The 56198-nt window shown below is 72.2% G+C and carries 53 protein-coding genes and 1 pseudogene (2 of these 54 only partly in view); 23 read left to right on the top strand and 31 right to left on the bottom strand.

Annotated elements, in window-relative coordinates:
- The 3 genes in view from ACFY2K_RS16385 to ACFY2K_RS16375 are tightly spaced (at most 5 nt apart) and all read right to left on the bottom strand, a layout consistent with a single transcriptional unit that may run on beyond the window.
- Positions 1 to 118 carry the 5' portion of an NUDIX hydrolase gene (locus tag ACFY2K_RS16385; protein WP_387711897.1) on the bottom strand. 305 nt of this gene lie to the left of the window's left edge, so the window shows 118 of its 423 coding nt (coding positions 1–118); it begins with the start codon at positions 116 to 118; the stop codon falls past the left edge of the window.
- Entirely contained in the window at positions 115 to 687 is a 573-nt protein-coding gene (locus ACFY2K_RS16380) for a GNAT family N-acetyltransferase (RefSeq protein ID WP_380524218.1), read from the bottom strand. Before ACFY2K_RS16380 ends, ACFY2K_RS16385 begins: the two co-directional genes overlap by 4 nt.
- A gap of 5 nt (positions 688 to 692) precedes the next feature.
- Positions 693 to 1247, bottom strand: coding sequence for a flavoprotein (locus tag ACFY2K_RS16375; RefSeq protein ID WP_380524151.1), 555 nt, complete (start codon positions 1245 to 1247; stop codon positions 693 to 695).
- An 83-nt stretch (positions 1248 to 1330) separates the two neighbouring features.
- On the opposite strand from ACFY2K_RS16375, the gene ACFY2K_RS16370 reads away from it, so the two are divergent.
- The 5 genes from ACFY2K_RS16370 to tgmC all read left to right on the top strand — a co-directional run bounded on the left by ACFY2K_RS16370 (position 1331) and on the right by tgmC (position 5966).
- On the top strand, positions 1331 to 2515 hold the full coding sequence (locus ACFY2K_RS16370; RefSeq protein WP_387711895.1) for a helix-turn-helix domain-containing protein: 1185 nt from the start codon (positions 1331 to 1333) through the stop codon (positions 2513 to 2515).
- A gap of 104 nt (positions 2516 to 2619) precedes the next feature.
- Complete coding sequence (locus ACFY2K_RS16365; protein ID WP_387711893.1) at positions 2620 to 3090, top strand: ATP-binding protein; 471 nt, start codon at positions 2620 to 2622, stop codon at positions 3088 to 3090.
- A gap of 488 nt (positions 3091 to 3578) precedes the next feature.
- On the top strand, positions 3579 to 3851 hold the full coding sequence (gene tgmA, locus ACFY2K_RS16360; protein ID WP_380524156.1) for a putative ATP-grasp-modified RiPP: 273 nt from the start codon (positions 3579 to 3581) through the stop codon (positions 3849 to 3851).
- A gap of 1 nt (position 3852) precedes the next feature.
- Positions 3853 to 4827 (top strand): ATP-grasp ribosomal peptide maturase, encoded by a 975-nt coding sequence (gene tgmB / locus ACFY2K_RS16355; protein ID WP_380524159.1) that lies wholly within the window; start codon positions 3853 to 3855, stop codon positions 4825 to 4827.
- Complete coding sequence (gene tgmC, locus ACFY2K_RS16350) at positions 4824 to 5966, top strand: ATP-grasp peptide maturase system methyltransferase (protein ID WP_387711890.1); 1143 nt, start codon at positions 4824 to 4826, stop codon at positions 5964 to 5966. The genes tgmB and tgmC overlap by 4 nt, the downstream gene beginning before the upstream one ends.
- A gap of 64 nt (positions 5967 to 6030) precedes the next feature.
- On the opposite strand, the gene ACFY2K_RS16345 is transcribed toward tgmC, so the two are convergent.
- A complete protein-coding gene (locus ACFY2K_RS16345; RefSeq protein ID WP_380524163.1) occupies positions 6031 to 6369 on the bottom strand; it encodes a hypothetical protein in 339 nt (112 codons plus the stop codon).
- Between the two features lie 72 nt (positions 6370 to 6441).
- Here ACFY2K_RS16345 and ACFY2K_RS16340 point away from each other — a divergent pair, with 72 nt between their 5' ends.
- Positions 6442 to 7083 (top strand): DUF2461 domain-containing protein, encoded by a 642-nt coding sequence (locus ACFY2K_RS16340; protein ID WP_380524164.1) that lies wholly within the window; start codon positions 6442 to 6444, stop codon positions 7081 to 7083.
- A 72-nt stretch (positions 7084 to 7155) separates the two neighbouring features.
- Here the strand turns inward: ACFY2K_RS16340 and ACFY2K_RS16335 are convergent, their stop codons facing one another.
- A complete protein-coding gene (locus ACFY2K_RS16335; protein ID WP_380524166.1) occupies positions 7156 to 8103 on the bottom strand; it encodes a heme o synthase in 948 nt (315 codons plus the stop codon).
- A 463-nt stretch (positions 8104 to 8566) separates the two neighbouring features.
- Here ACFY2K_RS16335 and tkt point away from each other — a divergent pair, with 463 nt between their 5' ends.
- The 5 genes from tkt (at position 8567) to pgl (ending at position 15393) form a co-directional block, all read left to right on the top strand.
- The gene (gene tkt, locus ACFY2K_RS16330) at positions 8567 to 10666 is read left to right on the top strand and encodes a transketolase (protein ID WP_380524168.1); all 2100 of its coding nucleotides are present in this window, start codon (positions 8567 to 8569) and stop codon (positions 10664 to 10666) included.
- A 93-nt stretch (positions 10667 to 10759) separates the two neighbouring features.
- Positions 10760 to 11902 (top strand): transaldolase, encoded by a 1143-nt coding sequence (tal, locus tag ACFY2K_RS16325; RefSeq protein ID WP_380524170.1) that lies wholly within the window; start codon positions 10760 to 10762, stop codon positions 11900 to 11902.
- A gap of 64 nt (positions 11903 to 11966) precedes the next feature.
- Positions 11967 to 13523: a glucose-6-phosphate dehydrogenase gene (gene zwf, locus ACFY2K_RS16320; protein ID WP_380639427.1), complete on the top strand. Its 1557-nt coding sequence runs from the start codon at positions 11967 to 11969 to the stop codon at positions 13521 to 13523.
- Positions 13520 to 14608 (top strand): glucose-6-phosphate dehydrogenase assembly protein OpcA, encoded by a 1089-nt coding sequence (opcA, locus tag ACFY2K_RS16315; protein WP_380524172.1) that lies wholly within the window; start codon positions 13520 to 13522, stop codon positions 14606 to 14608. The genes zwf and opcA overlap by 4 nt, the downstream gene beginning before the upstream one ends.
- A complete protein-coding gene (gene pgl / locus ACFY2K_RS16310; protein ID WP_375888375.1) occupies positions 14605 to 15393 on the top strand; it encodes a 6-phosphogluconolactonase in 789 nt (262 codons plus the stop codon). Before opcA ends, pgl begins: the two co-directional genes overlap by 4 nt.
- 108 nt (positions 15394 to 15501) lie before the next feature.
- Here pgl and ACFY2K_RS16305 read toward each other — a convergent pair whose 3' ends face one another.
- The 11 genes from ACFY2K_RS16305 to uvrA all read right to left on the bottom strand — a co-directional run bounded on the left by ACFY2K_RS16305 (position 15502) and on the right by uvrA (position 28666).
- A complete protein-coding gene (locus ACFY2K_RS16305) occupies positions 15502 to 15789 on the bottom strand; it encodes an RNA polymerase-binding protein RbpA (RefSeq protein ID WP_030308030.1) in 288 nt (95 codons plus the stop codon).
- Positions 15790 to 15994: 205 nt separating this feature from the next.
- Positions 15995 to 16231 carry a preprotein translocase subunit SecG gene (gene secG / locus ACFY2K_RS16300; RefSeq protein ID WP_350509343.1) on the bottom strand — a complete coding sequence of 79 codons (237 nt, stop codon included), beginning with the start codon at positions 16229 to 16231 and terminating at the stop codon, positions 15995 to 15997.
- 87 nt (positions 16232 to 16318) lie between these two features.
- Entirely contained in the window at positions 16319 to 17104 is a 786-nt protein-coding gene (gene tpiA, locus ACFY2K_RS16295) for a triose-phosphate isomerase (RefSeq protein WP_375888370.1), read from the bottom strand.
- A 7-nt stretch (positions 17105 to 17111) separates the two neighbouring features.
- The gene (locus ACFY2K_RS16290; protein ID WP_375888367.1) at positions 17112 to 18314 is read right to left on the bottom strand and encodes a phosphoglycerate kinase; all 1203 of its coding nucleotides are present in this window, start codon (positions 18312 to 18314) and stop codon (positions 17112 to 17114) included.
- A gap of 152 nt (positions 18315 to 18466) precedes the next feature.
- Complete coding sequence (gap, locus tag ACFY2K_RS16285; RefSeq protein ID WP_375888364.1) at positions 18467 to 19471, bottom strand: type I glyceraldehyde-3-phosphate dehydrogenase; 1005 nt, start codon at positions 19469 to 19471, stop codon at positions 18467 to 18469.
- Between the two features lie 407 nt (positions 19472 to 19878).
- A complete protein-coding gene (gene whiA / locus ACFY2K_RS16280) occupies positions 19879 to 20859 on the bottom strand; it encodes a DNA-binding protein WhiA (RefSeq protein WP_188308910.1) in 981 nt (326 codons plus the stop codon).
- Positions 20850 to 21935, bottom strand: a complete 1086-nt coding sequence (gene yvcK / locus ACFY2K_RS16275; RefSeq protein ID WP_380396336.1) for a uridine diphosphate-N-acetylglucosamine-binding protein YvcK — start codon at positions 21933 to 21935, stop codon at positions 20850 to 20852. The genes whiA and yvcK overlap by 10 nt, the downstream gene beginning before the upstream one ends.
- A 64-nt stretch (positions 21936 to 21999) precedes the next feature.
- Entirely contained in the window at positions 22000 to 22884 is an 885-nt protein-coding gene (rapZ, locus tag ACFY2K_RS16270) for an RNase adapter RapZ (protein ID WP_375888361.1), read from the bottom strand.
- Between the two features lie 118 nt (positions 22885 to 23002).
- Entirely contained in the window at positions 23003 to 25060 is a 2058-nt protein-coding gene (gene uvrC / locus ACFY2K_RS16265; protein ID WP_375888359.1) for an excinuclease ABC subunit UvrC, read from the bottom strand.
- 42 nt (positions 25061 to 25102) lie between these two features.
- Complete coding sequence (locus ACFY2K_RS16260) at positions 25103 to 25546, bottom strand: Rieske (2Fe-2S) protein (protein ID WP_375888356.1); 444 nt, start codon at positions 25544 to 25546, stop codon at positions 25103 to 25105.
- A 123-nt stretch (positions 25547 to 25669) separates the two neighbouring features.
- Complete coding sequence (gene uvrA / locus ACFY2K_RS16255) at positions 25670 to 28666, bottom strand: excinuclease ABC subunit UvrA (protein ID WP_380592759.1); 2997 nt, start codon at positions 28664 to 28666, stop codon at positions 25670 to 25672.
- Between the two features lie 268 nt (positions 28667 to 28934).
- On the opposite strand from uvrA, the gene ACFY2K_RS16250 reads away from it, so the two are divergent.
- A complete protein-coding gene (locus tag ACFY2K_RS16250; RefSeq protein ID WP_387711883.1) occupies positions 28935 to 29669 on the top strand; it encodes a maleylpyruvate isomerase family mycothiol-dependent enzyme in 735 nt (244 codons plus the stop codon).
- A gap of 57 nt (positions 29670 to 29726) precedes the next feature.
- Positions 29727 to 30380, top strand: a complete 654-nt coding sequence (locus tag ACFY2K_RS16245; protein ID WP_380524182.1) for an MBL fold metallo-hydrolase — start codon at positions 29727 to 29729, stop codon at positions 30378 to 30380.
- Between the two features lie 76 nt (positions 30381 to 30456).
- Here ACFY2K_RS16245 and ACFY2K_RS16240 read toward each other — a convergent pair whose 3' ends face one another.
- The 4 genes from ACFY2K_RS16240 to zapE form a co-directional block, all read right to left on the bottom strand.
- Positions 30457 to 31437 carry a TerC family protein gene (locus ACFY2K_RS16240; protein WP_387711881.1) on the bottom strand — a complete coding sequence of 327 codons (981 nt, stop codon included), beginning with the start codon at positions 31435 to 31437 and terminating at the stop codon, positions 30457 to 30459.
- Positions 31438 to 31628: 191 nt separating this feature from the next.
- On the bottom strand, positions 31629 to 32207 hold the full coding sequence (locus ACFY2K_RS16235; protein ID WP_360236073.1) for a TerD family protein: 579 nt from the start codon (positions 32205 to 32207) through the stop codon (positions 31629 to 31631).
- A gap of 247 nt (positions 32208 to 32454) precedes the next feature.
- Complete coding sequence (gene uvrB / locus ACFY2K_RS16230) at positions 32455 to 34545, bottom strand: excinuclease ABC subunit UvrB (RefSeq protein ID WP_380524186.1); 2091 nt, start codon at positions 34543 to 34545, stop codon at positions 32455 to 32457.
- A gap of 67 nt (positions 34546 to 34612) precedes the next feature.
- Positions 34613 to 35662: a cell division protein ZapE gene (gene zapE, locus ACFY2K_RS16225; protein WP_380592773.1), complete on the bottom strand. Its 1050-nt coding sequence runs from the start codon at positions 35660 to 35662 to the stop codon at positions 34613 to 34615.
- Positions 35663 to 35783: 121 nt separating this feature from the next.
- On the opposite strand from zapE, the gene ACFY2K_RS16220 reads away from it, so the two are divergent.
- From ACFY2K_RS16220 to msrB, 4 genes are all read left to right on the top strand, one after another.
- Positions 35784 to 36575, top strand: coding sequence for a pyrimidine reductase family protein (locus ACFY2K_RS16220; RefSeq protein ID WP_375888332.1), 792 nt, complete (start codon positions 35784 to 35786; stop codon positions 36573 to 36575).
- 51 nt (positions 36576 to 36626) lie between these two features.
- Complete coding sequence (locus tag ACFY2K_RS16215) at positions 36627 to 37088, top strand: indole-3-glycerol phosphate synthase (protein ID WP_380524189.1); 462 nt, start codon at positions 36627 to 36629, stop codon at positions 37086 to 37088.
- Between the two features lie 124 nt (positions 37089 to 37212).
- Entirely contained in the window at positions 37213 to 38601 is a 1389-nt protein-coding gene (gene murC / locus ACFY2K_RS16210) for a UDP-N-acetylmuramate--L-alanine ligase (protein ID WP_380524223.1), read from the top strand.
- Between the two features lie 22 nt (positions 38602 to 38623).
- The gene (gene msrB / locus ACFY2K_RS16205) at positions 38624 to 39034 is read left to right on the top strand and encodes a peptide-methionine (R)-S-oxide reductase MsrB (protein WP_375888324.1); all 411 of its coding nucleotides are present in this window, start codon (positions 38624 to 38626) and stop codon (positions 39032 to 39034) included.
- A gap of 60 nt (positions 39035 to 39094) precedes the next feature.
- On the opposite strand, the gene ACFY2K_RS16200 is transcribed toward msrB, so the two are convergent.
- The 4 genes from ACFY2K_RS16200 to ACFY2K_RS16185 form a co-directional block, all read right to left on the bottom strand.
- A complete protein-coding gene (locus tag ACFY2K_RS16200) occupies positions 39095 to 40288 on the bottom strand; it encodes a cytochrome P450 (protein WP_375888322.1) in 1194 nt (397 codons plus the stop codon).
- Positions 40285 to 40851 (bottom strand): ATP/GTP-binding protein, encoded by a 567-nt coding sequence (locus ACFY2K_RS16195; RefSeq protein ID WP_375888485.1) that lies wholly within the window; start codon positions 40849 to 40851, stop codon positions 40285 to 40287. The genes ACFY2K_RS16200 and ACFY2K_RS16195 overlap by 4 nt, the downstream gene beginning before the upstream one ends.
- An 88-nt stretch (positions 40852 to 40939) precedes the next feature.
- Positions 40940 to 41293, bottom strand: a complete 354-nt coding sequence (locus ACFY2K_RS16190) for a DUF742 domain-containing protein (protein ID WP_375888319.1) — start codon at positions 41291 to 41293, stop codon at positions 40940 to 40942.
- Positions 41290 to 41736 (bottom strand): roadblock/LC7 domain-containing protein, encoded by a 447-nt coding sequence (locus ACFY2K_RS16185; protein WP_375888317.1) that lies wholly within the window; start codon positions 41734 to 41736, stop codon positions 41290 to 41292. Before ACFY2K_RS16185 ends, ACFY2K_RS16190 begins: the two co-directional genes overlap by 4 nt.
- A 132-nt stretch (positions 41737 to 41868) precedes the next feature.
- Between ACFY2K_RS16185 and ACFY2K_RS16180 the strand changes: the two genes are divergently transcribed.
- Complete coding sequence (locus ACFY2K_RS16180; protein ID WP_380639320.1) at positions 41869 to 43224, top strand: RNA-guided endonuclease InsQ/TnpB family protein; 1356 nt, start codon at positions 41869 to 41871, stop codon at positions 43222 to 43224.
- Here the strand turns inward: ACFY2K_RS16180 and ACFY2K_RS16175 are convergent.
- The 4 genes from ACFY2K_RS16175 to ACFY2K_RS16160 all read right to left on the bottom strand — a co-directional run bounded on the left by ACFY2K_RS16175 (position 43138) and on the right by ACFY2K_RS16160 (position 48062).
- Positions 43138 to 44895, bottom strand: coding sequence for an ATP-binding protein (locus ACFY2K_RS16175; protein WP_387711876.1), 1758 nt, complete (start codon positions 44893 to 44895; stop codon positions 43138 to 43140). The genes ACFY2K_RS16180 and ACFY2K_RS16175 overlap by 87 nt on opposite strands.
- A gap of 189 nt (positions 44896 to 45084) precedes the next feature.
- Positions 45085 to 46095 (bottom strand): MBL fold metallo-hydrolase, encoded by a 1011-nt coding sequence (locus ACFY2K_RS16170; protein ID WP_380639318.1) that lies wholly within the window; start codon positions 46093 to 46095, stop codon positions 45085 to 45087.
- 121 nt (positions 46096 to 46216) lie between these two features.
- The gene (locus tag ACFY2K_RS16165) at positions 46217 to 47020 is read right to left on the bottom strand and encodes a hypothetical protein (RefSeq protein ID WP_387711874.1); all 804 of its coding nucleotides are present in this window, start codon (positions 47018 to 47020) and stop codon (positions 46217 to 46219) included.
- Positions 47021 to 47135: 115 nt separating this feature from the next.
- The gene (locus ACFY2K_RS16160) at positions 47136 to 48062 is read right to left on the bottom strand and encodes a GNAT family N-acetyltransferase (protein WP_380592750.1); all 927 of its coding nucleotides are present in this window, start codon (positions 48060 to 48062) and stop codon (positions 47136 to 47138) included.
- 352 nt (positions 48063 to 48414) lie between these two features.
- Between ACFY2K_RS16160 and ACFY2K_RS16155 the strand changes: the two are divergent.
- From ACFY2K_RS16155 to ACFY2K_RS16140, 4 genes and pseudogenes are all read left to right on the top strand, one after another.
- Positions 48415 to 49676, top strand: a pseudogene (locus tag ACFY2K_RS16155) (DUF692 domain-containing protein).
- A gap of 28 nt (positions 49677 to 49704) precedes the next feature.
- A complete protein-coding gene (locus ACFY2K_RS16150; RefSeq protein WP_387711873.1) occupies positions 49705 to 50757 on the top strand; it encodes a TIGR04222 domain-containing membrane protein in 1053 nt (350 codons plus the stop codon).
- Positions 50758 to 50826: 69 nt separating this feature from the next.
- Entirely contained in the window at positions 50827 to 51609 is a 783-nt protein-coding gene (locus ACFY2K_RS16145) for a TIGR04222 domain-containing membrane protein (RefSeq protein ID WP_380524203.1), read from the top strand.
- Between the two features lie 44 nt (positions 51610 to 51653).
- On the top strand, positions 51654 to 52208 hold the full coding sequence (locus ACFY2K_RS16140; protein WP_380639312.1) for a hypothetical protein: 555 nt from the start codon (positions 51654 to 51656) through the stop codon (positions 52206 to 52208).
- A gap of 61 nt (positions 52209 to 52269) precedes the next feature.
- On the opposite strand, the gene hemQ is transcribed toward ACFY2K_RS16140, so the two are convergent.
- Genes hemQ through ACFY2K_RS16125 form a run of 3 tightly spaced genes read right to left on the bottom strand, consistent with a single transcriptional unit; the run spans position 52270 to position 55059 of the window.
- Positions 52270 to 52995: a hydrogen peroxide-dependent heme synthase gene (hemQ, locus tag ACFY2K_RS16135; RefSeq protein ID WP_375888299.1), complete on the bottom strand. Its 726-nt coding sequence runs from the start codon at positions 52993 to 52995 to the stop codon at positions 52270 to 52272.
- A complete protein-coding gene (hemG, locus tag ACFY2K_RS16130; protein WP_380639310.1) occupies positions 52992 to 54434 on the bottom strand; it encodes a protoporphyrinogen oxidase in 1443 nt (480 codons plus the stop codon). Before hemG ends, hemQ begins: the two co-directional genes overlap by 4 nt.
- 34 nt (positions 54435 to 54468) lie before the next feature.
- Complete coding sequence (locus ACFY2K_RS16125; RefSeq protein WP_380524210.1) at positions 54469 to 55059, bottom strand: Uma2 family endonuclease; 591 nt, start codon at positions 55057 to 55059, stop codon at positions 54469 to 54471.
- 219 nt (positions 55060 to 55278) lie between these two features.
- Here ACFY2K_RS16125 and ACFY2K_RS16120 point away from each other — a divergent pair, with 219 nt between their 5' ends.
- Positions 55279 to 56198, top strand: partial view of a DUF4349 domain-containing protein gene (locus ACFY2K_RS16120; RefSeq protein WP_387711869.1) — the 5' portion only. Its footprint extends 58 nt past the window's final position; 920 of the gene's 978 nt are visible here — the first part of the coding sequence; it begins with the start codon at positions 55279 to 55281; its stop codon lies off the right edge, out of view.

Here is a 56198-nt window from a genome sequence, read left to right as displayed (position 1 = left end):
ACTCCAGCACGCCACCCGGCGGCTCCCACGCCCCGTTGTCAGCCCGCCGGATCGCCAACACCCGCCCGTCCTCCCGCACCACCACCCCCGCAACGGAAACAGAGTGGAGCGGCGTCACCTTCGCGCCGCCGGGCGGGTCAGTTCGAGGACCATCACGTCATGCCGGGCCGCGCCCTCCCAAGGGATCGCCGCCCCGACGCGCCTGTAGCCCCACGCTCGGTAGGACGCCTGGGCCGCAGTCGCCTCTGCTCGGGAGTTCAGCATCACCCGGGCATTGTCGATGCCCTCGATGAGGACGCGATGCATGCGGGTGGCGACGCCCTGGCGGCGCCACCCGGGTCGGACCGCCAGCTCGAAGAGGCCGAACGTGCGGTTGCCGTCTTCACACCGGAGATCCTCGGACACGGGATCGATCAGGGCGTCCCACCATCCGCTGTCCGCCGACAGCGGGTAGCCGTACGCCATGCCCACGACGGTGTCACCGTCGAAGGCGATCGCCGCCCGGAACCCCCGCCGACGCGCCTGCGAGCGGAACCGGCGAAACGCCCGCTCCACGTCAACCGGCCCATCGCCGTAGGGGGCCTCCGCGAACGCCTCCGCGAACACCGCCTTCAACCGGCCCTCCAGCTCGGCCGCTTGCTCACCATCCAACAGCCGAACCGCCACCATCACGCCTCCCCTGCCCATGAACGTCACGTAGTCCGTTCGGAAACGCTTCCGAGAGCAGGCCTGAGCAGGTCGAGCACATGGGCCCAGCTGTACTCGTCGCGCGCCCCGCCGGACTTGGGTTTGTGCGGCACGGCGTCGCCGATCAGGACACCCATCGACCGCAGCCGGGACAGGCTCTCCGAGTAGGCCGGGTGAGCGGCCAAGGCCGAGTTGACGTAGGGCTGGACGGCGACGGGAATGCCGAGCCCGTACGCCTCGCAGAGGATGCCCAGCGCGAGTGTGTCGGTGATTCCGAGGGCCCACTTGTTGATCGTGTTGAAGGTGGCGGAGACGACCGCGATGGCATCGGCCCCTGGCAGCGGCCGGGAACTGCCGGGTGTGCGCCAGGCCGAGCGGATCGGATAGCCGGTCTGGGCCTCGATGGCTTCCTGGTCCAGGAAGGGAAGCGTGTTCGGAGTGGCGATCACCCCGACGCTCCACCCCTCCGCGTGGGCAGCGGTGATCAGTTCGCCCACGCCATCAGCGATTCCCGAGGCGCAGACGACGACATAGAGGAAAGGCTCAGCGTGCTCGGTCAAAACCTGAACTCCTGTTCGTAGGAACACAACCCGCCACCTTCGGCGAGTATCGTCCGAGTGGCTGCTACGAACGGAGTACCAGTATGCCCAGGCACATCTCCGAGCACACGGGCGAGCGCATCGCCCAGTACCGCAAGCTCCGCCACCTGACCCAGCGGGAACTCGCCGCTCGTGCCCATATCTCCTACAGCATGCTGACCAAGGTCGAACAGGGGGCCAAGCCGGCCACACCCGCGGTAATCGCTGCCGTCGCCCGGGCGCTGTTCGTCCAAACCGTCGATCTCACCGGTCAGCCGTACGTGACCGAGTTGCAACAGGACGAACTCGACGTCCTGATCCAGCCGATCCGCGAAGCACTCGATCTGTACGACCTCGGCGCCGATCCCGAGGTTGCCCCGCGCTCGATGGGCGAACTGCACTCCGCCTCGGAGCAATTGTGCGCCCAGATCCGCGAGACCCGTATCAAGGACGCCGCCCGAACCCTTCCAGCTCTGATGATCGAGGCCACCACGGCCGCACACACGGCACCTTCCGAGAAGGCATGGCAGGTGCTGGCAAGCACCTACCGCACGGCTTACGACATCACCACGAAGTTGGGCTACAGCGATCTTTGCGTCGTGGCCTTGGACCGCATGGCCTGGGCGGCCGAGCGCGCATCCGACCCGGTGGTTGCCGGAGTCCGCCAGTACCTGCGGTCGCTGGTCTACCTTCGAGCAGGCCAGTACGACATCGGGAAGCGACTCGTAGGAGTCGGCATGGGCACCCTCGAACAAGCCGACCACAGTCGGCCCCGGGATGTGGCGGTCGGGCAACTACACCTCGGCGCAGCCATGTTGGCCGCGCGATCCGGGGACGGCGACACGGCAGCCGAACACATCGCGGACGCCGGGCGAATCGCCGAGGTGACCGGCGAGGCCATGCGAGTGCACTGGCTCTCGTTCGGACCGACGAACGTCGCCGTCCACCAAGTTGCGACCCTGGCCGAGCAGTACCGGTACGCAGAAGCCGTCCGAGCCGCCGAGCAGGTCCAGATCCCTGCGGAGTGGCCCGCCTCGCGGGCTGCCGCACACATCGCAGAGGTGGCACGGGCACAGTTGTGGATCGGCCGCTCGGAGGCCTCGCTGAAGTCGCTGCAGCGCGCAAGGGAGCTGGCGCCACAGCAGATGCGCTACCACCCAATGGTGCGGGAGACGGTTACCGGGCTCGTCTCAGCCCGCCGCTCGACACCGGACACTCTCGCGCACCTGGCGCACTGGGCCGGAATCTGATCATCACTCTCTGAGGCTGGACTATCACCAGGGAGTGATAGTCCAGCCCTTCCCTTGCGGCGATGCTCTCCGTAACGAGATCGCCACGCCAAGGAGAAGCGCCGATGAACCTCCTCTCGAACGTTGTGAGAGGCGACGCCCTGCTCCAACGGGGACCGGATGCGAGCGTCCACTCGTCCGCCGGACTGGCGACCATCTGCCTGCCGTACCGGCCCGAATCAGTGGGCGCCGCCCGGCGCTTCGTGCGCACGAAGCTGCGGGAATGGGGGCTGGACGACCTGGTGGACGACGCCGTCGTCATCGTCAGCGAACTGGCCACCAATGCGGTCGAGACCTGCTGCCGGACCCGCATGTTCGTCGGCGTCCGCCGCCCCACCGACCGGACCGTCCGCATCCTCGTCGGTGACGGGTCCCGCTCGATGCCCGTGATGGTCCAGGCCGGCCCCGACGCCACCTCCGGCCGGGGTCTGGCGATGGTCCACCGACTCACCCACGGCCGCTGGGGCGTCACGCCCCTCCCGTTCGGCAAGGTCGTCCACGCCGACCTCGCGACGCCCACCCCGAGCCCCCGGTGAACTCGCCACCTCCCGAGCCGAGTTCCGATTCCACCGATGCTCCCCCGACGCCCGACCCCACCCGGGTCTGGGCTGCCTACGGGGTGTCCGCGGCAGCCGGGCTGCACGTCATCGCCGCGGCCCTGATCCTGATCAACCGCGCCCACTGAACTCCCGTCCGCGCCGCCGACCCGGCGGCGCGGCCGGGGGGGGGCCCCCCCCCCCCCGGGCGGGCCGGCGGCGGGGGGGGGGCCCCCCAACCCCAACACACCCAAGTGCAATAAAAAAAAGAACACCCACCCCCCGGGGGTGGGGTGTCGTGGGGGGGTTGCGGGGGACGGGGGGCTCCCTTCCTGGCGCGGGCAATGCTTCCTCGGCGCCCGCCCCCCCCCCCCGCCCGCCCGCCCCCCCCCCCGGCGGCCGCGGCCGGGCTCGCCCAGCAACTCGGCAGGCCTGCCGAGTTGCTGTTCTCGCCCTCAATCACCAATGCCCAAGGAGGAACTGTCCAGATGACCACCGCACCGTGGGGCACCACCCGCATGGGGCCGTACCCCGGGTCCAGCTCGATCCCGGCCCTCACGCCCGTGATCGATCCCGAGACGCAGATCGCCGTGTTCATGGACGAGCACGGCCACACGGTCGAGATGGGTGCGCACGGCACCAGCACCGAGACCAGCACGCCCACGAGCACGGGCGGCGGCGACGGCCAGAGCGGGCAGCAGAACGCGCCAACCGACATGGACAGCATGCCCGCGAACGACCAGGACCAGGGAACGGGCTGACATGACACCGGATCGGCACCGGGCCGCCGTCCTGGTCCTGACCAACGCCTACGACGTGACAGCCGACGTAGTGCTCCGCATCCTGGCCGAACGCAGGGTCCCGGTCGTCCGGGTCGACCCCGGTGCCGATCTGCTCGAAGGTGCCCTGCTGACCGCCCAGTACCGCACGGGCGAGCAGCGGGGCGTTCTCCGCACGCCGAGCCGGGAGCTCGACCTCACCCGGGTGCGGTCGGTCTGGGTCCGCCGCCCCTCGCCCTACGAGGCACCCCCGGGGCTGGACGAGCACACGGCGAAGTTCGCCGGCTCACAGGCGTTCTGGGGCGTCGGCGGCATCCTCGCATCGCTCCCCGGAGCCCATTACGTCAATCACCCGTGGCGCATCCGCGATGCGGAGTACAAGCCCGCCCAGCTCGCCGTGGCGAGCCGGGCGGGGTTCCTGGTCCCGGACACGGTCATCACCATCGACCCCGCCGAAGCACTCCGGTTCTGCACCGACCATCCCGGTGGAGCCGTCTACAAACCGCTGTGGGACAGCCGCTTCCGCGCCGGGGACGGCACCGCACGGACCGTGTGGGTACGGGAAGTCGACCCCACCGACATCACCGACGCCGTGTCCGTCTGCCCGCACCTGTTCCAGGCCAAGGTGGACAAGGCCTTCGACGCACGGGTCACCGCCGTTGGCGACAGACTGTTCGCGGTCCGGATCGACAGCCCGGATCTCGACTGGCGCCACCAACAGGACCTGATGACGTGCGCACCGATCGAGGTACCCGAGCCGGTCGCTCGCGCGATCACCGGCTACCTCGCCGAACTCCGCCTGGCCTTCGGTGCGTTCGACTTCGCCGTGACCGCCCACGGCGACTGGAGTTTCCTGGAGTGCAACCCCAACGGCCAGTGGGCGTGGCAGCCCGCCGAGACCACTGCCGCGATCGCCCAGGCCATTGCCGACCAGCTGGAGAGAGGTCCCGACTCATGAGCACATCGGCGCAGCTCCGCGCAGCCCTCGTGGACAGCCTGACCGGGGAGGACAAGATCACCGACCCGGCCTGGGAGGACGCCGCCCGAATCGTCCCCCGGGAGCTGTTCGTCGGGTCGTTCTTCGTGCCGGTCCCGGGAAGCAACCCGACCGCCTACCGCCCCGTCCACCAGCACAAACCCGGATGGCTGGAGCACGTCTACCGCAACGAAACGCTGGTCACCCAGCTCGACGGGCGGACCCGTCCCGAGGACGTGCCCGACGGGACCGCGACCGGCACCCCGTCCTCCTCGTCCACCCTGCCGTCCCTCGTCCTGCGCATGTGGCACCAACTCGGCGTCGAGCCCGGCCACCGGGTGCTGGAGATCGGCACCGGTACCGGCTACTCGACCGCCCTCGGCGCGCACCGCCTCGGGGACACCGCCATCACCAGCGTCGAGTACGACCCGACGGTGGGCGCGGCCGCGGCTACGGCCATCGCCGCAGCGGGCTACGCGCCCCGGCTGGTCATCGGCGACGGACTGCTCGGCGACCCGGAAGACGGTGACTACGACCGACTGATCGCCACCTGCGCGGTCCGCTACGTCCCACCCCCGTGGCTGCACCAGGTGAAGCCCGGTGGCCGGATCCTGGTCACGCTGTCGGGCTGGTCCTTCGGGTTCGGCCTCGCCCTCCTCACCGTGACCGCCCCCGGTGAGGCCACCGGCCGCTTCCTGCCCGGCTACACCAGCTTCATGATGGCCCGCCCCCACGACCGGCCGCCCCGCCAGAGCCTGTCCCTGCTCCCCGGAGACGAACGCCCGACCAGGATCGACCCCGAGATCATCGGCACCTGGACGGGCAGCTGGGTCGCACAGCTCGCAGCGCCCTCGGCCGAGCGGATGGGAGCCGGCGGACACCAGATCCTCTCCGACGTGGCCACCGGCTCCCAGGCCCGGACCGCGCCCGACCCGGTCGGCGGGTGGAGCGTGATCCAGCGCGGCCCGCTCCGGCTCTGGGACCAGGTGGAAAGCGCGGTCGAAGCCTGGCAGCGGGCCGGCGAGCCACACCAGGAGGGCTTCGGGATCACCGTCTCGGGCTCAGGCCAGCGCGTCTGGATCGGCCAGGAGGACGGCCCGGGCTGGAACCTCCCCATCTGAACACGCTGAACACGACGGCCCGGCTCCCCACGTGGGGAGCCGGGCCGTCACCACACTCGAAGACTCAGCCGCCGAGCTGGATGCCCGCCATGCGCTTCCACTCGTACGGGCCGGTCTTGACCTTGAGGCCCAGCTCGCCCTCGAAGTTCTCGTGCAGGGTGAGCCCGGCCAGTTCGGCGGCGCGGCGGCCGACGGCGTAGGTGGGGGCGACCTGGTCGCCCCAGGCGCCGTCCGCGCCGACCACGACGATGCGGGTGGCCACGCCGCCGACGTACTCGACGACCGCGTCGGCGCTGCCGCCGTGCTGCTGGGCGAAGCTGGTGAGGTGCTTGGCGATGCGCTTGGCGCGGCGCTCGGTGCGGGCGTCCGGCGTGGCGGCGGTGGCGGTCTCTGCGCTGCTCATGCCCGCATGCTACCCACCGGTAGAGGCGCTGGCGACGGGAGCGCCCTGTGCACCGGGCCACATACTCGGAACATGACGTTCACAGGCTGGCCGGCCGAGGCGCTGGACTTCTACGAGCACCTCGAGGCCGACAACTCCAAGACCTTCTGGCAGGCCCACAAGGCGCAGTACGACGAAGCCGTACGGGCCCCGATGGAGCTGCTGCTCGCCGAGCTGGAGCCGGAGTTCGGGCCGGGGAAGATCTTCCGCCCCAACCGGGACGTCCGCTTCAGCGCCGACAAGTCCCCGTACAAGACGCACATCGGCGCGCACCTGGAGGCCGGCGGCTACGTCCAGCTCTCCGCGGACGGCCTGGCCTGCGGCAACGGGATGTACCAGCTCGCCCCGGACCAGCTGGACCGCTACCGCGCCGCCGTCGCGGAGGACGTCAGCGGCGCCGAGCTGGAGCGGGTGATCGCCCGGGTGGAGAAGGACGGCCCGCAGGTCCACGGCCGGGACTCCCTCAAGTCCGCCCCGCGCGGCTACCCGAAGGACCACCCGCGGATCGGGCTGCTGCGCCACAAGGGCCTGGTGGCCTGGCAGGAGTGGGAGCCCGCGAAGTGGCTCGGCACCCGCACCGCCCACACCCGGATCGCCGCCTTCCTGCGCGCCTCCCAGCCCCTCAAGGACTGGCTGGACGACCACGTCGGCCCCTCCGAGCTACCGGCCCGGTGACGACACGAAGACAACGCGAAGAGCCCCGGTCCACCAGGACCGGGGCTCTTCGCGCAACCAGAAACGGGGGCCTTACTTCACGAACGGGTCGATCGCGCACACCACGAACAGCAGCGACAGGTAGGTGATCGACCAGTGGAACAGCCGCATCTCCTTGAGCTTGGCGCCCACGATCCCGGCCTTGGCCCGCCCGTACAGCGCGTGCGCCTCGCGCAGCCAGAACCCGCCGAGCAGCACCGCGGCGACGGGGTACAGCCAGCTCATGTGCCCGAGCGGCCAGACGGCCAGCGAGACCGCGACCATCACCCAGGAGTAGGCGACGACCTGCTTGCCGACGGCCACGTTGCCCTTGACGACCGGGAGCATCGGCACGCCGGCCCGCTCGTAGTCGTCGCGCACCTTCATCGACAGCACCCAGGTGTGCGGCGGGGTCCAGAAGAAGACCACCAGGAACAGCGCGACCGCCGCCCAGGACACCGAGTCGGTCACCGAGGACCAGCCGATCAGCACCGGCATGCAGCCGGCGATGCCGCCCCAGACGATGTTCTGCGAGGTGCGCCGCTTGAGCCCCAGCGTGTAGACGAACACGTAGAACAGCAGCGCGCCGAGCGCGAGTCCGGCGGAGAGCCAGTTGACCCCGAAGCCGAGCAGCAGGGTGGAGAGGACGCCGAGCACGATGCCGAAGACCAGCGCCTCGCGCGGGGACACCATCCCGGTGACGATCGGCCGCCGCTCGGTGCGGGTCATCAGCGCGTCGATGTCGCGGTCGATGTACATGTTGAGGGCGTTGGCGCCGCCCGCCGACAGGTAGCCGCCGACCACGACCTTGAGCACCAGCAGCATGTTCGGCACGCCCTGTTGGGCGAGGAACATCACCGGCACGGTGCTCATCAGCAGCAGCTCGATGATCCGCGGCTTGGTCAGTGCGACGAAGGCGCCGACACGGGCCCCGATGGGCCGGTGCGCAGGAGTCGCCCCGGTGACCCCGGCGGGACGGGTTTCGACGGCGGTCACTAACACCCCAACTGAAGATGAAACTTCGCAGGCGTCCACAGGAACGAAGGGTCCCGAATCGTCCGCTCTGCGCGTACCACGACACCATAGACGCTCCATACATCCCAACCGGCTCCGGGGTCCCCCGGCGGGGCGGACGGCCCTCCCCCGGGTCAACCGACTGGGTGAAGCCACGAAGCGCCTCCGCCGCGTCCCCGCAACCCGCCTTGACCACCCGGGCGGCGCGCCCAGCCGAATCGGGAGAGCCTGGGACGAAAGGGATCAGAACGCCCTAGTGGGAATCACCATGCGGAAATCCCGGTTGTCCCGGCACGGAGGGTGAGCCCCGGCCCGGACGGTAGGCTCGCACGCAGAAGCGGGATCTACCCTCCGTGACCGGCACCATCCACAGTCGGGACCACAGCGCCGTGGCCGACCCGGTCCCCATTCACGGGGTCACTCTTCACAATGGAAGGAGCCCTGAGACAGGGTGAGCACTGCGCCGAAGAACGCATTCGAGTGGAGCGACCTGGACGAGCGCACGGTTGACACGGCGCGGGTCCTGGCGATGGACGCTGTCCAGAAGGTCGGTAACGGGCACCCCGGGACGGCCATGTCGCTGGCCCCCGCGGCCTACCTGATCTTCCAGCGCTTCCTGCGCCACGACCCGACCGACCCGGCCTGGGTCGGCCGCGACCGCTTCGTCCTCTCCCCCGGGCACACCAGCCTGACGCTCTACACCCAGCTGTACTTCTCGGGCTACGGCCTGGAGCTGGACGACCTCAAGGCCTTCCGCGTGGCCGGCAGCCGCACCCCGGGCCACCCGGAGCACGGCCACACCGCGGGCGTGGAGACCACCACCGGACCGCTCGGCCAGGGCATCGCCAACGCGGTCGGCATGGCGATGGCCGCCCGTTACGAGCGCGGCCTGTTCGACCCGGAGGCGGCGGCCGGCGAGTCCCCCTTCGACCACACCGTCTGGGCCATCGTCTCCGACGGCGACCTGGAGGAGGGCATCTCGGCCGAGGCCTCCTCGCTGGCCGGCCACCAGAAGCTGGGCAACCTGGTCGCCCTGTACGACGACAACCACATCTCGATCGAGGGCGACACCGAGACCGCCTTCTCCGAGGACGTCCTCAAGCGTTACGAGGCGTACGGCTGGGACGTCCAGCGGGTCACCCCGAAGGCCAACGGCGACATCGACGTCGAGGCCCTCGCCGGTGCGCTGGCCGCCGCCAAGGCCGAGACCTCCCGCCCGTCGCTGATCGCGATGCGCACGATCATCGCCTGGCCGGCCCCGGACGCCCAGAACACCGCCAAGGCGCACGGCTCCGCGCTCGGTGCCGCCGAGATCGCCGCCACCAAGAAGGTCCTGGGCTTCGACCCGGAGAAGACCTTCGAGGTCAGCGACCAGGTCATCGAGCACGCCCGTCAGGTCATCAAGCGGGGCAAGGCCGCCCGCGACCAGTGGCAGCAGGGCTTCGACGCCTGGCGCGCCGCGAACGCCCACCGGGCCGCCGAGTTCGACCGCATCCAGGCCGGCGAGCTGCCCGAGGGCTGGAAGAAGGCCGTCCCCTCCTTCCCGGCCGGCAAGGACGTCGCCACCCGCAAGGCCTCCGGCGAGACCCTCAAGGCGCTCGGCGCGGTGATCCCGGAGCTGTGGGGCGGCTCGGCCGACCTCGCGGAGTCCAACCTCACCACCATCGACGAGGACAGCTCCTTCCTCCCCGAGGGCAACCCGCTGAAGTCGGCGAGCCCGTACGGCCGGACGATCCACTTCGGCATCCGCGAGCACGCCATGGGCTCGACCATGAACGGCATCGCCCTGCACGGCAGGACCCGCGTGTACGGCGGCACCTTCCTGGTCTTCGCCGACTACATGCGCCCGGCCGTGCGCCTGGCCGCGCTGATGAAGCTGCCGGTCACCTACGTCTGGACGCACGACTCGATCGGCCTCGGCGAGGACGGCCCGACCCACCAGCCGGTGGAGCACATGGCCTCGCTGCGCGCCATCCCGGGCCTGGCCATGGTCCGCCCGGCCGACGCCAACGAGACGGCCGTCGCCTGGCGCACCGTGATCGAGCGCCAGACCAGCCACCCCGGCCCGGTCGGCCTCGCGCTCACCCGCCAGAACGTCCCGACCTTCGACCGCGAGGTCTTCGCCTCCGCCGAGGGCACCGCCAAGGGCGCCTACGTGCTGGCCGAGGCCGGCAACGGCGACCCGCAGGTGATTCTGCTGGGCACCGGCTCCGAGGTCCAGCTGGCCGTCAAGGCCCGCGAGGTCCTGGAGGCCGAGGGCATCGCGACCCGCGTGGTCTCGGTCCCGTCCTTCGAGTGGTTCCAGGAGCAGGACCAGGCCTACCGCGACAGCGTGCTGCCGCCGTCGGTCAAGGCCCGCGTCTCGGTCGAGGCCGGCATCGCCCAGGGCTGGCGCGAGCTGGTCGGCGACCACGGCCGGATCGTCTCGCTGGAGCACTTCGGTGCCTCCGCCGACTACCAGGTGCTGTTCGAGGAGTTCGGCCTGACCTCCGAGCGCGTCGTCGCCGAGGCGCACAACGCCCTGCGCTCCCTCGAAGCCGTCAACCGCTAGCAGTTCCCGCGGCCGGGCCCGAGACCCGCACGTCGACGGCCCGGCCCCTCTGACTACCCCACGAAGCAGAAGAAGACGAAGGACTGAAGCACCATGACTGACGCACTGAAGCGCCTCAGCGACGAAGGCGTTGCGATCTGGCTGGACGACCTCAGCCGCGCGCGGCTGAACTCCGGCAACCTGGCCGAGCTGGTGCAGAACAAGCACGTGGTGGGTGTCACCACCAACCCGACCATCTTCCAGAAGGCCATCGCCGGCAGCGGCGACAGCTCCTACGACGGCCAGCTGCGCGACCTCGCCGTCCGCGGGGTCACCACCGACGAGGCGATCCGCATGATCACCACCTCGGACGTGCGCGACGCCGCGGACGTGCTGCGCCCGGTCTACGACGCCTCCAACGGCCGTGACGGCCGGGTCTCCATCGAGGTCGACCCGCGTCTGGCGCACGAGACCGCCCCGACCGTGGCCGAGGCCAAGCAGCTGTGGTGGCTGGTCGACCGCCCGAACGTCCTGATCAAGATCCCCGCCACCCAGGCCGGCCTGCCGGCCATCGCCGCGGTCATCGGCCTGGGCATCAGCGTCAACGTCACGCTGATCTTCTCGCTGGAGCGCTACAAGGCCGTCATCGACGCCTACCTGACCGGCCTGGAGGCCGCCAAGGCCAAGGGCCTGGACCTCTCCCAGATCGAGTCGGTGGCCTCCTTCTTCGTGTCCCGCGTGGACACCGAGATCGACAAGCGCCTGGACAAGATCGGCGGCGACGCCAAGGACCTGCGCTCCAAGGCCGCGCTGGCCAACGCCCGCCTCGCCTACCAGGCGTACGAGGAGGTCTTCGGCTCGGTCGACGGCAGGACCGCCGGCAGCGCCCGCTGGAAGGCCCTGGAGGACGCCGGCGCCAAGCCGCAGCGCCCGCTGTGGGCCTCGACCGGCGTCAAGGACCCGGCCCTGCCGGACACCCTGTACGTCACCGAGCTGGTCGCCCCGGGCACCGTCAACACCATGCCCGAGGCCACCCTGGACGCCACCGGCGACCACGGCGTGGTCACCGGCAACACCATCGTCCCCAACTACGCCGACGCCAAGGCCGTCCTGGACGCCATCGCGGCCGCCGGCGTGGACTACGACGACGTCGTCCAGGTGCTGGAGGACGAGGGCGTGCAGAAGTTCGAGCAGTCCTGGCAGGAGCTGCTCGACACCGTCACCGCCTCGCTGGCCGCATTCGCCAACGAGAAGTGAACCCCCGCTCACACAGCCAGCGCACGAAAGCGGAGCACACCAAGTGAGCACTGATTTCCCCGAGTTGACGTCGGAATCGGACGCGGACGACCTCCCGGCCACCCCCGTCAACCCGCTTCGTGACCCCTCCGACCGGCGGCTCCCGCGCATCGCGGGGCCGTCCGGCCTGGTCATCTTCGGGGTCACCGGCGACCTGTCCCGCAAGAAGCTGATGCCGGCCATCTACGACCTGGCCAACCGGGGTCTGCTGCCGCCGGGCTTCTCCCTGGTGGGCTTCGCCCGCCGCGAGTGGGAGGACGAGGACTTCGCCAAGGAGGTCCACGACGCGGTCAAGGAGCACGCCCGGACCCAGTTCCGGGAGGAGGTCTGGCAGCAGCTCGCCAAGGGCATGCGCTTCGTCCAGGGCACCTTCGACGACGACGAGGCCTTCGACAAGCTCCGCGAGACCATCGAGGAGCTGGACAAGGCCCAGGGCACCGGCGGCAACTTCGCCTTCTACCTGTCCGTCCCGCCGAAGTTCTTCCCCACGGTCGTCCAGCAGCTCAAGAAGCACGGCCTGGCCGACCCGCCGCAGGGCTCCTGGCGCCGCGCCGTCATCGAGAAGCCCTTCGGCCACGACCTGGAGAGCGCCCAGGAGCTCAACAAGGTCGTCCACGAGGTCTTCCCGCGCGACGAGGTCTTCCGGATCGACCACTACCTGGGCAAGGAGACGGTCCAGAACATCCTGGCGCTGCGCTTCGCCAACCAGATGTTCGAGCCGATCTGGAACCGGTCGTACGTCGACCACGTGCAGATCACCATGGCCGAGGACATCGGCATCGGCGGCCGGGCCGGCTACTACGACGGCATCGGCTCCGCCCGTGACGTCATCCAGAACCACCTGCTCCAGCTGATGGCGCTCACCGCCATCGAGGAGCCGGCGTCCTTCCACCCGAAGGCGCTGGTGGCCGAGAAGCTCAAGGTGCTCAGCGCCGTCAAGCTCCCGGCCGACCTCGGCCGGCACACCGTGCGCGGCCAGTACGCGGCCGGCTGGCAGGGCGGCGAGGAGGTGGTCGGCTACCTGGACGAGGACGGCATCAACCCGGACTCCAAGACCGACACCTACGCGGCCATCAAGCTGGAGATCAACAACCGCCGCTGGGCGGGCGTCCCGTTCTACCTGCGCACCGGCAAGCGGCTGGGCCGCCGGGTCACCGAGATCGCGGTGGTCTTCCAGCGCGCCCCGTACCTGCCGTTCGACTCCTACGCGACCGAGGAGCTGGGGCAGAACGCCCTGGTCATCCGGGTCCAGCCGGACGAGGGCGTGACGGTGCGGTTCGGCTCCAAGGTGCCGGGCACCTCCTTCGAGGTCCGGGACGTCACGATGGACTTCGCCTACGGCGAGTCCTTCACCGAGTCCAGCCCGGAGGCGTACGAGCGGCTCATCCTCGACGTGCTGCTCGGCGACGCCAACCTGTTCCCGCGCCACCAGGAGGTCGAGCTCTCCTGGCAGATCCTCGACCCGATCGAGAAGTACTGGGACGCCCACGGCAAGCCCGCCCAGTACGCGGCGGGCACCTGGGGCCCCACCGAGGCGGACGAGATGCTCGCACGAGACGGCAGGAGCTGGCGGCGGCCATGAAGATCGACCTCACCAACACGACGTCCAGCAAGATCAACGCCGCGCTGATGGAGGCGCGCCGGACCAGCGGCTCCACCGCCGCCGGCATGGTGCTCACCCTGGTCATCGTGACCGACGAGGGCAGCGCCTACGACGCCCTCAAGGCCGCCAACGAGGCCTCCCGCGAGCACCCGATGCGCACCCTCGCGGTGATCAAGCGCGCCGGCCGCTCGCCCCGGGCCCGCGCCGAGACCCGGCTGGACGCCGAGATCCTGGTCGGCTCGGACGCCGGCTCCGGAGAAACGGTCATCCTGCGCATGCACGGCGAACTCGCCTCGCACGCCCAGTCGGTGGTCCTGCCGCTGCTGCTGCCGGACGCCCCGACCGTGGTCTGGTGGCCGGACAACGCGCCGCAGCACCCGGCGCAGGACCCGCTGGGCGCGCTCGCCCAGCGCCGGATCACCGACGCCGTCACCGCCGAGTCCCCGGTCGGCCAGCTCGCCCATCGGGCCCAGAGCTACACCCCGGGCGACACCGACCTGGCCTGGACCCGGATCACCGGCTGGCGCTCGATGCTGGCCGCCGCGCTGGACCAGCGGCCGGCCGCCGTCAGCTCGGTGGTGGTCGAGGGCGAGTCCTACAACCCCAGCGTCGAGCTGCTCGGCCTGTGGCTGCTCAACCGGCTGAACGTGCCGGTCGAGCGGGTCGTCACCGGCGGCCCCGGCATCACCGCGGTGCACCTGCGCACCAAGGACGGGGACATCACCCTGGACCGTCCGGACGGCCTGATGGGCACGCTCTCCATGCCCGGTTCGCCGGACCGCCAGGTGGCGCTCAAGCGGCGCGAGACCTCGGAGCTGATCGCCGAGGAGCTGCGCCGGCTGGACCCGGACGACATCTACTCGTCGGCCGTGCGCACGTCCGTCGAGCGGCTGCGCGAGCCCTCGGAGCAGACCGCCCCGGTGGCCGCGGCCGAGCCCGTCGCCGACGCGGCGGCCGCGGCCGCCGACGCCGCGGTGGCCGACCCGGCCCGGGTGACCGCCGACGCGGACAAGCCCGCCGCGAAGAAGGCCGCGGGCAAGCGCGCCGCCAAGGGCAGCGCATGACGGCCGCGACCCCGCAGCTGGTCGTCCACCGGGACAAGGAGCTGATGGCCCAGGCAGCCGCGGCCCGACTGATCACCCGGATCGTGGACGCCCAGGCCGCCCGCGGCACCGCCTCGGTGGTGCTCACCGGCGGCCGCAACGGCAACGCCCTGCTGGCCGCGATCGCCGCCTCCCCGGCGCGCGACGCGGTCGACTGGGGCCGGCTGGACCTGTGGTGGGGCGACGAGCGCTTCGTCCCCGCCGCCGACCCGGACCGCAACGCCGTCCAGGCCCGCGCCGAGCTGCTGGACGCCGTCCCGCTCGACCCGGCGCGGGTGCACGAGATGCCCGCCTCGGACGGGGTGGACGGCTCGGACGTGGAGGCGGCCGCCGCCCGCTACGCGGAGGAGCTGGCCAAGGCCGCCGGACCGGGCGACCGGCTCGGCGTCCCGGCCTTCGACGTGCTGCTGCTCGGCGTCGGCCCGGACACCCACGTCGCCTCGCTCTTCCCGGAGCACCCGGGCGTGCGGGAGACCGAGCTGACCGTGATCGGCGTACGCGGGGCCCCCAAGCCCCCGCCGACCCGGGTCTCGCTCACCCTCCCGGCGATCCGGGCAGCCCGCGAGGTCTGGCTGCTGGCCGCCGGCGAGGACAAGGCGGGCGCGGTCGCGCTGGCCCTGTCCGGCCCCGGCGAGCTCCAGGCGCCCGCCTCCGGCGCGTACGGCCGCAGCCGCACCCTGTGGCTGCTGGACCGCGCCGCCGCCGAGCGGATCCCGCCGCAGCTGTACCCGCCGGCCTCCGCGTAACAGCCGTCCCGGCCGCCGCGGCCGGGACGGCGGGGAACGCCGGAAACAGCAGGAACGCCGAAGGGCGCCCCCGTCACTCGACGGGTGGCGCCCTTTGTCGTCAGCTCCTCAGATCTCGCCGCGCAGCTTGGCCAGCGCCTCGGCGAGGATCGCCTCGCCGTCGGCGTCGGTGCGCCGCTCCCGGACGTAGGCGAGGTGGGTCTTGTACGGCTCGTTGCGCGAGGGCGCCGGCGGGTTGTGCTCGTCCTGCCCGGCCGGGAAGCCGCAGCGCGGGCAGTCCCAGGTGTCCGGGATGACGGCCTCGGCGGCGAAGCTGGGGCGCGTCTCGTGCTTGTTGGCGCACCAGAAGGAGATCCTGTTGCGCGGAGCGGACTCGCCGCGCTCCGCCTCCCCCATCGGGCCTGCCCCGACCCTGCTCCCACGGATGGCGTTGCCACTTGCCACGGTCTGACTCCCTGCGTGCTGGTGCGCCGACCCGCCGCGGTGCGCGTCGGTGGCGAAAGTCGTCCTAGTGTAAGCAGGACTTAAGCCTCCGCCACCATCGCCTCCGCCCCCGACCGTCCCAGGATAGGCGCTCGGGCGACGGGGCGTCAGGGCTGCGTCAGCTCTTGTACTTCAGGACCAGGCCCAGCGCCATGATGGAGGCGAACCAGCCGATGCCGACCACGATGGTGATGCGGTCCAGGTTGCGCTCGGCCACCGCCGAACCGCCACCGGTGGACATGGCACCGCCACCGAACATGTCCGACAGGCCGCCGCCCTTCCCCTTGTGCAGGAGCACCAGCAGGATCATCAGCAGGCTGAAGATGATCAGGGCAATCGAGAACCCGAGAACCACGACCGGACCAACTCTCTCGTATCTTCGGCGACGGGGCCGGACCGCTGTCGGCGGTCCGGCCCCAAAGCCTACGTTGCTGCGGCGGCGTTAGCCTACTGCCTGCTCACGGTAGCGCACGATCTTGACGAACTCGTCGGCGTCCAGCGAGGCACCGCCGATCAGGCCGCCGTCGATGTCGGGCTTGGCCATCAGGCCGGCCGCGCTCGACGACTTGACCGAACCGCCGTACAGCACACGGACCTTGTCGGCCAGCTCGGCGCTGTACAGCTCGGCCAGGCGGACCCGGATCGCGGCGCAGACCTCCTGCGCGTCCTCCGGGGTGGCCACCTCGCCGGTGCCGATCGCCCAGACCGGCTCGTAGGCGACCACGATCGACTCGGCCTGGTCCGCCGGGACGCCCTCCAGGGCGCCGTCCAGCTGGGCCAGGGTGTGCTCGACGTGGGTGCCGGCCTTGCGGATCTCCAGCGGCTCGCCGATGCACAGGATCGGGGTGACCCCGGCCCGGTAGGCGGCCTTGACCTTGGCGTTGACGATCTCCTCGTTCTCGCCGTGGTACTGGCGGCGCTCCGAGTGGCCGATCACCGCGTAGGTGCACTGGAGCTTGGCCAGCATCGGTCCGGAGACCTCGCCGGTGTAGGCGCCGCCGTCGTGCCGCGAGATGTCCTGCGAGCCGTACTTGATCTTCAGCTTGTCGCCGAAGACCAGGGTCTGCACCGACCGCAGGTCGGTGAACGGCACCAGGACGGCGACCTCGACGGCCTCGTAGTCCTTGTCGGCCAGCGCGAAGGCCAGCTTCTGGGTGTGCTGGATGGCCTCGAGGTGGTTGAGGTTCATCTTCCAGTTGCCCGCCATCAGCGGGAGACGCTCAGTCATGTGTTTCTCAGTCCTCCAGGGCGGCGAGACCGGGAAGGGTCTTGCCCTCCAGGTACTCGAGGCTCGCGCCACCGCCGGTCGAGATGTGTCCGAAGGCGTTCTCGTCGAAGCCCAGGATGCGGACGGCCGCGGCGGAGTCGCCGCCACCGACCACGGTGAACGCGTCGCTGTCCAGCAGGCCCTGCGCGACGGCCTTGGTGCCGTTCGCGTAGTCGGGGTGCTCGAAGACGCCCATCGGACCGTTCCAGAACACGGTGCCCGCGTCGGCCAGCTTCGCCGCGTACAGCTCGCGGGTCTTCGGGCCGATGTCCAGGCCCTCCTGGTCGGCCGGGATGGCGTCCGAGGAGACGATGTCGTAGGTCGCCGGGGTCTTGCCCTTGAGGTCCGGGAACTCGGCCGAGACCAGGACGTCCACCGGCAGCACGAACTCGACGCCGCGCGCCTCGGCCCGGGCCAGGTACTCCAGGCAGACCGGGATCTGGTCCGCCTGCAGCAGCGAGATGCCGACCTCGTGGCCCTGGGCCTTGAGGAAGGTGTACGCCATGCCGCCGCCGATCAGGATCCGGTCGGCCTTCTCCAGCAGGTTGTCGATCACGCCGAGCTTGTCGGACACCTTGGCGCCGCCGAGCACCACCACGTACGGGCGCTTGACGTCCTCGGTCAGCTTCTTGAGCACGCCGACCTCGGTGGCGATCAGGTCGCCGGCGGCGTGCGGCAGCAGGGCCGGCAGGTCGTACACCGAGGCGTGCTTGCGGTGCACGGCGCCGAAGCCGTCGCCGACGTACAGGTCGGCCAGGGCGGCCAGCCGCTCGGCGAAGGCCTTGCGCTCGGCGTCGTCCTTGCTGGTCTCACCGGCGTTGAAGCGCAGGTTCTCCAGCAGCGCGACCTCGCCGCCGGACAGCGCGGCGACGGTGGCCGTGGCGGACTCGCCCACGGTGTCGGTGGCGAAGGCGACCGGCTTGCCGAGGATCTCGCCGAGCCGCTCGGCGACCGGGGCGAGCGAGAACTGCGGGTCCGGCTCACCCTTGGGGCGGCCGAGGTGGGAGGCGACGACGACCCTGGCGCCGCGCTCGACGAGCTTGGCGATGGTCGGCGCCACGGCGCGGATCCGGCCGTCGTCGGTGATCCGGCCGTCCGACAGCGGGACGTTCAGGTCGGCGCGCACGAAGACGCGCTTGCCGGCGACGTCCAGGTCTTCGATGGTCTTCACGGGTTCTTCTGTCTCCTGGGGAGATGGTTGATGCGCAGAGGCGGCACGGCGCAGGGGCCGCCTGAGAAGTCCTTGTACGCAGAACGAGGGCCCGGTCGGCACGTTGTCGCCGTCCGGGCCCTCGCCCCTACATCACGTCAGCTCCCACTGCGTCAGAGCTGGCCACCGACGAGGGTGACCAGGTCCACGACGCGGTTCGAGTAGCCCCACTCGTTGTCGTACCAGCCGAGCACCTTGACCTGGTTGCCCTGGACCATGGTGAGCTGCGAGTCGAAGATGCAGGAGGCCGGGTCGTTGACGATGTCCGACGACACGATCGGGTCCTCGGTGTAGGCCAGGATGCCCTTGAGGGAACCCTCCGCCGCCTTCTGGAAGGCCGCGTTGACCTCCTCCTTGGTGACCTCGCGCTCCAGGGTGACGACCAGGTCGGTGATCGAACCGGTCGGGACCGGGACGCGCAGCGAGGTGCCGTCCAGCTTGCCCTTCAGCTCCGGCAGGACCAGGGCGGTCGCCTTGGCGGCACCGGTCGAGGTCGGGATGATGTTCTGCGAGGCCGCACGAGCACGGCGCAGGTCCTTGTGCGGGAAGTCCAGGGTCACCTGGTCGTTGGTGAACGCGTGGACGGTGGTCATCAGACCCTTGACGATGCCGAAGCTCTCGTTCAGCACCTTCGCCATCGGCGCCACGCAGTTCGTGGTGCAGGAGGCGTTGGAGATGATGTGGTGGTTGGCGGCGTCGTACTTCTCGTCGTTGACACCCAGGACGATGGTGACGTCCTCGTCGGTGGCGGGCGCCGAGATGATGACCTTCTTCGCGCCGGCGGCGAGGTGCTTCTTCGCGGCCTCGGCCTTGGTGAAGATGCCGGTGGACTCGACGACGATGTCGACGCCCAGCGCGGCCCACGGCAGGTTGGCGGGGTCACGCTCGGCGGTCACCTTGAAGGTGTGGCCGTCGACGGTGATGCTGTCCTCGGTGTGCGAGACCTCGGCCTGGAGGGTGCCCAGGGTGGTGTCGTACTTGAGCAGGTGAGCCAGGGTCTTCGTGTCGGTGAGGTCGTTGACACCGACGATCTCGATGTCCGCGCCCTGGGCCTTGACGGCGCGGAAGAAGTTGCGGCCGATGCGGCCGAAGCCGTTGATGCCTACCCGGATCGTCACGAACCGATCTCCTCGTTAGGTACGCCGGCGCTGAGCCGACGGGGATGAGATTTGGGAAGTCCCCGACCGCCTACGACCCTACCTCTCCCGACCCTGGGAGGGCACATCGCGCCACCTGGCAAGACGTGGCGTGGCGCGTTCCGGGGCCCTCCGTCCTTGCCCCTCCGGGCCGTTGGTCCTGGTCAAGTGGTCTTGACCAATTTCGGATCCCCGTCCGACCCCCGTCCGACCCCGGACACGACGACGGCCGGTGCCCGGAATCCGGACACCGGCCGCTGCTACTCGCCCGCTCGCCTCCGGGGCGCTCTGACCCGGCGCCGACGGTCGGCTCTCCCTCGCTCGCTTCTCCCTTTCGGCACCGGCGCGCCCCTTCGACTCGGGGCGGTCCGGTCATCGACCGCGAACGATCAGTTGAGCGCCATCTCGTCGGTCAGGTTGGCCTCGGTGCTCGGCAGGCCCAGCTCGGCCGCCCGCTTGTCGGCCATCGCCAGCAGGCGGCGGATCCGGCCGGCCACCGCGTCCTTGGTCAGCGGCGGGTCGGCGAGCGCGCCCAGCTCCTCCAGCGAGGCCTGCTTGTGCTGCATCCGCAGCTGGCCGGCCGCCGCCAGGTGCTCGGGCACCTCCTCGCCGAGGATCTCCAGCGCGCGCTGCACCCGGGCGCCGGCCGCCACCGCGGCGCGGGCCGAGCGGCGCAGGTTGGCGTCGTCGAAGTTGGCGAGCCGGTTCGCGGTGGCCCGGACCTCGCGCCGCATCCGGCGCTCCTCCCAGGCGAGCACCGACTCGTGCGCCCCCAGCCGGGTCAGCAGCGCGCCGATCGCGTCACCGTCGCGGATGACCACCCGGTCCACCCCGCGCACCTCGCGGGCCTTGGCCGGGATGCCGAGCCGGCGGGCCGCGCCGACCAGGGCCAGCGCCGCCTCGGAGCCGGGGCAGGTGATCTCCAGCGAGGAGGAGCGGCCCGGCTCGGTGAGCGAGCCGTGCGCCAGGAAGGCCCCGCGCCAGGCGGCCTCGGCGTCGCAGGTGGCCCCGGAGACGACTGCCGGGGGCAGGCCCCGGATCGGCCGGCCGCGGCCGTCCACCAGCCCGGTCTGGCGCGCGAGCAGCTCGCCGTCCTTGACCACCCGGACGACGAAGCGGCTGCCGCGCCGCAGGCCGCCGGGCGCCATCACCACGAGGTCGGAGGAGTGCCCGAAGATCTCCAGCAGGTCCTTGCGCAGCCGCCGCGCCGCCGCGCCGGTGTCCAGCTCCGCCTCGATCACGATGCGGCCGCTCACGATGTGCAGCCCGCCCGCGAACCGCAGGATCGCCGACACCTCAGCCTTGCGACAGCAGGCCCGGGTGACCGGGAGCCGGCTGATCTCGTCCTTCACCGCTGGAGTCATCGCCATGGCCCGATCCTTCCATGTGTCCGGAAAATCCGGTCGTACGCGGCTGCCAACAGCTCCGGGTCGTGTCGCGGGGTGCCGTCGGTGCGGGCCACCGTGCCGAGCACCAGTGCGGCACCCATCCGCTCGGCGGCCTTCTCCAGTCCGGCCAGGTCCGCCTGGCCGAAGGCGCCGCCCGTGACGGCGCGCTCGTCCACCAGGATCGCATCCACCGCGAGGTCGGGAGCGTGGTCGGCGATGACCTCCAGGTGGCGCTGCGGGGTGAAGCCCTCGGTCTCCCCGGGCTGCGGGGCCAGGTTCAGGGTGAGCAGGCGGCGGGCGCGGGTCTCCACCAGCGCCTTGGCCAGCTCGGGCACCAGCAGGTGCGGCAGCACGCTGGTGAACCAGGAGCCGGGGCCGAGCACCACCCAGTCCGCCTCCCGGACCGCCGTGACGGCCTCCGGGACGGCCGGCGGCCCGTCCGGCAGCAGCCGGATCGACTGCACGGTGCCGGGGGTGACGGCCACGTCGGCCTGGCCGCGGACGGCGGTGAGCTCGGCCGGGCGGGCCGGGTCGTGGCCGCGCACGGTGGCCTCGATGTCCAGCGGCACCGCCGACATCGGCAGCACCCGGCCCTGGACGTTCAGCAGCCGGCCAACCCAGTCCAGCGCCGCGACCGGGTCGCCGAGCTTCTCCCACAGCGCCACGATCAGCAGGTTGCCGACGGCGTGGCCGCCCAGCTCGCCGTTGCCGGTGAAGCGCTGCTGGATCACCTCGGACCAGGTGCGGCCCCAGTCGTCGTCCCCGCACAGCGCGGCCAGCGCCTTGCGCAGGTCGCCGGGCGGCAGCACCCCCAGCTCCTCGCGCAGCCGCCCGCTGGAGCCGCCGTCGTCGGCGACGGTGACCACCGCCGTGAGGTCGCTGGTGAGCCGGCGCAGCGCGGACAGCGACGCGGACAGGCCCTGCCCGCCGCCGAGCGCCGTGATCCGGGGGGCCGGATTGGCCCGGGCGGGACTGCTCCGCGGCCGACCCGGCGACGGGCCGGCCGCCCGCTCCGCGGTCCTGCTCTGCAGCTGTCGCCCGGGCACGTATCCCGCCACAATCACCTCGCGTTCCTCGGCCCCGCCACCGGCTCCGCCGGCGGCCCGGCAGGGAAGGCGGCGGTTACTCCCGACCCATGTCACGGTGGACGAGCACCGTCTCGACTCCGTCGGCGATGAGACGCTTGGTCAGACGCTCGGACATGGCGACGCTACGGTGCTTGCCACCGGTGCAGCCTACGGCAAGCGTCATGTAGCGCTTCCCCTCCCTGCGGTAACCCTCGGTGACGATGCGCAGCAGCTCGGCGTAGCCGTTCAGGAACTCGTTGGCGCCGGGCTGCTGGAACACGTAGTCGGCGACGTCCGAGTCGGTGCCGGTACGGGCCCGCAGCTCGGGCACCCAGTGCGGGTTCGGCAGGAAGCGGCAGTCCACCACCAGGTCGGCGTCGACCGGCAGGCCGTACTTGAAGCCGAAGGACATCACGGTGGCGCGCAGCTCGGGCTCGTCGTGGTCGGCGAACTGGGCGTCCAGCTTGGCGCGCAGCTGGTGCACGTTGAGGTTGGAGGTGTCGATCACCAGGTCGGCCTCGCCGCGCAGGTCGCGCAGCAGGTCTCGCTCCTGGGCGATGCCGTCCACGATCCGGCCGTCGGCCTGCAGCGGGTGCGGGCGGCGCACGCTCTCGAAGCGGCGGACCAGTGCGTCGTCGGAGGAGTCCAGGAAGACCACCCGGAGCCGGACGCCGCGCTTCTCCAGCTCGTCCAGCGAGGTCAGCAGGTCGTCGAAGAACTGGCGGCCGCGGACGTCCACGACGACGCCGATCCGGGCGACGTTGCCCTGGGAACGGGCGCCCAGGTCGACCATGGTCGGGATCAGGGCCGGCGGCAGGTTGTCCACCACGAACCAGCCCAGGTCCTCCAGGCACTTCGCGGCGGTGGAGCGGCCGGCTCCGGACATGCCGGAGATGATCACCAGCTCCGGTGCGTTCTCGGCCACGTCTGACACGGTCACTTCGGTTCCCCGCTCTCGGTCTTTCTGCTGGGGAGAACGCGCACGGCACGGCCGCCCTTCCCCGTCCCGGACAGTCCGGCGGGGTCGGGGCGCGCCGACAGACGGGCGGCGTCGGCCGTCATGGCGTCTCCTGGGATGGTGCGGTCTGGGGTGCTGCGGCCACCGGCTCGGCGGCCTCGTCGGCCCCGTCCTCGATGATCTCGCCGGTCGCGGTGTTGACCGCGGGTGCGGCGGGTGTACGGGACGACAACGCCGCCGCAACAGTTTCCGCGGTGCGGCGCCCGATGCCGGGTACCGCGCAGAGTTCGTCGACGGTGGCGGCCCGGAGCCTCTTCAGCGAGCCGAAGTGCTTGAGCAGCGCCTGGCGGCGAGTCTCGCCGAGGCCCGGGACGGAGTCCAGTTCCCCGGCGGTGAGTCGCTTGGAACGCTTGGCGCGCTGGTAGCCGATCGCGAAGCGGTGGGCCTCGTCGCGGACCCGCTGGAGCAGGTAGAGGCCCTCGCTGGAGCGGGGCAGCACGACCGGGTCGTCCTCGCCGGGCAGCCAGACCTCCTCCAGGCGCTTGGCGAGGCCGCACAGCGCGACGTCGTCGATGCCGAGTTCCTCCAGCGCCCGCTGGGCGGCGGCGACCTGGGGCTGCCCGCCGTCGACCACCAGCAGCTGCGGCGGGTAGGCGAAGCGCTTGGGGCGGCCGTCCTCGGTGCGCGGTCCGTCGCCCGGCTGGTCCTCGTCGGGCTCCTCCGGGACGGCCCACTCGCCGGTCTGCTCGCGCTCCTGGAGGTAGCGGCGGAAGCGGCGGCTGATCACCTCGTGCATCGAGCGGACGTCGTCCTGGCCCTCGAAGCCCTTGATCTGGAAGCGCCGGTACTCGCTCTTGCGGGCCAGGCCGTCCTCGAAGACGACCATGGAGGCGACCACGTCCTCGCCCTGGAGGTGGGAGATGTCGTAGCACTCGATCCGCAGCGGGACGGAGTCCAGTTCCAGCGCGTCGGCGATCTCCTGGAGGGCGCGGCTGCGGGTGGTGAGGTCGGAGGCGCGCTTGGTCTTGTGCAGGGCCAGCGCGTGCTGGGCGTTGCGCTGCACGGTGGCCATCAGGTCCTTCTTGTCGCCGCGCTGCGGGATCCGCAGGTCGACCTGGCTGCCGCGCAGTCCGCTGAGCCATTCCCGGACGGGGGCGGCCGGTTCGGGCAGGGCGGGGACGAGCACCTCGCGCGGGACGGACTCGTTGCGCTCGTCCGGGCCGGCGCCGCCGTAGAGCTGCTGGAGGGCGTGCTCCACCAGGCCGGCGGTGTCCACGTCCTCGACCTTGTCGGTGACCCAGCCGCGCTGGCCGCGCACCCGGCCGCCGCGGACGTGGAAGATCTGGACGGCGGCCTCCAGTTCGTCCTCGGCCACGGCCAGCAGGTCGGCGTCGGTGGCGTCGGCGAGCACGATGGCGTTCTTCTCCATCGCGCGCTTGAGGGCGCCGATGTCGTCCCGCAGCCGGGCCGCCTTCTCGTACTCCATCTCGACCGCGGCCTCCTGCATCTGCTCTTCCAGCCGGCGCAGGTAGTTGCCGGTGCGCCCGGCCATGAAGTCGCAGAAGTCCTCGGCCAGCGCCCGGTGTTCGTCCGCGGAGACCTTGCCGACGCAGGGCGCGGCGCACTTGCCGATGTAGCCGAGCAGGCAGGGGCGGCCGACCTGCCGGGCGCGCTTGAACACGCCGTTGGAGCAGGTGCGGACGGGGAAGACGCGCAGCAGCAGGTCGACGGTCTCGCGGATGGCCCAGGCGTGCCCGTAGGGGCCGAAGTAGCGCACGCCCTTCTTGTGCGCCCCGCGCATCACCTGGACCCGCGGGTACTCCTCGTTGAGGGTGACGGCGAGCTCCGGATAGCTCTTGTCGTCGCGGTACTTGACGTTGAACCGGGGGTCGAACTCCTTGATCCAGGAGTACTCCAGCTGGAGCGCCTCGACCTCGGTGGCGACCACGGTCCACTCCACCGAGGCGGCGGTGGTGACCATGGTCGCGGTGCGCGGGTGCAGGCCGGCGAGGTCCTGGAAGTAGGACGACAGCCGCGGCCGCAGGCTCTTGGCCTTGCCGACGTAGATGACCCGGCCGTGGGCGTCACGGAACTTGTAGACGCCCGGGGAGGTCGGGATCGCGCCCGGCGCCGGGCGGTAGGTGCTCGGGTCAGCCATGGGTCCACCGTACCGAGTTCGGCTGCACGTCGATCAACTGCTTCAGCTCGGAGTGACCTTGAGGTTCCCGCCCTCGACCGTGACGGCGTAGGAGGGCAGCGGGCTGGGGGCCGGGCCGTCCTGCACCGCGCCGTCGGCGATGGCGAACCGGCTGCCGTGGCAGGGGCACTGGATCTGCTGGTTCTTGACCTGGTCCACGACGCAGCCGGCGTGGGTGCACTTGGCGCTGAACGCCTTGTACTGGCCGGCGGTCGGCTGGGTGACGACGATCTTCTGCTCGCGGAAGACCTTGCCGCCGCCCTCCGGGACGGCCGAGGCGGGGCCGAGGTCCACCGGGCCCTTGGCGGCGCCGCCGGTGTCCGAGGAGCCGGCGGACGAGCCGCAGCCGGTGACCGCCACGGTGCCGCCGGCCGCCAGCACGGCCGCGGCTCCGCAGAGCAGGGTGCGCCGGGAGGTGGCGGGGCTGGTCTCGGGGGCCTCGGACATCGGTGCGCTCCTACGGTGTGCTGCTGCTGCGAGGGACCACGGAAGTCTATGCCGCACCCGCCCCGCCGCTCCCGGGATGTCCGGGGGCGGCGGGACGTCCGGGAGCGGCAGGGCGGGCAGGAGCTACTTCTTGGCCGCGGCGGCCCGCTTGCCCGGGGCCTTCTTGACGGCCGCCTTGGCCGCCGGGGCCTTGGCGGCCGTCGCGGCGGCCGCCTTCTTGGCGGCTGCCTTCTTCGCGGGCGCCTTCCTGGCGGGCGCCGGGACCGGGGCGTCGGCGAAGTCGCCCGGCAGGATGTCCCGCAGGAACTTGCCGGTGTGGCTCTCCGGGAAGGCCGCGATCTGCTCCGGGGTGCCCTCGGCGACCACCGTGCCGCCGCCGGAACCGCCCTCGGGGCCCATGTCCACGACCCAGTCGGCGGTCTTGATCACATCGAGGTTGTGCTCGATCACGATCACCGTGTTGCCCTTGTCCACCAGCCCGCTGAGCACCTTGATCAGCTTGCTGATGTCCTCGAAGTGCAGGCCGGTGGTGGGCTCGTCCAGCACGTAGACCGTCCGCCCGGTGGAGCGCTTCTGCAGCTCGGAGGCGAGCTTGACGCGCTGCGCCTCGCCACCGGAGAGCGTCGGCGCGGACTGGCCGAGCCGGACGTAGCCGAGGCCGACGTCGTTGAGCGTCCGCAGGTGGCGGGCGATCGCCGGGACGGCCTCGAAGAAGGCCAGCCCCTCCTCGATCGGCATGTCCAGCACCTCGGCGATGGACTTGCCCTTGTAGTGCACCTCCAGCGTCTCCCGGTTGTACCGGGCGCCGTGGCACACCTCGCACGGGACGTAGACGTCCGGCAGGAAGTTCATCTCGATCTTGATGGTGCCGTCGCCGGTGCAGTTCTCGCAGCGGCCGCCCTTGACGTTGAAGGAGAACCGGCCGGGCAGGTAGCCCCGGACCTTGGCCTCCTGGGTCTCCGCGAAGAGCCGGCGGACGTGGTCGAACACCCCGGTGTAGGTGGCCGGGTTGGAGCGCGGGGTGCGGCCGATCGGCGACTGGTCGACGTGCACCACCTTGTCCACCAGGTCGGTGCCGGTGATCCGGGTGTGCCGGCCGGGCACGCTGCGGGCGCCGTTCAGCTCCCGGGCGAGGTGGGTGTAGAGGATGTCGTTGACCAGCGTCGACTTGCCGGAGCCGGAGACGCCGGTGATCGCCGTGAAGGTGCCGAGCGGGAAGCCGACCGTGACGTCCTTGAGGTTGTGCTCGCGGGCGCCGTGCACCGTCAGCTGGCGCTTCTTGTCCCGCTCGCGGCGGGCCGCCGGGATCGGGATGGACCTCTTGCCGGAGAGGTACTGCCCGGTCAGCGACTCCTCGTTGGCCAGCAGCCCCTTCAACGCGCCGGAGTGCACCACCTTGCCGCCGTGCTCACCGGCGCCCGGGCCGATGTCCACCACCCAGTCCGCGGTCTTGATGGTGTCCTCGTCGTGCTCGACCACGATCAGGGTGTTGCCGATGTCGCGCAGCCGCACCAGCGTCTCGATCAGCCGGTGGTTGTCGCGCTGGTGCAGGCCGATGGACGGCTCGTCCAGCACGTACAGCACGCCGACCAGGCCGGAGCCGATCTGGGTGGCCAGCCGGATGCGCTGGGCCTCGCCGCCGGACAGGGTGCCGGCCGCGCGGTCCAGCGAGAGGTAGTCCAGGCCGACGTCGACCAGGAAGCGCAGCCGCTCGTTGACCTCCTTGAGGACCCGCTCGGCGATCTGCTTGTCCCGGTCGTTGAGCCTCATCGCGCCCAGGAACTCGGCGCAGTCGCTGATCGACATCGAGGAGACGTCGGCGATCGACCTGTCCTCGACGGTGACCGCGAGCACCACCGGCTTGAGCCGGGTGCCCTGGCAGGTCGGGCAGGGCACCTCGCGCATGTAGCCCTCGAAGCGCTCGCGGCTGCTGTCGCTCTCCGCCTCGGTGTGCCGGCGCTGGATGAACGGGACGGCGCCCTCGAAGCCGGTGCTGTACGAGCGCTCGCGGCCGAAGCGGTTGCGGTAGCGCACCTCCACCTGGTGCTTGTGCCCGTACATCAGCGCCTTCTTGGCGCGGGCGGGCAGCCCGGCCCAGGGGATGTCGGTGCGGAAGCCGAGCTCCCCGGCCAGCGCGTCGATCAGGCGCTGGAAGTACTCCTTGGCGTGCCCGGCCGACCACGGGTGGATCGCGCCCTCGTCGAGCGAGCGCTCGACGTCCGGCACGACCAGCTCCGGGTCGACCTCCATCCGGTTGCCCAGGCCCGAGCAGTCCGGGCAGGCGCCGAACGGCGAGTTGAAGGAGAACGAGCGCGGCTCCAGCTCCTCGAACGACACGTCGTCGTACGGGCAGTAGAGGTGCTCGGAGTACATCCGCTCGCGCTCCGGGTCGCCCTCGGGGAGGTCGACGAAGTCGAGCACGACCATGCCGCCGGACAGCCGCAGGGCCGTCTCCACCGAGTCGGTGAGCCGCCGCTTGGCGCTCTCCTTGACGGTCAGGCGGTCGACGACCACCTCGACGGTGTGCTTCTCCTGCTTCTTGAGCTTCGGCGGCTCGGCGAGCTGGACCGTCTCGCCGTCGACCCGGGCGCGCGAGTAGCCCTTGGACTGGAGGTCGGCGAAGAGGTCGACGAACTCGCCCTTGCGCTCGCGCACCACCGGGCTGAGCACCTGGAACCGGGTGCCCTCGGCGAGCTCCAGCACCTTGTCGACGATCGCCTGCGGCGACTGCTTGGCGATCGGGCGGCCGCAGTGCGGGCAGTGCGGCTTGCCGATCCGGGCGAACAGCAGGCGCAGGTAGTCGTAGACCTCGGTGATGGTGCCGACGGTCGAACGGGGGTTGCGGTTGGTGGACTTCTGGTCGATCGAGACGGCCGGGGAGAGGCCTTCGATGAAGTCGACGTCGGGCTTGTCCATCTGCCCGAGGAACTGCCGGGCGTAGGAGGACAGCGACTCGACGTAGCGGCGCTGGCCCTCGGCGAAGATCGTGTCGAAGGCGAGCGAGGACTTGCCGGAGCCGGAGAGGCCCGTGAAGACGATGAGGGAGTCGCGGGGCAGGTCGAGCGAGACGTTCTTGAGGTTGTGCTCGCGAGCACCGCGGACGATGAGGCGGTCGGCCACTGCTTCTGGCGCCTTTCTCCGGACGAGAGGGCTTGCGGTGTGTGGGGTGTTCTTCTTCCAGGATGCGGCAGCCAGCCTATAGCTCAGACGTTCGAATCTCGACTTCGTCCAGTGGAGTCCACCCGAACGAGTGACAGCGCCCGCCGGACCGTCCGTACCCGGACCGAAAAACCCCTGCTCAGGACCGGGAACCGGGCGGTAGCGTCGGCTGGTCAACGAGCGAAGCCCCCTCCGGGCAACGCACCGCCCCGTACAGAAGGCAGATCCGATGACCGACCCGCAGTCCGCAGCCGCGATCGCCGCCGAGCACCTGGCCCTGGTGGAGGACGGCACCCGGGCCCTGCTGGAGACCGTCGCCGGGCTGGCGCCCGAGGCCCTCGCCGAGCCCTCTGCACTCCCCGGCTGGACCCGCGGCCACGTACTCGCCCACGTCGCCCGCAACGCCGACTCCCTGGTCAACCTGCTGACCGGTGCCCGCACCGGCACCGACATCCCCCAGTACGCGAACGAGCAGGCCCGCGAGGACGGCATCCAGGAGGGCGCCGCCCGCCCGCTGGAGGCCCAGCTCGCCGACCTGCGCGAGTCCCACGAGCACTTCCTGGCGGCCGTCGCGCTGATGACCCCCGAGGACTGGGCCGCCGAGGTGCGCCACCGCTCGGGCGCGGTCTTCCCGGCCCGCGACCTCGTCTGGAAGCGCCTCGGCGAACTGGAGTACCACCTGGTCGACCTGGACGGCGGTTACACCCCCGCCCACTGGCCGGAGGTCTTCGCCGTCACCGAGTTCCGCAAGCTCGCCACCAGGCTGGCCGGCGCCGACCTGCCCGCCGTCGAGCTGGTCGCCGAGGACACCGGGGACAAGGGCCTGATCGGCACCGGCGGCGCCGCCCTCACCGTCCGCGGTCCCGTCCGCGCCCTGCTCGCCTGGCTCTCCGGCCGCTCCGCCGGCACCGACCTGCCCCGCACCCCCGACACCGCCCTCCCCCCGCTTCCCCCGCTGGGCTGAGGGCGCGAGGATGATCCCGAACCCTGTTTCAGTCGGACCCTGACGAGGAGCGGACGGATGACGTACCACGGAGCGGTCAAGGTCGGCGGGCCGCCGGACGTGCGCGAGCTGGCCCACCTGATCATCAGCAAGGTGGCCGTGGGCCCGTACGACAACAACGCGTACCTGCTGCGCTGCCGGGCCACCGACGAGCAGCTGCTGATCGACGCGGCCGCCGACGCCCCGGTGCTGCTGGAGACGGTCGGGGACGCCCTGGCGACCGTCGTCACCACCCACCGGCACCAGGACCACTGGGGGGCGCTGGCCGAGGTGGTCGCCGCCACCGGCGCCCGCACCGCCGCCGGGGAGCACGACGCCGAGGGCATCGACGTGCCGACCGGGCTGCGGCTCGCGGACGGCGACACCCTGCGGGTCGGCGAGGTCGGGCTGACCGTCCGGCACCTGGTCGGGCACACCCCGGGCGCGATCGTGCTGGTCTACGACGACCCCCAGGGCCACCCGCACGTGTTCACCGGCGACTGCCTCTTCCCGGGCGGCGTCGGCAACACCTGGGGCGACCCGGCGGCCTTCGACAGCCTCTTCCGGGACGTCAACGAGAAGGTCTTCGACGTCCTGCCCGACGAGGCCTGGGTCTACCCCGGCCACGGCAACGACACCACCCTCGGCGCGGAGCGCCCGCACCTCGCCGAGTGGCGCGAGCGCGGCTGGTAGCCCGCCCCCGGACGCGGAGGGACCCCGCGACGCAGTGCGCGTCGCGGGGCCCCTCCGCGTTGCCGCCCGGGCGGGGTCAGGCGTCCAGCTTCTCGGACTCCCGCTCGGCCTGCTCGGCCTTCTTCGAGGCCATCAGGCTGGTCACGGTGGTCACGGCCAGCACCACCACGATGAAGCCCAGCGAGAACGGGATGCCGATCTCCGGGACGTGCGCGCCGGCCTCGTGGGCGGCGTGCAGCACCAGCTTCACGCCGATGAAGCCGAGGATCACCGACAGGCCGTAGCTCAGGTGGACCAGCTTCTTGAGCAGTCCGCCGATCAGGAAGTACAGCTGGCGCAGCCCCATCAGGGCGAAGGCGTTGGCGGTGAAGACCACGTACGGGTCCTGGGTGAGGCCGAAGATGGCCGGGATCGAGTCCAGCGCGAACAGCACGTCCGTGGTGCCGATCGCCAGCATCACGATCAGCATCGGGGTGATCAGCCGGCGGCCGTTCTCCCGGACGAACAGCTTGGTGCCGCGGTAGTCGTCGGTGGACGGGAAGCGCCGGGTGATCGACTTGAGCAGCCGGTTCTCCTCGAACTCCTCGTCCTCCTCGTCGGCCCGGGCCTCCTTGATCAGCTTCCAGGCCGTCCAGATCAGGAAGGCGCCGAAGATGAAGAACACCCAGGAGAACTGGGTCACCAGCGCCGCACCGCCGGCGATGAACACCGCCCGCAGCACCAGCGCGATGATCACGCCGAACATCAGCACGCGCTGCTGGTAGATCCTGGGCACCGCGAACTTGCCCATGATCAGGATGAACACGAAGAGGTTGTCGACACTGAGCGACTTCTCGGTGATGTACCCGGCGAAGAACTCACCGGCCGGCTGCGCCCCGGAGTGCCACCAGAGGAAACCGCCGAAGAGCAGCGCCAGCACGACCCAGACGGCCGTCCAGATCCCGGCCTCCTTGATCGAGACCTCGTGCGGCTTGCGCCCCCCGATGAAGAAGTCCGCCACGATCAGTGCGATCAGCACACCGATCGTGGTGACCCACATGGTTACGGAAACGTCCACTACTGCTCCTCCGGCAGGTAGGCGAGACAGTCATCGTCACTGCCGGAGGTCTCTTCCGCCCGTCGGGCCAGCGCCCCGGGATGCCGCGACGGGCATCCGTGATGACGGGGTCGGCTGTCGAGGAATACTCCCCTCCGCTGCCATCGAGAGTAACAGGACGGGCAAGGAAAGGTAAAGAAGGTAAAGAACCGTCAGAGGAACGGCTCGATCGCCGGCAGCAGGTCCTGGAAGGTCCGCCCCTTCGCCGGGGCGCCGATCGCCTGCATCTCCCAGCCGCCGTTGCCGTCCCGGACCACCTTCGCCATGATCTGCCCGGTGTGCGGCCCGCCGCCCGCCAGCTCGTACCGGGCCAGCTCCACCCCGGTCGCCTCGTCCACCAGCCGGCAGTGCGCCTGGCTCACCTCGGCGAAGGTCTGCCCGGTGTACGAGCTGACCGTGAACACCACCTGGGTGATGTGCGGCGGCACGTGCAGCAGGTCGACCAGGATCGCCTCGTCGTCCTCGTCCCCGGAGCCGCCCTCCAGGTTGTCCCCGGTGTGTCGCACCGAGCCGTCGGTGGACTCCAGGTGCTGGAAGAACACCACGTCGGACGGGGTCCGCTCGGCGTACAGCAGGGCCGAGGCGTCCAGGTCGATCTTCCTGGTCCGGCTGCCGAACAGGCCCCGCTTGGGCGCGGCCTGCCAGCCCAGCCCCATCCGCACCACGGTCAGGGCGGCGCCCGCCCCCTTCTGGAGGCTGACCCGCTGCCCCTTGGCAAGGTTCACCGACACGACGTTGTCCTCTCTGCCGGCCGCACGGTCGCTGCCGCACGGCTCCCCGGTGGAACACCCCGTCGCCGTCCCCCGGCTGAGGCCCCCTCTGCTACCGGCCCGCGACCCCGTCCCGGAGGCGCGATGCCGCAGGCCAGCCTAGGGCCTGCGGCACCCGCGACTCCTCCGGGTTACCCGGTTTGTGGCAAGGATGAGACACCGCGGGGCTTGACCGGTGCCGAACCGGCCAAGCCCCGCACGGCGGGCCTCAGGCCACACCGGCCTCGCGCATCTGCCGCAGCTCCTTCTTCAACTCCTTGACCTCGTCGCGCAGCCGCGCCGCGACCTCGAACTGGAGGTCCGCGGCGGCCGTGTGCATCCGGTCCGTCATCTCCTGGATCAGCTCCGCCAGCTCGGCGGCCGGCAGCGACTTGGCCGGCTTGCGCTCCGCGCCCAGCGCCGGCACCGGGGCCTTGCCCTTGCCCTGGCCCCGGTAGCCGCTGGAGAGCAGCTCGTCGGTGTCCACGTCCTCGCGGGCGAGGGTGTCCAGGATGTCGCCGATCTTCTTCCGCAGCGGCTGCGGGTCGATCCCGTGCTCCTTGTTGTAGGCCTGCTGCACGGCCCGGCGCCGGTTGGTCTCGTCGATCGCCTTCTCCATCGACGGGGTGATCCGGTCCGCGTACATGTGCACCTGGCCGGAGACGTTGCGGGCCGCGCGGCCGATCGTCTGGATGAGCGAGGTGCCCGAGCGCAGGAAGCCCTCCTTGTCCGCGTCCAGGATCGCCACCAGCGACACCTCGGGCAGGTCCAGGCCCTCGCGCAGCAGGTTGATGCCGACCAGCACGTCGTACCGGCCCGCCCGCAGCTCGCGCAGCAGCTCCACCCGGCGCAGGGTGTCCACGTCGCTGTGCAGGTACCGGACCCGGATGTCCAGGCCCAGCATGTAGTCGGTGAGGTCCTCGGCCATCTTCTTGGTCAGCGTGGTGACCAGGACGCGCTCGTTCCTCTCGACCCGCTTGCGGACCTCGTGCACCAGGTCGTCGATCTGGCCCTCGGTCGGCTTGACGATCACCTCGGGGTCGATCAGGCCGGTCGGGCGGATGATCTGCTCGACCTGGCCGTCGCCGCGCGACAGCTCGTACGCGCCGGGCGTCGCCGACAGGTACACCGTCTGGCCGATCCGCCCCAGGAACTCCTCCCACTTGAGCGGCCGGTTGTCCATCGCCGAGGGCAGCCGGAACCCGTGCTCGACCAGCGTGCGCTTGCGCGAGGCGTCGCCCTCGTACATCGCGCCGATCTGCGGGACGGTGACGTGCGACTCGTCGATGACCAGGAGGAAGTCCTCCGGGAAGTAGTCCAGCAGGGTGTTCGGCGGGGAACCGGGCTCGCGGCCGTCGAAGTGCATCGAGTAGTTCTCGACGCCCGAGCAGGTGCCGATCTGACGCAGCATCTCGATGTCGTAGGTGGTGCGCATGCGCAGCCGCTGGGCCTCCAGCAGCTTGCCCTGCTTCTCCAGCCTGCCGAGCGTCTGCTCCAGCTCCTGCTCGATGCCGGTGACCGCCCGCTCCATCCGCTCGGGGCCGGCCACGTAGTGCGAGGCGGGGAAGACGTAGATCTGCTCGTCCTGGCTGATGATCTCGCCGGTGAGCGGGTGCAGGGTGTACAGCGACTCGATCTCGTCGCCGAACATCTCGATCCGGACGGCGAGCTCCTCGTAGACCGGGAAGATCTCGATGGTGTCGCCGCGGACCCGGAAGGTCCCGCGGGTGAAGGCCACGTCGTTGCGGGCGTACTGGATGTCGACGAAGCGGCGCAGCAGCACGTCGCGGTCGATCTCCTGGCCGACCTTGAGCGGGACCATCCGGTCCACGTACTCCTGCGGGGTGCCGAGGCCGTAGATGCAGGAGACCGAGGCGACCACGATCACGTCGCGACGGGTGAGCAGCGAGTTGGTCGCCGAGTGCCGCAGCCGCTCGACCTCCTCGTTGATCGAGGAGTCCTTCTCGATGTAGGTGTCCGTCTGCGGGACGTACGCCTCCGGCTGGTAGTAGTCGTAGTACGAGACGAAGTACTCGACCGCGTTGTTCGGCAGCAGCTCGCGGAACTCGTTCGCCAGCTGCGCGGCCAACGTCTTGTTCGGCGCCATCACCAGGGTGGGGCGCTGCAGCTTCTCGATCATCCAGGCCGTGGTGGCCGACTTGCCGGTGCCGGTGGCGCCGAGCAGGACGACGTCCTTCTCCCCCGCCCTGATCCGCCGTTCCAGGTCGGCGATCGCCGCCGGCTGGTCACCGTTGGGCTGGAAGGGACTGACGACCTCGAAGGGCGCCACGGACCGCTCAATACTCGTGATGGGACGCACGCCTCCACCGTACGGCGCCCCACCGACAACCGACGCCGTTCCGGTCAACCGCCCGGGCGGCGGGCGTTCACCCCAGCTTCTCGCTGTCGCGGGCCAGGGCGACCAGGCGGGAGACGGCGCGGAGGTACTTCTTGCGGTAGCCGCCGCGCAGCATGTCCTCCGGGAAGACCTGGTCGAAGGGCAGGCCGGAGGCGGTGACGGGCAGCTCGCGGTCGTACATCCGGTCGGCGAGGACGACCAGGCGCAGCGCGGTGGACTGGTCGTCGACCTGGTGCACGCCGCGCAGGCAGACCGCGCTGACGTCGTCCAGCAGCGCGCCGTAGCGGCTGGGGTGGACGGCGGAGAGGTGGGCGAGCAGGGCGTCGAAGTCGTCCAGCGAGGCCCCGGGGGTGCGGGCGGCGACGGCCTCGACGGTGTCGTCGGGGTACGGCGGCGGGGCGTCGGGCAGGCCGCGGTGGCGGTAGTCCTGGCCGTCGATCCGCATCGGGCGGAAGTGGGCGGACAGGCCCTGGATCTCGCGCAGGAAGTCGGCGGCGGCGAAGCGGCCCTCGCCGAGCTTCTCCGGCAGGGTGTTCGAGGTGGCGCACAGCTTGACGCCGTTCTCGACCAGCCGGCCGAGCAGCGTGGAGACCAGCACGGTGTCGCCCGGGTCGTCCAGTTCGAACTCGTCGATGCAGAGCAGGGTGTGCCCGGAGAGGGTCCGGACGGCCTGCTGGAAGCCGAGCGCGCCGACCAGGTTGGTCAGCTCGACGAAGGTGCCAAAGGCCTTGGGGCCGGGGGCGGCGTGCCAGAGCGAGGCGAGCAGGTGGGTCTTGCCGACGCCGTAGCCGCCGTCGAGGTAGACCCCCGCCGGGCCGGTGGGCGCGGGGGCGGAGCGGCGGAACCAGCTGCGCTTGGGCGCGGAACCGTTTCCCCCTCCGAGGGTGGCCGCGAACTGCTCCAGGACCTGGACGGCCTCGTACTGGCTGGGCTGGTTCGGGTCCGGGATGTACGTCCCGAAGCTCACCTCGGCGAACCGGGGCGGCGGGACCATCTCGGCGACCAGCCGCTCGGCGGGCACGACGGGGCGGCGTTCGGTGAGTGCGATCGGGGCGCCGGCCGGGCTCTCGGCGGCTATCGACTCGGTCGCGGGGGCGGGGCGGGAGGCTGCGGGCACGTTAGTAGAGGGTACGCCTGGTGCCCGCGCCCTCCGAACCCGCTCCCGGCCCCGGCCGGCCCCGCGGTGGAAGACTGGGGACATGCAACAGTTGATCAGCCCGCTGGGCGCTCCGGTCGCCGATCCGTCCGACCTGGAATCGCTCGCCGCCGTCTACGCGTACCCCGACCAGGTGAATCGGGGGCGCCCGTGGCTGCGGGCCAACATGGTGGCGGGGCTGGACGGCGGTGCGCGGCTCGACGGCCTCTCCGAGGGCCTCTCCGGGGACGCCGACAAGCGGATCTTCGGTGTGCTGCGGGCGCTGTCGGACGTGGTGCTGGTGGGCGCCGAGACGGTCCGGGCGGAGGGCTACCGGCCGGCCCGGGCCCGGGCGGACTTCGCGGCCGCGCGGGCCGCGGCGGGGCAGTCCCCGGCCCCGGCGATCGCGATCGTGAGCCGCTCGCTGGACCTCGACCTCACCGCGCCGCTGTTCACGGAACCGCTGGTCAGGACGGTGGTGATCACCGTCGAGGACGCCCCGCAGGAGCGCCGCCGGGCGGTCGCCGGGGTGGCCGACCTGGTGCTCGCCGGGCAGGGCTCGGTGGACCTGCGGGCGGGCGTGGCGGCCCTGGTGGAGCGGGGCTGGACGCGGCTGCTGACCGAGGGCGGCCCCCGCCTGCTGGGGCAGCTGGCGGCGGCGGGACTGCTGGACGAGCTGTGCCTGTCGCTGGCCCCGCTGGTCACCGGCGGCGACGCGCCGCGCATCGTCCGCGATGCGGAAATGCCGGACGTGCAGCGGATGCGGCTGGTCTCATTGATCGAGCAGAAAGGATTCCTCTTCACCCGCTACCTGCGTCACCTGGGTTCGGATGACCCCGTGACCCCCCGATCGTGATCCCGTTATGCGATGCCGGGGCCCGGGGGCCGGCCACTGGAAGGGACTCACGTGTTCAAGACGGTACTGATGATCGAAAAGGCGCTCTCGGACGCGGACGTGGAGCTCGTCACCACGCTCCACAGCGACGAGAAGGTGTCCTTCGTCGTCCTGATGCAGCCGCGCGGCAAGCAGGACGAGTTGCTGCGGGCGCTCGACGACGTCGCCCTCGGCCACCTCGACAAGGTGGTGCACGAGCACGACGAGTCCGCGGGCGGCCCGACCGTGGCCGGCGAATCGCTGGAGCACAGCCTGCGCCACCTGCGCCGGGCCGGGGCCGAGGCGGTCGGCGAGCTGGTCGAGGAGAAACCGCTGGACCGGCTGCGCGCCGTGGTCCGCGAACAGGAGGCGGACGAGGTGGTGGTGCTCACCTCGCCGCACTTCGTGGAGGAGTTCTTCCACCGCGACTGGGCCTCCCAGGCCCGCCACAAGGTGGGGGTGCCGGTGCTCAGGCTCTTCGCCAGCGACTCCTGACTCCGCCCGCCGGTGGTGCAGAATCGTCCTTGCGGTCCGCCCGCGAGGACGATTCGCACCCCGGCCGCCTGCCCACCAGATCCCGCCCGTACGGAGCCACGCCTTGAACGACGCCGCGCACGACCTGCACGCCCCGCACTTCATCGGCATCGGCGGCGCCGGGATGTCCGGCCTGGCGAAGATCCTCGCGGTGCGCGGTGCCAGCGTCTCCGGCAGTGACTCCAAGGAGTCCGAGACCGTCCTCGCGCTGCGCGCCCTCGGCGCCACCGTGCACGTCGGCCACGCCGCCGAGCACGTGCCGGACGGCGCCAGCAGCATCGTGGTCTCCAGCGCGATCCGCGCCGACAACCCCGAGCTGGTCGCCGCCCGCGAGCGCGGCATCCCGGTGGTGCACCGCTCCGACGCGCTGGCCGCGCTGATGGGCGGCCGCCGGGCGCTGGCGGTGGCCGGCACCCACGGCAAGACCACCACCACCAGCATGCTCGCCGTCGCCCTCGGCGAGCTGGGCCTGGAGCCGTCCTACGCGATCGGCGGCGACCTGGACGCGCCCGGCTCCAACGCCCGGCACGGCGTCGGCGAGATCTTCGTCGCCGAGGCCGACGAGAGCGACCGCAGCTTCCACAAGTACGCGCCCGAGGTGGCGATCGTGCTCAACGTGGAGCTGGACCACCACGCCAACTACGCCTCGATCGACGAGATCTACGAGTCCTTCGAGACCTTCGTCGGCCGGATCACCCCCGGCGGCACCCTGGTCGTCTCCGCCGACCACGACGGCGCCCGCGAACTGACCTCCCGGGTGGCCGCCCGCGAGGGCCTCCACGTGGTCACCGTCGGCGCCGCCGAGGACGCCGACCTGCGCGTCCTGTCGGTGGTCGCCCACGGCATGACCAGCGAGGTCACCGTCCTGCTGGACGGCGAGGAGCTGACCTTCACCGTCTCGGTGCCCGGTCGGCACTACGCCCACAACGCGGTGGCCGCGCTGGCCGCCGGCGTCGCGCTGGGCGTCCCGGCCGCCGACCTCGCCAAGGCGCTCGGCGCCTACACCGGCGTGCGCCGCCGGCTCCAGCTCAAGGGCGAGGCGGCCGGCGTCCAGGTGATCGACTCCTACGCCCACCACCCGACCGAGATGACCGCCGACCTGGAGGCGATCCGGGAGGGCCTGGAGGGCGACGGCCGCGTCCTGGTGGTCTTCCAGCCGCACCTGTTCAGCCGCACCCAGCAGCTCGCCGAGGAGATGGGCCGGGCGCTGGCGCTGGCCGACGCCTCGGTGGTGCTGGACATCTACCCGGCCCGCGAGGACCCGATCCCCGGGGTCACCAGCGAGCTGATCCTCGACGCCGCCCGCCGGGCCGGCGCCGACGTCACCCCCGAGCACGACTTCGCCGCCGCCCCCGCCCTGCTGGCCGGCCTGGCCCGCCCGGGCGACCTGCTGCTCACCATGGGCGCCGGCGACGTCACCAACCTGGGGCCCGAAATTCTCAAGCACCTCGCGAACGTTGCTTCCAACGTCTGACGTACGCCGAGCGGGAGTCGTGATGAGCTACGAGATCCAGAAGTCCGAGGCCGAGTGGCGCGCCCAGCTCAGCCCCGAGGAGTACCACGTGCTCCGCGAGGCGGGCACCGAGCGGCCCTTCGTCGGCGAGTACACCGACACCAGGACGGTCGGCGTGTACGCCTGCCGGGCCTGCGGGACGGAGCTGTTCAGCTCCGAGACCAAGTTCGACAGCCACTGCGGCTGGCCCTCGTACTACGCGCCGCTGGCCGGGGACCGGGTCGAGTACATCGAGGACACCTCGCTCGGCATGCGCCGGGTCGAGGTGCGCTGCGCCAAGTGCGGCGGGCACCTGGGGCACGTCTTCGAGGGCGAGGGCTACGGCACGCCGACGGACCAGCGGTACTGCATCAACAGCATCTCGCTGACCCTGCGGCCGGTCGAGGAGAGCTGACCGCCGGCGCCGAGGGCCCGGACCGCTCCGGCGGCCGGCCCCTCGGCGCTGTCCGGCCGGCTATCCCGCGACCGGGGCGAAGCGGACCGGCAGGTGGACCAGGGCGCGGTGGAACGGGCCCGGGCGCCAGAGCAACTCACCTGCCGGGGTGGCCAGTTCGAGGTCGCTGAGCCGACTGGTCAGCTGCTCGATGGCGGTGATCGCGATCAGCAGGGCCGGGTCCCGGGCCGGGCAGGCGTGCGGGCCGGCCGCCCAGGCCAGGTGGGCGCTCTCCCCGCTGCGCAGCTCGGTGCCGTCGGTGGCCGGCGCCGCCTGGGAGTTGGCGGCCGCGTAGGAGACCAGCACCAGCGAGCCGGCCGCGATCTCGCGGCCGTGGAAGGTGATGTCGTACCGCGGGTAGTGGGCCGAGAGGTTGGCCATCGGCGGCTCGTGCCACAGCACTTCGTCGATCGCCTGGTGGGCGGTCATCGCGCCGCCGAACAGCGAGCCGGCGTAGCGGGCGTCGGTGAGCAGCCGCAGCAGGGCGTTGCCGATCAGGTTGGTGGTCGGCTCGTGCCCGGCGATCATGGTCAGGGTGATCTGCCGGATCACCTCGTCGTCGTCCAGCCCGACCGGGTGGGTGACGAACCAGGAGGCCAGGTCGTGCCGGGGGCGTTCGCGGCGCTCGGCGACCATCGCGGTGACCACCGCGACGAGCTTGCCGTACGCGGCACCGGCCCGGGCGCCCGACTCGATCAGCCCGGTGATCGCCGCCACCACCTCGGCGTGCTCCTCCTCCGGCACGCCGAACCCGGTGGTCAGCACGAAGGCGGGCAGCTGGCGGGCGTACTCGGCGATCAGGTCGGCGCTGCCGACGGCGGCGAAGCGGTCGATCAGCTGGTGGGCCACCTCGGCGACCTGGCGCTGCAGCCGGTGCGGTTCGAGCAGGGCCAGGCCGTCGGTGATCACCGCGCGGTAGCGGGCGTGCGTCGCGCCGTCGCTGAACAGCGCGGTGGGGCGGTAGCCGAGCACCGGCAGCAGCGGGGAGTCCGGCGGGACGGTCGCCTGCCAGGCGCGGGAGTCCTTGGAGAAGGTGTCGGTGTCGCGCAGCAGGTCCAGGGCGGCCTGGTAGTCGGTGACCAGCAGGGCCTCGACGCCGGGGGCGATCTCGACCGGGGCGACGGCGCCGTGGCGGCGCAGCCGCTCGTACACCAGCTGGGGGTCGGCGGCGAAGACCGGGCCGTAGATCGGGGTCGGTCGGGTCTCGACGGTCACGGGCGTTCCTGGGGATCGGTGGCGGTGGCGGTGGCGGGCAGGGTCTCCAGGACGTGCTCGGCCAGGGCGATCAGCGCGTCGAGGCTGCTGCCGCGCTCGCGCGCGTCGCACAGCAGCAGCGGGGTCGCGGCGTGCAGGTCCAGGTGGGCGCGCAGCACCTCGGGCGGGTGCTCCGGGGAGTCCGGGAAGGTGTTGACGGCGACGGCGTACGGCAGGCCCTGCTCCTCGACCATGTCCATGATCTCGAAGGAGTCGGCCAGTCGGCGGGTGTCGGCGAGCACCAGCGCGCCCAGGGCGCCGCGGGCGATGTCCTGCCAGAGCGGGAAGAAGCGGCGCTGGCCGGGGGTCCCGAACATGTAGAGCACCGTGTTGCCGGGCAGGGTGAGCCGGCCGAAGTCCACCGCGACGGTGGTGGTGGTCTTCTCCGGCAGGCCCGCCAGGTCGTCCACCGGCCGCCCGGTCTCGGTCATCGCCTCCTCGGTGTGCAGGGTGGCGATCTCGGAGAGGGTGCGGATGAGCGTGGTCTTGCCGACCCCGAACGGGCCGGCGACCACCAGTTTCATCAGCAGCTGGTCCCGGTCGGGCAGGTAGCCCACCCGGCTCGGCCCTGCGGCCGGGAGGTCCTGGCCGGGGCCGGGGCCGCTGCCGGGGTCACCGGAGCGCACGGAGTCCAACGAGGAGCCTCTCGACGATGGAGCGGTCGGTCTGCTGGGCGCGCGGGATCGGCGCGCGGGCGCGCAGGCAGCCCGCCTCGACCAGGTCGGCCGCCAGGAAGACGGTGGCGCTGACCGGCAGGCGCAGGTGCGCGGCGGCCTCCACCACGGTCAGCGCGCCGGGGCGCAGCAGCTCCCAGAGCCGGCGGTGCTCGGGGTCGAGGTCGCCGGGCGGTTCGGCGCGGTCCGCGAACAGGACGGTCAGCCGCTCGAAGCCGTCGGTGCCGGGGCGGCTGCGGCCGCCGGTGGCCAGGTAGGCGGGCACCATCCGCCTGCGGGGGACGGCGCTCATGACCCGGTCGGGGTGCCCTGCGCGCCGGCCTCCTGCTGCCGGGGCGGGCTGGCCAGGGCCCGGCCGAGGGCGGCGACCTGGAGCTGCATCTGGTAGGCCACGTTGCCGAGTTGGGCGTCCGGGGCGGTGAACACGGCGAGCGAGGTGTTCTCCCCGGCGGGGACCACGATGGCGTAGCCGAGGTCGGACTCCACCACGGTCTGGGCCAGCCGCGGCCGCTCGACGTCGGTGAAGGCGGTGGTGAAGGCGCGGGCCGCGGCGTGCACGGTGGCGGTCATCGCGGCGACCCGCTCGGCGGAGGCCCGGCCGAGGCCGTCGGAGGCGGCCTCGACGAGGCCGTCACCGGTGGCGACCACCGCGTGCAGCACCCCCGGAAGCTCCAGCAGCGGGTTCAGCACCCAGGAGATCTCTTCGGTGGCGGTCGGGCTGGGCGAGCTGCTCACTTTTGTACTCCCAGGGTGCTCCCGGCGTCGGCCGGGGGAAATGGGGGCCGTTCCGCCCTGCCGCACAGCGGCGTGCGGGCTCAAGGCATGTGGGTAGGAGCCGTTGTCGGTGGCTCCGGCTAGGTTGATCGTGTGCATCTGAGGTACTCCTATCGCGCCTATCCGACGGCGAGTCAGCGCGTGGCTCTGGCACGGACGTTCGGGTGCGCGCGGGTGGTGTACAACGACGCCCTCGCGACACGGAGGGACGCCTGGAAGGACGGCCTGCCGTACCCGAAGGCCACGGACTTGCAGAAGCAGGTCATCACAGCGGCGAAGAAGACTCCGGAGCGGGCGTGGCTCGCCTCGGTGGGCGTGGATCCGTTGATCCAGTCCCTCCGGGATCTGGACACGGCCTACCGGAACTTCTTCGACTCGGTGGCCCGCAAGCGGGAGGGCCGACCGGTCGGCCTGCCTCGGTTCAAGTCGAAGCGTGACGCCCGGCAGTCGCTGCGGTTCACCCGCAACGGCTTCCGCGTCCGGTCCAACGGGAAGCTGAACCTGGCGAAGATCGGCGATGTGCGGGTGAAGTGGTCGCGGGCGCTGCCCGCCGACCCGTCGTCGGTGACGATCGTGCTGGACCCGGCTGGGCGCTACCACGCGAGCTTCGTCGTGGACGTGGAGCCGTGCCACCTGCCCGAGGTCGATGCCGAGCTCGGCATCGACCTCGGGCTGACCACCTATGCCGTGCTCTCCGACGGCAGCGTGATCGACAATCCGCGCTTCCTGCGTAAGGCCGAGAAGCGGTTGAAGGCCGCGCAGCGGGAGCTGTCCCGTAAGGCCAAGGGGTCGAAGAACCGGGCCAAGGCCCGCCGCAAGGTCGCCAAGGCACACGCCAAGGTGGCCGACACCCGCAGGGACTGGCTGCACAAACAGACCACCAGGATCATCCGCGAAACCCAAGCGGTGTACCTGGAGGATCTGAACGTACACGGCCTCGCCCGAGGCCGCCTGGCCAAATCCGTCCACGATGCCGGATGGGCCACCTTCCGCCGACTGCTCGAAGAGAAAGCCGCACGGCGCGGGCGCACGGTCGGGATCGTGCACCGCACGTTCCCGTCCTCTCAGCTCTGCTCGGAGTGTGGGCACCGTGACGGTCCCAAGCCCCTCGCGATCCGCGCGTGGTCCTGCCGCGCATGTGGTGTGCTGCATGACCGTGACCTCAACGCCGCTCGCAACATCCTGGCCGCCGGGCAGGCGGACAGGCTAAACGCCCCTGGAGGGCCGGTGAGACCCGACGTGGCGATCCCACGCCGGGCACGGCCCGTTGAACGGGGAACCCGCCGGAACGCCGGCCGTACGGGGCAGGAGCCCCGCGCAGCAGGTGCGGCCGGAATCTCCCGGCCTCAGCCGGGGAGGATGTCAATGCTCGACTCCTTCTATGTCTGTCGGACCGGTGGTGTCGCCACCGGCGACGCCGTTCCGGGTGATCGCGCTGTCTTCGGGTGAGGCGCTGCCCGGGGCGGCCTGTGCCGCCGCGGCCCGGCCGGAGTCGGTGCCGCGCTGCAGGGCCTGCCAGTGGGCGGCGGCCCGCTCGGGGGTGCGGACGTACGGTGCGGGCTGCTCCCCCGGCCCTCCCGCCGTCCCGGCGGTCGGTGCGCCGGGCGCCGCCCCCGGTTCCTCGCCGGTGCGCGGACGCCGCCGCCGTCGGCTGGGCAGGCCGCTGCCGTCCCCGTCGGGGGTGGCGGCGGTGTCCGGGTCGGGGACCACGTGGATGGCCGGCGCCGGATGCGGGCCGGGCTGGTTGTGGCGGTCGGCGAGCACCGGCGGGGCCTGCTCGTCGGCGTCGCGCATCGGCGGGACGGCCGCGACGGTGGGCGCCGGTGCCGGGCCGCTGCCGGCCCGCAGCGGCAGCGGGGTGAGCACGGACAGCGGCTGCTCGTCGTCCACCGTGGTCACCAGCGCGGCCGGGATGCGCAGGAGGGTCCGCATGCCGCCGTACGGCGAGGGCTCGATGTGGCAGGTGAAGCCGTACTGGCGGGCCAGCTTGCCGACCACCGCGAAGCCGGTCTTGGGCGGGTTGCCCAGCTCGGTGAGCAGCACGTCCGACGGGCCGGCCAGCAGTCGGCGGGCCCGGCGCAGCTGGTCCTCGTCCATGCCGATGCCGCTGTCGTCGACGATCACCAGTGCGCCGCGGCCGCCCTGCTGGACGGTGACCGGGACGTCGGTCTCCGGGTGGGAGTAGGCGGTGGCGTTGGCGAGCAGTTCGGCGATGGCGATGGCGATCGGCTCGGCGGCCCGGGCGACCACGGCGAGCCGCTGCTCGCGCAGGTGGTTGGCGACCTTGATCCGGGCGTAGCCGGGCACCCGGGAGAGCGCGCCGACGACGACCTCGGCGAGCGGGGAGTCGGTCCGGGCCAGGCCCGGCCAGGCCTCGCAGAGCACGGCGACGGTCTGGATCCGGCGCAGCGCGACCTCGTTGCGGAAGTCGACCTCCAGCAGCCGGGGGTCGTCGTTGTCGTGCTGGAGCTGCTGGACCAGGCTCTGGATCTGGTAGAGCAGGGTCTGGATCCGGGAGGTGGCGCCGCGCATGGCGGCCCGGGCGGCGGCGTCGACCCGCTCGCGCTCGTCGGCGAGGGCCGCGGTGGTGGCGTCCAGGACGGACTGCAGGGCCCGGACGCCCTCGGGGCCGACGGCCTGCGGGTCAAGCGGGCCGACCGTCGGGGCGTTGGTGTGGGTCAGCCGGACGGCCGTGGCGGCGACCCGCTCCTGGGCGAGGTGGCCGATCTCCGCCAGCAGCGCGGCGCCGCCGCGGTCCGCGGCGGCCAGCCGGGCCTCGGCGGCCGCGGCGCGGGCGTTCGCCTCCCCGATGCCGGCGTTCGCCTCCCTGGCCCGGGCGTTGGCGGCGGCGCCCCGCTGGTCGGCGGCCCGGGTGTGCTCCTCGGCCCGCCGGGTCTGCTCGGCGGCGTTCCGTACGGCCTCCTGGGCCTCGTCCCGCTGGCGTTCCGCGCGGGCGAGTTTGGCCTCGGCGGCGCGGGCCTGCTGCGCGCCCTGGCCGAGCGCGGCCTCGGCGGCCACCGCCCGGCGGACGGCCGCGGCCCGGCCGCGGGCGAGCACGACCGCGGCCGCGGTGGTGGCCAGCGCCAGGACGATCAGCGCGATCAGCGCGATCTGCGTCATCGGGGTCCTCGGGTGTCCTTGCTGCTCGGCCCGGGCCGGCGCCCGGGGTTCGGTTCCGGGCGGAGCTCGGGAGCGGGGTGCGCGCGGGTGCGGTGGTGCGGGTGCCGGGGTGCGGGTGCCGGGTGCGCGCGGGGTCCGGCCGGGGTCGGGGCCCCGGCGGTCGGTGCCCCGGCGGTCGGTTCCGGGCGGTCAGTTCCGGGCGGGGCGCGGGCGCGGGATCCGGGCCGAGTCCTCGGCCAGTTCGCGGGCCACCACGGCGACCTGGGCCATGGCGTCCAGGATGCCGGGCAGTTCGGAGCCGTCCAGGTGCCGGTACTCGGCCGCGACGGTGAGCACCAGCCGCTCGGGCAGGCCGAGTTCGGGGTGGCGCTGCTCGGCGATCACCCGCCGGGCGGCGTCCAGCGCGGGTATCCCGGCGGCGTGCAGGGTGTGGGCGCGCTCGCGGACGTACGCCAGGTAGCCGATGTGCTCCTGGACGCCCTCGCGGTCGAGCACCGGGCCGTGGCCGGGGACGAAGATCTCCGCGCCGGTGTCCAGGGCCCGTTCGCAGGCGCCGATGACGTTCTCCAGCGGGCCGGCCCAGTGCGAGGGGTGGTCGCCCGGTTGCTCGGGGGTCGAGGAGAAGATCACGTCGCCGGTGAACACGGCGCGCTGGTGCGGCAGGTGGACCATCAGGTCGCCGCCGGTGTGGGCGGCGGGCAGGCTGGTGATCTGCACCGGGTAGCGGCCGACCGTGAGCTCCAGCTCGCCGGTGAAGACGGTGTCCGGGTGCACCGGCTCGGTGGTGGACCAGTCGAAGCCCCCGAAGTGCTCGCGGAGGTAGCCGCCGAGCGGGGAGTCCGGGTCGCTGTTGGTGAGCAGGGCGTGCTGCTGCTGGGGGGTGGGCTCCCAGTGGATGTGCTCCAGCGCCTCGCGGGTGGCGATCACCTCGGCGTCGGGGAGCACTCCGGCGCCCCACAGGTGGTCGCCGTTGGCGTGGGTGACGACCACCCGGTCGATGTCGACCCCGGTCGGCAGCAGGCGCCGGCTGGCGGCCAGGAACTCCCCGGCCAGTGAGGGGTCGTAGGGGGTGTCGATCCAGAGCGCGGTGGTCTCCGAGGCCAGCAGGCCGCAGTTGGCCAGGCCCCAGCCCCGCTTCGGGGGGAGCCACACGTACAGGTCCTCGGCAATCGCGCTCACGTTCGCACGGTTGATCGTCATGCGCGCGATTATGCCCATGTTGTGTCAGGGATGGGGCAAAAGCTGTACGAACAGCTGGAGTTAGTGCCCCGTTCCCTCCCGCACTGTCCGGATTCGCACCACGTGGTCGAGACCAATCGTCTCACGGATCGGGACGACTGGTGGACACCTCGCCCCGGAAACCCGACGGGACGTCGGACCGCTGGGTGGGCAGCACCCGGCAGACCTCGACCGTGACGTCCACCGTGTCCAGCCCGATCACCCGCCCCTCCACCGCGACGAATCCTTTCTCCCCCGAGCGGAACAGCGCCGCCAGCGGGGACCCCCGGTTCGCCGAGGTCAGGGCCTCCACCGCCATCGCCGAACCGAAGGCGAACACCCCGCAGAGCACGACGCAGGGCGCCTGCCGGGGCGTGCGGGTGACGAAGATGAAGCCGTGGTCGCGGATCAGCTCCCCGGCCGGGTTGTACAGCGCCTCGAAGGTCATCCCGCCCCAGCGGGCACGGGCCTCGTCCGGGTACTCGACCGCGAAGTCCGGGAACACCGTGTCCAGCACGCCACCGGAGTACGAGTTGACGCCCGGCCCGCCGATCGAGAAGGTCGGCATCCGCGGGTCCTGCGCCCCCGCCACCACCAGCTCGATCGTCGCCTTGCGGTTGACCTTCCGCAGCAGGTCGGTCAGTTCCGCTATCGCCCTGGCCTCGGCCATCGGCACGAACAGCACGTTCTTCGGCCCGCGGCTGGTCAACTGGCAGCCGTCCGAGGTGAAGGCGAACTCCGCCACCTCCAGGCTCGGGATGACGATCTGCACCCGCCCGTACGGCGCCAGCAGCGCCCGCAGGAAGCCGTAGCGCAGGAACAGCCTGGTGCGGGCGAGGGAACGGGCCGCGAGGAAGCCGATCACGGCCGGCACCGATGCGATCAGCACCTGGAGCAGGATCTCCATATGATCCCCCGGAGGAAGACTCGACCACGAACTGTGCGCCCTGGTCATGTCCCCGTCCGTGGCCGGAAATACCCCCTTCGCGGCAAATCGGGGTGGCCGGATCTCCGCGCCCCGGTCACCCCAGGCGCTTGATCCCCTTCCGCTCCCCCGCGCAGCGCTCGTACCCCAGCCAGGCGTTGACCGCCAGCATCGGCGCGTTGGTGGCGTCGTTGCTGGTGTACGCGCGGCGGTGACCGGCCGCCGCCGCGAGCCGCAGCGACTCCAGCTTGGCCAGCTTGGCCAGCCCGCGGCCGCGGAACTCCCGGCGGCAGGCGGTGAACGCGGACCAGTAGCGGCCCATACCGTCGGTCTGCGCCATGGTGAAGGCCGCCGGCTCGCCGTCCACCACGGCGACCACCGTCAGCCCGAGGTCGAGGTCCGGCCGGGCCCAGTCGCCCCGCAGCCACTCCTCGTAGTCCAGGGCGTCCATCACCACCTCGCCGGGCTCGTCCCGGATCGCGTCCGCCTCCACCAGGAACAGCGGGCGCGGATCGTCCGCCCAGTCGGTGGCCGGGCGCAGCTCGACGCCGGCCGGCCGCACCGGTGCCTGTGGCAGCGGGAGGGCCAGGTCCCGCCCGCCGAAGTGGGCTTCGCGCCCCGGCTGGTAGCCCCGAGCGGCACCGAAGGCCAGGGCGGCGGGCTCGTCGTCCAGCCAGGTGTGCAGTTCGGCCACCCCGTGGGCGCTCAGGTGCCGTTCGGCCGCGGCCAGCAGCGCGGTGGCCGCGCCGCGCCGCCGGAACCCGGGCAGCACGCTGCCGTTGGCGTAGCCGACGCCGGTGGTCGTCGTCCCGAGCACCAGTCCGCAGCGCACCGCGCCGACCACCCGGCCGTCCAGTTCGGCGACGAAGGTGCGGAAGCGCTCCTCGGGATTCGTCCGGGAGTTCATCCAGAGCAGCGCCTCGGCGCTCATCACCAGGTGTTCGCGGCCGGCCCGGTGGGCGGCGGTCACCGCCTCGGCGTCGGCGGGGCGGAAGTCTCGGATCGTCAGTTCGGTCTCAGTCATCGATGCGCACGCTATCCGCGCCCGTCCGCCGCCGCCTCCGAATTTCCCCGCCACCGGGCCGTCCGTCCGTGGATCCGCCCCGGACGCCGGGCCGGACCTCGCGCACCTGAACGGCAAGGCTCAAATAATGCTCTGAGAAGACCGGGTGAGGCTTGGCAGCCACCCCGCCCGGGGACATCCTCAGCAACACGGCCGCGCGGTCCTGGCGACGACGCCCGCACCGCCCGACGGCCTCCCCACCCAGCCCTCCGAAGGGGGCGAACCGATGACCTCCCCTGCCCTGGACCTGCCCGGCTCCACCGCCTCCACAGTGGACACCGCCACGACGGAGACCACCGCGACGGCCACCACCGTGCCCCGGCTCGGCGTCGGCCTCGGCTGGCGCAGCGAGATCGACACCGTGGTCGAGCGCCAGCCCGGCCTGGACTGGGTCGAGGTGGTCGCCGAGAACGTCTGCGCCGACCACCTGCCCACCTCGCTCACCGTCCTGCGCGAACGCGGCGTCACCGTCGTCCCGCACGGCGTCGGCCTCGGCCTCGGCGGCGCCGACCGGCCCGACCCCGGCCGGCTCGGCAGGCTCGCCGGAACGGCCCTCGCGCTCGGCTCCCCCCTGGTCACCGAGCACCTGGCCTTCGTCCGGGCCGGCGCCCTGGAGGCCGGCCACCTGCTGCCCGTCCCGCGCACCCGGGACTCCCTGCGGGTGATCGCCGAGAACGTCCGGATCGCCCAGGACCAGCTGCCGGTGCCGCTCGCCCTGGAGAACATCGCCGCCCAACTCGCCTGGCCCGAAGACGAGTTCACCGAGGGCGAGTTCCTCGCCGAACTCGTCGCGCGGACCGGCGTCCGACTGCTGATCGACGTGGCCAACCTGCACACCAACCGGGTCAACCTCGGCACCGACCCGGCCGCCGAGCTCGACCGCCTGCCGCTGGAGGCGCTCGCCTACGTGCACGTCGCCGGCGGCACCCTGGTCGACGGCGTGTGGCACGACACCCATGCCCACCCCGTCACCGAACCGGTGCTGGAGGTCCTGGCCGAACTCTGCGCGCGGGTCGAACCGCCCGGCGTCCTGCTGGAACGGGACGCCGACTTCCCGCCGCCCTCCGAACTGGCCGGTGAACTGGACGCCATCCGTCGGGTGCTGGAGGGGAGCACCCGATGACGCCCGACCTGAACCCCGTGGAGCCGAAGGGGGGCGCCGGCGCCGAGGACGCGACCGGCACCCCCCGGGAGCGCCTGGCCCGGCGCCAGACGGAACTGCTGGCCGCCCTGGTGGCCGGCGGGCCCGTCCCGCCCGGCTTCGACCCGGACCAGGTCCGCGCCCAGTCCACCGGCCTCGCCGCCAAGCGGCGCGACACCACCGCGAAGGTCGCCCCCGACCTGCCCCGCCTGCTCGGGGCACGGTACGGGCCGCTCTTCCTCGCCTACGCCCGCACCCACCCGCAGACCGGCGGCTACCACGCCGACGCCCGGGCCTTCGCCGCGTGGGTGCTCACCGACGGCGGCCCGTCCGCCGCCGACCACCGCCGCGCCCTGGAGCAGTGGCTCCACCCGGCGCCCCAACCGCCGCCCGGCCCGCTCGCCAGGCTGCGCCGGGCCCTGCGCGGCCACTGATCCGACGTCTCAATCGGGGGAACCGCCCATGTGGCACAACAGCTACTTCCTGATCCCGGCCCTCCTGCTGGTCGCGGCCGCGCTGTACGCCTCCCAGGCCAGGCAGCGGGTCCGCCACGTGCCCCACCCGCAGGGCCTTCCCGGCCGCGGCCTGCCGCTGCTGGACACCGCCTTCCTGGCCGGCGGCCCGGGCCGGGTCTTCGACACCGCGCTGGTCCGGATGCACCTCGGCGAACAGGTCGTGATCAACCGCGCCGGACTGGTCACCCTCACCGGCGCCCGCCCGTACGACGCGGTCGACCAGGCCGTGCACGACGCCGTCGGCTCGACCGGCAGCCGGCAACTCGGCACGGTGCGCCGCACGGTGATGCGCTCCGCCGCCGTCCAGGAGATCGGCGACCGGCTCGCCGACCGCGGCCTGATGCGCCGCCCGGAACGGCTGCACCGGGCCCGCGTCGCACGGCGGCTGCTCTGGCTGGCGATGCTCGACGTCGTGGTCTTCGCCGGGCTCGCCCTGCTGCTGGACGACAACGACGCCCTCTACGACCGCCCCAACCTCTGGTACCCGGGCCTCTTGCTGCTCCTCGGCGCCGTCGCCCTGCTCGCCACCCTCCCCGCCGACGGCCGGGTCACCCCGGCCGGGCACCGCCAGCTCGCGCTGATGCAGGGCAGCACCCCGTGGACGCCCGGCTCCGGTGTCTCCCCCCGGCTGACGGGCGGCGCGGTGCTGGGCGCGGTCGCCCTCGGCGGACTGGCCGCGGCCGCGCTGGACGACCAGGAGCTGGAGGCCGCGATGCTGGCCGCGGCGGCCGAGGACGAGGCGGTACGACAGGCCCAGGCGGCCTCGTCCTCCTCCTTCTTCTCCTCGGGCGGATCCTCGTCCGGTACCTCCTCGTCCGGCGGGTCCTCCTGCGGCGCCGCCTCCACCGCCTCCTGCGGCTCCTCCGACTCCGGCTCCACCCACCACCACTCCTCGTGCGGCGGCTCCTCGCACTCCAGCTGCGGCTCCTCGTCGAGCTGCGGTTCGTCCTCCAGCTGCGGCTCCTCGTCCAGTTGCGGGAGCAGCTGCGGCGGCTCCTGACGTCACAGTTCGGTATCGCGCCCCGGGAAGCCGTTCCCCGCGCCGGGGCCCCAGGCATAGAACAAGCCCATGTGGTTGCTGTTCCTGATACCGGCCTGTGTCGCGGCGGTGCTGTCCTGCCTCCGGCTGGTGCGGATGACCGCCACCGCCGATGCCCTCGCCGACCAGGACGGGCGGCGCCCGCCGGAAGCCGTCGGCATCGGACTGTACGAGACGGCCTACCTGGCCGGCGGCCCGGACCGGGTGGTGGAGCTCGCCCTCGTCCTGATGGCCGGCCGCGGCCGCCTGCACCTCGCCCACACCGGCTGGACCACCGTGGTCGACCCCAGGGGCCGCAGCCGGCTGGAACGGGCGGTCGTCGCCACCGTCGGCCCCGAGGGCCAGTGCCGCACCGACGAGCTGCGCCGGGCGATGGGCGAGCACCCCACCGTGCTGGAGATCGGCGCCCGGCTGGCGCTGGCCGGCCTGGCCACCCCGGCCCTGGTCCAGCGCAACACCGTGGTGGTGGTGCGCCAGGTCCGGCACGCGATGCTGCTGACGGTGGTGCTGCTCGCCGCCGCGGTCTCGCTCAGCGGCTTCACCGGCGGTGACACCCTCGCCCCGATCGCCTGGTTCTCGCTGCCGCTGGTGCTCACCGCGGGCACCCTGCTGATGGCCCGGGTCGACGTCTACCCGTACACCCGCTGGGCCTCCCCGATCGGCCAGGAGGTGCTGCGCGAGGTCCGCCCGGCCCGCCAGCACGGCCTCGCCGACGACGAGGAGCGCGAACTGCTCACCGCCGTCGCCATGAACGGCCCCGCCGTGCTCCCCGACGCCCGGCTGCGCGCCGCCCTGCGCCCGCACCGCGGCTGAAAACCGGCTGCGCCGACGGCCCTGACCGGGGCAGACTCCGCCCCATGGACGACCACCACCGCGCCGCGCTCGACCGCGCCCACCGCGAAGGCCGGCCGGTCCGGCTGCGCCGCTCGATCCCCGGAGCGGACGAGCTGGAGGGCTTCGTCCTCGGCACCGGCCCGGTCTGGACGCTGCTCGCCGCGTGCACCGACCACCACCTCGACGGCTGGACGGCCGTGCGCACCACCGACCTGCGCAAGGTCCGCGACCTCGGCGGCCCCGACACCCTGACCGTGCGGGTGCTGCGCCGCCGGGGCCGGTGGCCCGTCCGGCCGCCGGGCGCCGAACTGCCGCTGGACGACCTGCCGGGGCTGCTCGCCACCGCCTGTGCGGAGTACGGCCTGATCGCGCTGCACACCGAGCGGAACGCCCCGGACTCCTGCTGGGTCGGCGCCGTCACCGCCGTGCGCCCCGCCTCGCTGCGGCTGCACGAGGTCGACCCCGAGGCGCGCTGGCGCCCGGAGCCGATGAAGTTCCGCTTCTCCGACGTCACCCGGGTCGACCTCGGCACCCGCTACAACGCCGTCCTGCGGGAGTTCGCGGGGCCGCGCCCCTGACGAACGGCCGGAGGCCGGCTCCCACCCCAGCGGGGGGAGCCGGCCTCCGGTGCGACGCGGGTCAGGCCAGGCCGTTCAGCAGCTCGCTCACCGGCTTGCGGCGGCCGGTGAAGAACGGCACCTCCTCGCGGACGTGCAGCCGGGCCCGGGAGGGACGCAGGTCGCGCATCAGGTCGACGATCCGGTGCAGCTCGTCCGCCTCGAAGGCGAGCAGCCACTCGTAGTCGCCGAGCGCGAACGAGGCCACCGTGTTGGCCCGCACGTCCGGGTAGCCGCGGGCCATCTGGCCGTGCTCGGCGAGCATCGCGCGCCGCTCGGCGTCCGGCAGCAGGTACCACTCGTAGGAGCGGACGAACGGGTAGACGCAGACGTAGTCGCGCGGGCGCTCGTCGGCCAGGAAGGCCGGGATGTGCGACTTGTTGAACTCGGCCGGGCGGTGCAGGGCCATGTTCGACCAGACCGGCTCCAGCTGGCGGCCCAGGCCGGTGCGGCGGAAGCGGTTGTACGCCTCCTGGAGGTCGTCCGAGTCCTCGGCGTGCCACCAGACCATCAGGTCGGCGTCCGCGCGCAGCCCGGAGACGTCGTAGGTGCCGCGGATCGTCACGTCCTTGGCGTCCAGCTGCGCGAACAGCTCGTCCACCTCGGCGGCGAGGGCGGTGCGGTCCTCGGGCAGGGCGCCCTTGAGCTTGAACACCGACCACATGGTGTAGCGGATGACCTGGTTCAGGTCGCGCGCCTTCTTCTTCTCGGGCCGCTGCTCGGGCTCCCGCTCAACGCTCTCAGTCATGCGCCCATTGTCCTCTCCGTGGAACCGTCCCCGGTCGTCGGGGTCAACCGTTCGTCGATGTGCTCACCGACGGCCGCCGCGGCGGCGGCCGCCGAAGCGATGCAGGCCGGGATCCCCACCCCGTCGTACGCGGCGCCGCACAGCGCCAGGCCGCCCACCGCCCGCACCGACGCCCGCACCCGGGCCACCCGGTCCGGATGGCCCACCGGGTACTGCGGCAGGCCCGCCGTGAAACGCGACACGACGGTGTCGTACGGCCGGGCGGTCAGGCCGACCGCCTCCGCCAGGTCCGCCAGCGAGCGGGCCACCAGCTCCTCGTCCGGCAGCTCCAGCACCTCGTCCTCGCGGTGGCGGCCCAGCGAGGTGCGCAGCAGGAAGGCGTCCGGGGCGGAACGCTGCAGCCAGCCCCACTTGTTGGAGGAGAAGGTCGAGGCCTTGATCCGACGGCCGTCCACCGGCGGTACCAGGAAGCCGCTGCCGGCCGGCGGCTCGGGCAGGTCGGCGCGGCGGAACGCCAGGGTCACCAGGGCCATGCCCGCGTACTCGACGGCGTCCAGCTCGGCGGCCGCCGCCGGGGCGTCCGCCCGCAGCAGCCGGGCCGCGGCCGGCGCCGGGACGGCCAGCACCACGGCGTCGGCGGTCAGCACCTCGCCGCCGGCCACCACCCGCCAGCCCTCGGGGGTGCGGCGCAGCTCCTCCACCGGGGTGTCGGTGCGCAGGTCCACGCCCGCCTTCACACAGGCCGCGGCCACCGCCCCCGGCAGGGTGCCGAGGCCGCCGCGCAGCCCCTGGAACACCGGGGTGCCGACCACCTGCGGCCGGGACGCCAGCGCGTGCACCCCCTCGACCAGCGAGCCGCCGCTCCGGGCGATCGGCAGCAGCTGCGGCACGGCGGCGCGCAGCGAGATCTCCTCGGCGCGACCGGCGTAGACGCCGCCCAGCAGCGGCTCCACCAGCCGGTCCACCACCTCCTGGCCGAGCCGGTCGGCGACGTAGCGGCCGATCGCGACGTCCGCCCCGACCTCGCCGGCCCGCTCGTGCCGGGCCCGCTCCAGCCCCTCGGCGCTCAGCACCCCGGAGGCGGCCAGCGCCTCCAGGTCGCCCGGGACGCCCATCACCTGCCCGCCCGGCAGCGGCCGCAGCGCGCCCCTGGTCCAGATCGCCGCCTTGGCGCCGGTCGGCGGCTCCAGCTCCGCCCCCAGCCCGACGGCCCGGGCCAGCTCCACGGCCTCCGGCCGCCGCGCCAGCACCGACTCGGCCCCGAGGTCCACCCGGACCCCGCCGACCTCGCCGCCCCACAGCTTCCCGCCGACCCGCCCCGACGCCTCCAGCAGTGTCACCCGCGCCCGCGCCGGCCCCCCGGCCGCCCCGCTCAGGAAGGCGGCCGCAGCCAGCCCCGCGATCCCACCACCGACGACGACGACCTGTGCATCCGACATGCCTCGCAGTCTCGCAGGTCTTTACACGGATGCCTCAATCCGCTGCACGCTTCCGCCGGGACACGAACCTGTCGAGATCGATGACGGTCGGGAACGGCACCGGCCGCTCCAGCTTGCCCCGGAAGATCCCGGCCGGCGCGTAGGCACTTGCCGCTGGATCCAGCTCGTAGACGTGCACGACCGGCAGACCGTCCTCCTCCTCGACGATCCAATAGTGCCGAATTCCGGCCTTGGCGTACTTCCGGAACTTGACCTCGCGGTCGCGTTGGGCGGACTCCGGAGAGACCACCTCAACGACCAGTACCACCTCGGTCGGCTCGTACCACGTGCGAGTGGGGTCGGGCTCGGCGCTCACGACCATCACATCTGGTTCCGGGCGGTTGGTGCGGTCGAGCTTGATCGTGATCTCGCGCTCCGGCCACAATCCATCCGGCACGAGGCCTTCCAGCGCCGCGTTCAGGCCCGATACGACCCAACTGTGCCAAGTGCGCTGCGGGGACATCATGAAGACCAGGGCTCCGTCGATCAGCTCGGTGTGCCGCGGCGCCTGCGGCAGGTGGTCGAGGTCGTCAGCGATCCAACCCTCGACTCTGGGCGCGTACATCCAGTCCGGCAGCTCGCTCATAACTCCAAGATAGCGAGTTCTGCGGCGCTGCCTGCGGGCCACACAAGCCGTGTGCCACAGAGCCGGTCATGGCGAACCTGCGGGATGGAGCACTCCGGTGGGTCGTGTCCGTCCCGGGGCCGAGCTGTGATGGACCTGCGATCTGCCGGGCGGGTCCGTCGGGCAGGCTCTTGCGTCCAATGGCAGGAAATGCCAGCGGACTTGGGGAGGGGCCGGGGAATGGGACGACGGGCGAGGGCCGGGGTGCCGGTGGTGGCGGTGGCCGCCGCGGTGCTGCTGGCCGGGGGTTGCAGTGCGAGCGGCGGCGGGGAATCGGGGCGGAACGACTCGGCGGGAGCGCCGGCGAAGGCGGCCGGTGGGGCGGCCGCGCCGGCCGCTCCCGCCCCGGCGGGCGGGCAGCCCTCCGGGGCGCCGGCGGCCGCCGGGGTCACTCCGGCCGCGGACGCCCGGCTGATCTCGTACACCGCGCAGCTCTCGCTGACCACCAAGGACGTCGGGCAGGTCCTGGGCAGGGCGCGGGAGTTGACGACCGCGTCGGGCGGTTACGTGGGCGGCGAGTCGGTCAACGGCGGCGGTGCGGACGAGTACGGCCAGTTGACGCTGCGGATCCCGTCCGCCGCCTACCAGCAGACCCTGGACCAGCTGGCCGCCCTGGGCCGGGTGGTCTCGCGCAAGAGCCAGGCGGACGACCTGACCCAGCAGGTCGCGGACGTGGCGAGCCGGGTGCAGACCCAGCAGGCGAGCGTGGACCGGGTGCGGGCGCTGATGGCCCAGGCCAAGACGCTGAGCGACATCACCTCGCTGGAGGGCGAGTTGAGCCGCCGGGAGGCGGACCTGGAGTCCTTGCAGAAGCAGCAGAAGGAGCTGGCCGCCCGGACCTCGTACTCGACCGTCACCCTGGACGTCCGCCGGGAGGCGGTGGCCCCCACGCCGACCCCGACACCGACGGCGGCCGGAGGGAAGGGCTTCGGCGAATCGGTGGGTTCGGCGCTGGGCGGCGGCTGGCACGTGCTGGTCGCGATCGGGACCGCGCTGGTGGTGGCGCTGGCCGCGGTGGCGCCGTTCCTGCTGGTGCTCGGGGTCCCGGGGGCGCTGCTCTACCGGTACTGGCGCCGGACCCGCGCACGGCCGGTCGTCCG

Source organism: Kitasatospora sp. NPDC001309, from assembly GCF_042896295.1.
GTDB lineage: Bacteria > Actinomycetota > Actinomycetes > Streptomycetales > Streptomycetaceae > Kitasatospora.
Note: the sequence above shows the minus strand (reverse complement) of the source record. Positions and strands in the feature narration are given on the sequence as shown.

Excerpts from the sequence above, each read along its gene's own strand:
- ACFY2K_RS16380 (WP_380524218.1), bottom strand. The coding sequence starts at position 687 with ATGGGCAGGGGAGGCGTGATGGTGGCGGTTCGGCTGTTGGATGGTGAG.
- ACFY2K_RS16370 (WP_387711895.1), top strand. The coding sequence starts at position 1,331 with ATGCCCAGGCACATCTCCGAGCACACGGGCGAGCGCATCGCCCAGTAC.
- ACFY2K_RS16365 (WP_387711893.1), top strand. The coding sequence starts at position 2,620 with ATGAACCTCCTCTCGAACGTTGTGAGAGGCGACGCCCTGCTCCAACGG.
- tgmA (WP_380524156.1), top strand. The coding sequence starts at position 3,579 with ATGACCACCGCACCGTGGGGCACCACCCGCATGGGGCCGTACCCCGGG.
- tgmB (WP_380524159.1), top strand. The coding sequence starts at position 3,853 with ATGACACCGGATCGGCACCGGGCCGCCGTCCTGGTCCTGACCAACGCC.
- tgmC (WP_387711890.1), top strand. The coding sequence starts at position 4,824 with ATGAGCACATCGGCGCAGCTCCGCGCAGCCCTCGTGGACAGCCTGACC.
- ACFY2K_RS16345 (WP_380524163.1), bottom strand. The coding sequence starts at position 6,369 with ATGAGCAGCGCAGAGACCGCCACCGCCGCCACGCCGGACGCCCGCACC.
- ACFY2K_RS16340 (WP_380524164.1), top strand. The coding sequence starts at position 6,442 with ATGACGTTCACAGGCTGGCCGGCCGAGGCGCTGGACTTCTACGAGCAC.
- tal (WP_380524170.1), top strand. The coding sequence starts at position 10,760 with ATGACTGACGCACTGAAGCGCCTCAGCGACGAAGGCGTTGCGATCTGG.
- opcA (WP_380524172.1), top strand. The coding sequence starts at position 13,520 with ATGAAGATCGACCTCACCAACACGACGTCCAGCAAGATCAACGCCGCG.
- pgl (WP_375888375.1), top strand. The coding sequence starts at position 14,605 with ATGACGGCCGCGACCCCGCAGCTGGTCGTCCACCGGGACAAGGAGCTG.
- ACFY2K_RS16305 (WP_030308030.1), bottom strand. The coding sequence starts at position 15,789 with ATGGGGGAGGCGGAGCGCGGCGAGTCCGCTCCGCGCAACAGGATCTCC.
- tpiA (WP_375888370.1), bottom strand. The coding sequence starts at position 17,104 with ATGACTGAGCGTCTCCCGCTGATGGCGGGCAACTGGAAGATGAACCTC.
- whiA (WP_188308910.1), bottom strand. The coding sequence starts at position 20,859 with ATGGCGATGACTCCAGCGGTGAAGGACGAGATCAGCCGGCTCCCGGTC.
- uvrC (WP_375888359.1), bottom strand. The coding sequence starts at position 25,060 with ATGGCTGACCCGAGCACCTACCGCCCGGCGCCGGGCGCGATCCCGACC.
- ACFY2K_RS16260 (WP_375888356.1), bottom strand. The coding sequence starts at position 25,546 with ATGTCCGAGGCCCCCGAGACCAGCCCCGCCACCTCCCGGCGCACCCTG.
- ACFY2K_RS16250 (WP_387711883.1), top strand. The coding sequence starts at position 28,935 with ATGACCGACCCGCAGTCCGCAGCCGCGATCGCCGCCGAGCACCTGGCC.
- ACFY2K_RS16245 (WP_380524182.1), top strand. The coding sequence starts at position 29,727 with ATGACGTACCACGGAGCGGTCAAGGTCGGCGGGCCGCCGGACGTGCGC.
- ACFY2K_RS16220 (WP_375888332.1), top strand. The coding sequence starts at position 35,784 with ATGCAACAGTTGATCAGCCCGCTGGGCGCTCCGGTCGCCGATCCGTCC.
- msrB (WP_375888324.1), top strand. The coding sequence starts at position 38,624 with ATGAGCTACGAGATCCAGAAGTCCGAGGCCGAGTGGCGCGCCCAGCTC.
- ACFY2K_RS16195 (WP_375888485.1), bottom strand. The coding sequence starts at position 40,851 with ATGAAACTGGTGGTCGCCGGCCCGTTCGGGGTCGGCAAGACCACGCTC.
- ACFY2K_RS16190 (WP_375888319.1), bottom strand. The coding sequence starts at position 41,293 with ATGAGCGCCGTCCCCCGCAGGCGGATGGTGCCCGCCTACCTGGCCACC.
- ACFY2K_RS16175 (WP_387711876.1), bottom strand. The coding sequence starts at position 44,895 with ATGACGCAGATCGCGCTGATCGCGCTGATCGTCCTGGCGCTGGCCACC.
- ACFY2K_RS16170 (WP_380639318.1), bottom strand. The coding sequence starts at position 46,095 with ATGACGATCAACCGTGCGAACGTGAGCGCGATTGCCGAGGACCTGTAC.
- ACFY2K_RS16165 (WP_387711874.1), bottom strand. The coding sequence starts at position 47,020 with ATGGAGATCCTGCTCCAGGTGCTGATCGCATCGGTGCCGGCCGTGATC.
- ACFY2K_RS16160 (WP_380592750.1), bottom strand. The coding sequence starts at position 48,062 with ATGACTGAGACCGAACTGACGATCCGAGACTTCCGCCCCGCCGACGCC.
- ACFY2K_RS16150 (WP_387711873.1), top strand. The coding sequence starts at position 49,705 with ATGTGGCACAACAGCTACTTCCTGATCCCGGCCCTCCTGCTGGTCGCG.
- ACFY2K_RS16145 (WP_380524203.1), top strand. The coding sequence starts at position 50,827 with ATGTGGTTGCTGTTCCTGATACCGGCCTGTGTCGCGGCGGTGCTGTCC.
- ACFY2K_RS16140 (WP_380639312.1), top strand. The coding sequence starts at position 51,654 with ATGGACGACCACCACCGCGCCGCGCTCGACCGCGCCCACCGCGAAGGC.
- hemQ (WP_375888299.1), bottom strand. The coding sequence starts at position 52,995 with ATGACTGAGAGCGTTGAGCGGGAGCCCGAGCAGCGGCCCGAGAAGAAG.
- hemG (WP_380639310.1), bottom strand. The coding sequence starts at position 54,434 with ATGTCGGATGCACAGGTCGTCGTCGTCGGTGGTGGGATCGCGGGGCTG.
- ACFY2K_RS16125 (WP_380524210.1), bottom strand. The coding sequence starts at position 55,059 with ATGAGCGAGCTGCCGGACTGGATGTACGCGCCCAGAGTCGAGGGTTGG.